The 49111-nt window shown below is 66.7% G+C and carries 55 protein-coding genes and 3 tRNA genes; 30 read left to right on the top strand and 28 right to left on the bottom strand.

Annotation, left to right across the window (positions count from 1 at the left end; translation table 11 throughout):
• The 4 genes from metE to QZZ33_RS06425 all read left to right on the top strand — a co-directional run.
• On the top strand, positions 1-1940 hold a 1940-nt coding region (gene metE / locus QZZ33_RS06440; RefSeq protein ID WP_291378945.1), incomplete at its 5' end, for a 5-methyltetrahydropteroyltriglutamate--homocysteine S-methyltransferase.
• A 94-nt stretch (positions 1941-2034) separates the two neighbouring features.
• Positions 2035-2388, top strand: a complete 354-nt coding sequence (locus QZZ33_RS06435; protein ID WP_291378944.1) for a hypothetical protein — start codon at positions 2035-2037, stop codon at positions 2386-2388.
• Positions 2385-4370 carry an alpha/beta hydrolase gene (locus QZZ33_RS06430; RefSeq protein WP_291378943.1) on the top strand — a complete coding sequence of 662 codons (1986 nt, stop codon included), beginning with the start codon at positions 2385-2387 and terminating at the stop codon, positions 4368-4370. The genes QZZ33_RS06435 and QZZ33_RS06430 overlap by 4 nt, the downstream gene beginning before the upstream one ends.
• Before the next feature lie 56 nt (positions 4371-4426).
• Positions 4427-4873, top strand: coding sequence for a hypothetical protein (locus tag QZZ33_RS06425; protein WP_291378942.1), 447 nt, complete (start codon positions 4427-4429; stop codon positions 4871-4873).
• Positions 4874-4928: 55 nt separating this feature from the next.
• On the opposite strand, the gene QZZ33_RS06420 is transcribed toward QZZ33_RS06425, so the two are convergent.
• From QZZ33_RS06420 to QZZ33_RS06385, 8 genes are all read right to left on the bottom strand, one after another.
• The gene (locus QZZ33_RS06420; protein WP_291378941.1) at positions 4929-5351 is read right to left on the bottom strand and encodes a type IV pilin protein; all 423 of its coding nucleotides are present in this window, start codon (positions 5349-5351) and stop codon (positions 4929-4931) included.
• A gap of 172 nt (positions 5352-5523) precedes the next feature.
• Entirely contained in the window at positions 5524-6081 is a 558-nt protein-coding gene (locus QZZ33_RS06415; RefSeq protein WP_291378940.1) for a GNAT family N-acetyltransferase, read from the bottom strand.
• Positions 6078-7445 carry an MFS transporter gene (locus QZZ33_RS06410; protein ID WP_291378939.1) on the bottom strand — a complete coding sequence of 456 codons (1368 nt, stop codon included), beginning with the start codon at positions 7443-7445 and terminating at the stop codon, positions 6078-6080. Before QZZ33_RS06410 ends, QZZ33_RS06415 begins: the two co-directional genes overlap by 4 nt.
• A gap of 166 nt (positions 7446-7611) precedes the next feature.
• Complete coding sequence (locus QZZ33_RS06405) at positions 7612-8868, bottom strand: cation:proton antiporter (protein ID WP_291378938.1); 1257 nt, start codon at positions 8866-8868, stop codon at positions 7612-7614.
• Positions 8869-8871: 3 nt separating this feature from the next.
• Positions 8872-9351: a TrkA C-terminal domain-containing protein gene (locus QZZ33_RS06400; protein WP_291378937.1), complete on the bottom strand. Its 480-nt coding sequence runs from the start codon at positions 9349-9351 to the stop codon at positions 8872-8874.
• Positions 9352-9411: 60 nt separating this feature from the next.
• Positions 9412-9837, bottom strand: coding sequence for a VOC family protein (locus tag QZZ33_RS06395; protein WP_291378936.1), 426 nt, complete (start codon positions 9835-9837; stop codon positions 9412-9414).
• A gap of 59 nt (positions 9838-9896) precedes the next feature.
• Positions 9897-10505 (bottom strand): TetR family transcriptional regulator, encoded by a 609-nt coding sequence (locus QZZ33_RS06390; RefSeq protein ID WP_291378935.1) that lies wholly within the window; start codon positions 10503-10505, stop codon positions 9897-9899.
• Positions 10471-11322, bottom strand: coding sequence for a redoxin domain-containing protein (locus QZZ33_RS06385; protein ID WP_291378934.1), 852 nt, complete (start codon positions 11320-11322; stop codon positions 10471-10473). Before QZZ33_RS06385 ends, QZZ33_RS06390 begins: the two co-directional genes overlap by 35 nt.
• A gap of 218 nt (positions 11323-11540) precedes the next feature.
• On the opposite strand from QZZ33_RS06385, the gene QZZ33_RS06380 reads away from it, so the two are divergent.
• Genes QZZ33_RS06380 through QZZ33_RS06355 form a run of 6 tightly spaced genes read left to right on the top strand, consistent with a single transcriptional unit; the run spans position 11541 to position 16836 of the window.
• The gene (locus tag QZZ33_RS06380; RefSeq protein WP_291378933.1) at positions 11541-12536 is read left to right on the top strand and encodes an iron ABC transporter permease; all 996 of its coding nucleotides are present in this window, start codon (positions 11541-11543) and stop codon (positions 12534-12536) included.
• Positions 12533-13528, top strand: coding sequence for an iron ABC transporter permease (locus QZZ33_RS06375; protein WP_291378932.1), 996 nt, complete (start codon positions 12533-12535; stop codon positions 13526-13528). The genes QZZ33_RS06380 and QZZ33_RS06375 overlap by 4 nt, the downstream gene beginning before the upstream one ends.
• On the top strand, positions 13525-14394 hold the full coding sequence (locus tag QZZ33_RS06370) for an ABC transporter ATP-binding protein (protein WP_291378931.1): 870 nt from the start codon (positions 13525-13527) through the stop codon (positions 14392-14394). Before QZZ33_RS06375 ends, QZZ33_RS06370 begins: the two co-directional genes overlap by 4 nt.
• Complete coding sequence (locus QZZ33_RS06365; protein WP_291378930.1) at positions 14391-15464, top strand: ABC transporter substrate-binding protein; 1074 nt, start codon at positions 14391-14393, stop codon at positions 15462-15464. Before QZZ33_RS06370 ends, QZZ33_RS06365 begins: the two co-directional genes overlap by 4 nt.
• A gap of 3 nt (positions 15465-15467) precedes the next feature.
• Positions 15468-16328 carry a siderophore-interacting protein gene (locus tag QZZ33_RS06360; protein WP_291378929.1) on the top strand — a complete coding sequence of 287 codons (861 nt, stop codon included), beginning with the start codon at positions 15468-15470 and terminating at the stop codon, positions 16326-16328.
• 55 nt (positions 16329-16383) lie between these two features.
• Complete coding sequence (locus tag QZZ33_RS06355; RefSeq protein ID WP_291378928.1) at positions 16384-16836, top strand: hypothetical protein; 453 nt, start codon at positions 16384-16386, stop codon at positions 16834-16836.
• A gap of 12 nt (positions 16837-16848) precedes the next feature.
• On the opposite strand, the gene QZZ33_RS06350 is transcribed toward QZZ33_RS06355, so the two are convergent.
• Positions 16849-17778, bottom strand: coding sequence for a phosphotransferase (locus tag QZZ33_RS06350; protein ID WP_291378927.1), 930 nt, complete (start codon positions 17776-17778; stop codon positions 16849-16851).
• Between the two features lie 78 nt (positions 17779-17856).
• Here QZZ33_RS06350 and QZZ33_RS06345 point away from each other — a divergent pair, with 78 nt between their 5' ends.
• A complete protein-coding gene (locus QZZ33_RS06345; protein WP_291378926.1) occupies positions 17857-18471 on the top strand; it encodes a class I SAM-dependent methyltransferase in 615 nt (204 codons plus the stop codon).
• Here QZZ33_RS06345 and QZZ33_RS06340 read toward each other — a convergent pair.
• From QZZ33_RS06340 to pgm, 14 genes are all read right to left on the bottom strand, one after another.
• Positions 18460-19698, bottom strand: coding sequence for a Dyp-type peroxidase (locus QZZ33_RS06340; protein WP_291378925.1), 1239 nt, complete (start codon positions 19696-19698; stop codon positions 18460-18462). The two genes, QZZ33_RS06345 and QZZ33_RS06340, sit on opposite strands and share 12 nt — an antisense overlap.
• Complete coding sequence (locus QZZ33_RS06335) at positions 19695-20207, bottom strand: copper chaperone PCu(A)C (protein ID WP_291378924.1); 513 nt, start codon at positions 20205-20207, stop codon at positions 19695-19697. Before QZZ33_RS06335 ends, QZZ33_RS06340 begins: the two co-directional genes overlap by 4 nt.
• A gap of 50 nt (positions 20208-20257) precedes the next feature.
• Positions 20258-20848 (bottom strand): hypothetical protein, encoded by a 591-nt coding sequence (locus QZZ33_RS06330; protein WP_291378923.1) that lies wholly within the window; start codon positions 20846-20848, stop codon positions 20258-20260.
• A gap of 56 nt (positions 20849-20904) precedes the next feature.
• Entirely contained in the window at positions 20905-22053 is a 1149-nt protein-coding gene (locus tag QZZ33_RS06325) for an aminotransferase class I/II-fold pyridoxal phosphate-dependent enzyme (RefSeq protein ID WP_291378922.1), read from the bottom strand.
• Positions 22054-22092: 39 nt separating this feature from the next.
• Positions 22093-22239, bottom strand: coding sequence for a hypothetical protein (locus tag QZZ33_RS06320; RefSeq protein ID WP_291378921.1), 147 nt, complete (start codon positions 22237-22239; stop codon positions 22093-22095).
• Between the two features lie 184 nt (positions 22240-22423).
• Positions 22424-22909, bottom strand: a complete 486-nt coding sequence (locus tag QZZ33_RS06315; RefSeq protein ID WP_291378920.1) for an SRPBCC domain-containing protein — start codon at positions 22907-22909, stop codon at positions 22424-22426.
• Positions 22910-23022: 113 nt separating this feature from the next.
• Complete coding sequence (locus tag QZZ33_RS06310; RefSeq protein ID WP_291378919.1) at positions 23023-23412, bottom strand: DUF4190 domain-containing protein; 390 nt, start codon at positions 23410-23412, stop codon at positions 23023-23025.
• Position 23413: 1 nt separating this feature from the next.
• Positions 23414-24310, bottom strand: a complete 897-nt coding sequence (locus QZZ33_RS06305; protein ID WP_291378918.1) for a hypothetical protein — start codon at positions 24308-24310, stop codon at positions 23414-23416.
• A 25-nt stretch (positions 24311-24335) separates the two neighbouring features.
• Complete coding sequence (locus QZZ33_RS06300) at positions 24336-25622, bottom strand: MFS transporter (RefSeq protein ID WP_291378917.1); 1287 nt, start codon at positions 25620-25622, stop codon at positions 24336-24338.
• A gap of 28 nt (positions 25623-25650) precedes the next feature.
• A complete protein-coding gene (locus QZZ33_RS06295; RefSeq protein ID WP_291378916.1) occupies positions 25651-26475 on the bottom strand; it encodes a hypothetical protein in 825 nt (274 codons plus the stop codon).
• Positions 26472-27293, bottom strand: a complete 822-nt coding sequence (locus tag QZZ33_RS06290) for a hypothetical protein (RefSeq protein WP_291378915.1) — start codon at positions 27291-27293, stop codon at positions 26472-26474. Before QZZ33_RS06290 ends, QZZ33_RS06295 begins: the two co-directional genes overlap by 4 nt.
• Before the next feature lie 33 nt (positions 27294-27326).
• Positions 27327-27995, bottom strand: coding sequence for a hypothetical protein (locus tag QZZ33_RS06285; protein ID WP_291378914.1), 669 nt, complete (start codon positions 27993-27995; stop codon positions 27327-27329).
• A 69-nt stretch (positions 27996-28064) separates the two neighbouring features.
• The gene (locus QZZ33_RS06280; RefSeq protein ID WP_291378913.1) at positions 28065-28910 is read right to left on the bottom strand and encodes a hypothetical protein; all 846 of its coding nucleotides are present in this window, start codon (positions 28908-28910) and stop codon (positions 28065-28067) included.
• A 108-nt stretch (positions 28911-29018) separates the two neighbouring features.
• Entirely contained in the window at positions 29019-30695 is a 1677-nt protein-coding gene (gene pgm / locus QZZ33_RS06275; protein WP_291378912.1) for a phosphoglucomutase (alpha-D-glucose-1,6-bisphosphate-dependent), read from the bottom strand.
• Between the two features lie 114 nt (positions 30696-30809).
• Here pgm and QZZ33_RS06270 point away from each other — a divergent pair, with 114 nt between their 5' ends.
• Together QZZ33_RS06270 and pheA are read left to right on the top strand one after the other, a co-directional pair.
• Positions 30810-31703 carry a glycosyltransferase gene (locus tag QZZ33_RS06270; RefSeq protein WP_291378911.1) on the top strand — a complete coding sequence of 298 codons (894 nt, stop codon included), beginning with the start codon at positions 30810-30812 and terminating at the stop codon, positions 31701-31703.
• Positions 31700-32632, top strand: coding sequence for a prephenate dehydratase (pheA, locus tag QZZ33_RS06265; RefSeq protein ID WP_291378910.1), 933 nt, complete (start codon positions 31700-31702; stop codon positions 32630-32632). Before QZZ33_RS06270 ends, pheA begins: the two co-directional genes overlap by 4 nt.
• A 13-nt stretch (positions 32633-32645) precedes the next feature.
• Here pheA and QZZ33_RS06260 read toward each other — a convergent pair whose 3' ends face one another.
• Positions 32646-33794, bottom strand: a complete 1149-nt coding sequence (locus QZZ33_RS06260; RefSeq protein WP_291378909.1) for a diacylglycerol kinase family protein — start codon at positions 33792-33794, stop codon at positions 32646-32648.
• Between the two features lie 37 nt (positions 33795-33831).
• Here QZZ33_RS06260 and serS point away from each other — a divergent pair, with 37 nt between their 5' ends.
• Both serS and QZZ33_RS06250 read left to right on the top strand, forming a co-directional pair.
• Complete coding sequence (gene serS / locus QZZ33_RS06255; protein ID WP_291378908.1) at positions 33832-35103, top strand: serine--tRNA ligase; 1272 nt, start codon at positions 33832-33834, stop codon at positions 35101-35103.
• A gap of 83 nt (positions 35104-35186) precedes the next feature.
• Complete coding sequence (locus QZZ33_RS06250; protein ID WP_291378907.1) at positions 35187-36041, top strand: HAD family hydrolase; 855 nt, start codon at positions 35187-35189, stop codon at positions 36039-36041.
• A 20-nt stretch (positions 36042-36061) separates the two neighbouring features.
• Here QZZ33_RS06250 and QZZ33_RS06245 read toward each other — a convergent pair whose 3' ends face one another.
• Positions 36062-37024 carry an NAD(P)H-quinone oxidoreductase gene (locus QZZ33_RS06245; RefSeq protein WP_291378906.1) on the bottom strand — a complete coding sequence of 321 codons (963 nt, stop codon included), beginning with the start codon at positions 37022-37024 and terminating at the stop codon, positions 36062-36064.
• Positions 37025-37201: 177 nt separating this feature from the next.
• On the opposite strand from QZZ33_RS06245, the gene QZZ33_RS06240 reads away from it, so the two are divergent.
• From QZZ33_RS06240 to QZZ33_RS06215, 6 genes are all read left to right on the top strand, one after another.
• Positions 37202-41791 (top strand): nitrate- and nitrite sensing domain-containing protein, encoded by a 4590-nt coding sequence (locus QZZ33_RS06240; RefSeq protein WP_291378905.1) that lies wholly within the window; start codon positions 37202-37204, stop codon positions 41789-41791.
• 49 nt (positions 41792-41840) lie between these two features.
• Entirely contained in the window at positions 41841-42278 is a 438-nt protein-coding gene (locus tag QZZ33_RS06235) for a roadblock/LC7 domain-containing protein (RefSeq protein ID WP_226095965.1), read from the top strand.
• A gap of 9 nt (positions 42279-42287) precedes the next feature.
• Entirely contained in the window at positions 42288-42689 is a 402-nt protein-coding gene (locus QZZ33_RS06230; RefSeq protein ID WP_291378904.1) for a DUF742 domain-containing protein, read from the top strand.
• Between the two features lie 10 nt (positions 42690-42699).
• On the top strand, positions 42700-43269 hold the full coding sequence (locus tag QZZ33_RS06225) for an ATP/GTP-binding protein (RefSeq protein WP_291378903.1): 570 nt from the start codon (positions 42700-42702) through the stop codon (positions 43267-43269).
• Between the two features lie 42 nt (positions 43270-43311).
• Positions 43312-43764 (top strand): PIN domain-containing protein, encoded by a 453-nt coding sequence (locus QZZ33_RS06220; protein ID WP_291378902.1) that lies wholly within the window; start codon positions 43312-43314, stop codon positions 43762-43764.
• A tRNA-Ser gene (locus tag QZZ33_RS06215) sits at positions 43755-43842 on the top strand. The genes QZZ33_RS06220 and QZZ33_RS06215 overlap by 10 nt, the downstream gene beginning before the upstream one ends.
• A gap of 25 nt (positions 43843-43867) precedes the next feature.
• Here QZZ33_RS06215 and QZZ33_RS06210 read toward each other — a convergent pair.
• Positions 43868-44245, bottom strand: a complete 378-nt coding sequence (locus QZZ33_RS06210; protein WP_291378901.1) for a metalloregulator ArsR/SmtB family transcription factor — start codon at positions 44243-44245, stop codon at positions 43868-43870.
• A gap of 279 nt (positions 44246-44524) precedes the next feature.
• Here QZZ33_RS06210 and QZZ33_RS06205 point away from each other — a divergent pair.
• Positions 44525-44615, top strand: a tRNA-Ser gene (locus tag QZZ33_RS06205).
• Positions 44616-44675: 60 nt separating this feature from the next.
• Positions 44676-44748 (top strand) — tRNA-Arg (locus tag QZZ33_RS06200).
• Here the strand turns inward: QZZ33_RS06200 and QZZ33_RS12525 are convergent.
• Positions 44707-45015 (bottom strand): helix-turn-helix transcriptional regulator, encoded by a 309-nt coding sequence (locus QZZ33_RS12525; RefSeq protein ID WP_366475729.1) that lies wholly within the window; start codon positions 45013-45015, stop codon positions 44707-44709. The genes QZZ33_RS06200 and QZZ33_RS12525 overlap by 42 nt on opposite strands.
• Before the next feature lie 125 nt (positions 45016-45140).
• Between QZZ33_RS12525 and QZZ33_RS06195 the strand changes: the two genes are divergently transcribed.
• Positions 45141-45380, top strand: coding sequence for a helix-turn-helix domain-containing protein (locus QZZ33_RS06195; protein WP_291378900.1), 240 nt, complete (start codon positions 45141-45143; stop codon positions 45378-45380).
• Positions 45381-45388: 8 nt separating this feature from the next.
• Here the strand turns inward: QZZ33_RS06195 and QZZ33_RS06190 are convergent, their stop codons facing one another.
• Positions 45389-45889, bottom strand: coding sequence for a hypothetical protein (locus QZZ33_RS06190; RefSeq protein WP_291378899.1), 501 nt, complete (start codon positions 45887-45889; stop codon positions 45389-45391).
• Positions 45890-45957: 68 nt separating this feature from the next.
• On the opposite strand from QZZ33_RS06190, the gene QZZ33_RS06185 reads away from it, so the two are divergent.
• From QZZ33_RS06185 to QZZ33_RS06160, 6 genes are all read left to right on the top strand, one after another.
• Positions 45958-46359 (top strand): hypothetical protein, encoded by a 402-nt coding sequence (locus QZZ33_RS06185; RefSeq protein ID WP_291378898.1) that lies wholly within the window; start codon positions 45958-45960, stop codon positions 46357-46359.
• A complete protein-coding gene (locus tag QZZ33_RS06180) occupies positions 46356-46487 on the top strand; it encodes a hypothetical protein (RefSeq protein ID WP_291378897.1) in 132 nt (43 codons plus the stop codon). The genes QZZ33_RS06185 and QZZ33_RS06180 overlap by 4 nt, the downstream gene beginning before the upstream one ends.
• A 239-nt stretch (positions 46488-46726) precedes the next feature.
• A complete protein-coding gene (locus QZZ33_RS06175; RefSeq protein WP_291378896.1) occupies positions 46727-46954 on the top strand; it encodes a hypothetical protein in 228 nt (75 codons plus the stop codon).
• Between the two features lie 20 nt (positions 46955-46974).
• The gene (locus tag QZZ33_RS06170) at positions 46975-47265 is read left to right on the top strand and encodes a hypothetical protein (protein WP_291378895.1); all 291 of its coding nucleotides are present in this window, start codon (positions 46975-46977) and stop codon (positions 47263-47265) included.
• A complete protein-coding gene (locus QZZ33_RS06165; protein ID WP_291378894.1) occupies positions 47258-47539 on the top strand; it encodes a hypothetical protein in 282 nt (93 codons plus the stop codon). Before QZZ33_RS06170 ends, QZZ33_RS06165 begins: the two co-directional genes overlap by 8 nt.
• A 36-nt stretch (positions 47540-47575) precedes the next feature.
• Positions 47576-49111 (top strand): ParB/RepB/Spo0J family partition protein (locus QZZ33_RS06160; protein ID WP_291378893.1); only part of this gene is annotated, 1536 nt, incomplete at its 3' end.

Raw genomic sequence — 49111 nt, 5'->3', positions numbered from 1 at the left:
AGATGACCAAGTGGTTCGACTCGAACTACCACTACCTGGTTCCGGAGATCGGCCCAGAGACGGTGTTCGCCCTGTCGAGCGCGCGTTGGGTTGACGAGTTTGTCGAGGGCAAGAACGCGGGCTACGTGACCCGTCCCGTCATCACCGGTCCACTCACATTCCTGTACCTGGCGAAGGCTTCCGACGACGCGAAGGCCGACTTCAACCCCATCAGCCGCCTTGACGATCTGCTGCCCGTGTATGGCGAACTGCTTGCCGCGCTTAAGGCCGCCGGTGCCGAGTGGGTCCAGATCGACGAGCCGATCCTGGTGGCGGACACCGACGCCGACCGTGCGGAGGTGCTCGCCAACGCCGAGCGCGTCTACGCCTGGCTCGGCGAGCAGCAGGCTCGCCCGCAGATCCTGGTGGCGGCACCCATGGGATCGCTCGACGACGCCCTCCCTGTGCTGGCGGCGACGCCAGTCGAGGCGATTGGCATCGACCTGGTGCGCGGAGGCGTTCCTGTGGGCGCGCACCTGACCGGCAAGGTCATCGCGGCCGGCGTGGTGGATGGCCACAACATCTGGCGCACCGACCTTGACGACGCTCTCGCGACGCTCAAGGCGGTCGAGGCGCTGGGTGCCACCGTCGCCGTATCGACGTCCACGTCGTTGTTCCACGTGCCTCACACGCTGAAGGGCGAGGAGCACCTGGGCGAGGAACTCATCAGTTGGCTCGCTTTTGCCGACGAGAAGGTGGCGGAGATCGCTGCCCTAGCCACCGCCCTCACCGAGGGCGAGGCCGCAGCGGCCGACGCGCTGGCCCAGGCCCGCGCCGCGCTCGCGTCGCGCAAGGCTCACCCCGGCACCAACCGCGCCGACGTGCGCGACGCCCTCGCAGCGGTCAAGCCGCAGGACTTTGCTCGCTCCGACTACTCCGTGCGCGCCGCAACCCAGGCCAACCGCTTCAACCTCCCTGAGTTGGCGACCACCACCATCGGCTCCTTCCCGCAGACTCCCGAGATCCGCAAGGCCCGCGCCGCGTGGGCCAAGGGAACTCTCACTGACGTCGAGTACGAGGCCGCCATGAAGGCGGAGATCGAGTCTGTGGTGAAGCTGCAGGAGGACCTCGGACTTGACGTGCTGGTGCACGGCGAGGCCGAGCGCAACGACATGGTGCAGTACTTTGCCGAGTTGCTCGACGGCTTCGACGTCACCGTCAACGGCTGGGTGCAGTCCTACGGCTCGCGTTGCACGCGCCCCTCGATTCTGTGGGGAGACGTTGCCCGTCCAGAGCCCATGACGGTGCGCTGGGCCCAGTACGCCCAGTCGCTGTCGGACAAGCCTGTCAAGGGGATGCTCACGGGCCCAGTCACGATTCTCGCGTGGTCCTTTGTGCGCGACGACCAGCCGATGGGCGTCACCGCCAATCAGGTCGCGCTTGCCCTCCGCGAGGAGATTGCTGACCTGGAGGCGGCCGGCATCGGCATCATCCAGGTGGATGAGCCGGCACTGCGTGAGCTGCTCCCGCTGCGCAATGCCGACAAGCCCGCGTATCTTGAGTGGTCGGTCAACTCGTTCAAACTCGCCACGTCTGGAGCCAAAGACGACACCCAGGTGCACACACACCTGTGCTACTCGGAGTTTGGCGAGATCATCGACGCGATCGACGGCCTCGATGCGGACGTCACGTCAATCGAGGCGGCCCGGTCCCGCATGGAGGTGCTGCCCGCCATCAAGAACCACGGCTACGCACGCGGCATCGGCCCCGGCGTATGGGACATCCACAGCCCCCGCATTCCCTCGACCGAGGAGATCACGGAGCTGCTCACGCTCGCCAAGGACTCGATCCCTGGCCAGCAACTGTGGGTCAACCCCGACTGCGGCCTGAAGACGCGCGGCTACGCCGAGACGACTGCGAGCCTCGAGAACCTCATCGCTGCCACGAAGGCAGTGCGCTAGAGCACGTCGGACAACGCGCCGGGGTGGGCCCGAGACCGTCCACAGGGGAATCATCCCTATGTGGCCCAGTGACCTGTTCGGGTAGTTTGCTCCCATGAGGGTGGAGATCGATGTCCAGGGAGTCCTTGACCTCACCCATCGAGCGTCGTTGCAGGTCCAGGACTGGTCGTCGGCGTCGGCCGCGGCGGAGCGGGCTCACCGCGCGGCGGCACATGCCGTCGCCGCCATTCCCGCCGTGTCCGGTCAGTGCGAGCGCGTGCTCGGCCCCCGCAAGGTTCTCGCACAGGAGTCCATGACGGCGGCGGGCCTCACGGTGGAGGCTGCGCGGAACGGCGTACTCGCCTTGTTGGAACAGGATGAGCAACTGGCGGCCAAGGTGTTTGCTACCGACGGTCTCGATGGTCCCCGGGGACTCACGCCTTCCGGCGGGCAGCACGGGCGATCATGACAGAACTCGTTGCAGCGCATGACATCCCCGACCTCTCGGTACACCCCGATGCGATCAGGAGCGCGGCAGACGATCTGCTGCAGGCAGGGAGGGAACTCGACGGCTCAGCGAACGCGCTCGAGGGAACCTGGGTTGGAGTCCCCGGCGTGTTGAGCTCCGCCCAGACCGAGCCCCTCATGTCGCGGATGGCGCTGGCTGCGAGCGCGGGCAACGAAGCGCAAGACGGCATGCGGCGCGCGTCCTTCGCGCTCGGTGACTTGGCGGACGCCCTCGCCGTGGCCAAGGCGCGAGTCACGGCGCTCGAGTATGAAGTGCCCGCACTGCGCAGTCAGGTGTTCACGTTCCGCCAGTCCATGGCGGAGCTGTACGAGATGTCGGTGTCAGACATGGGGGAGGTGTGGGGACCAGGTCAGTTCGAGGCGAACAGTCGATTGTGGTCGGAGTGCCTCTCCGTCGGCGACCTCATCGAGGCTGCCACGTCGGATTGCGTCGGCGCGCTACAGCGCATCGGTGACGTCGACTCCCTCCTGTCGCACACCATGTCGGCGTTCCGACACCCAAGCCCCGGCCCGCGAACCTCCGTCGCAAAGGCCGATTTCGAGGCGGCCGTGGTGATGTCGTTCTTGCGCCAGCTCGCGGCGAGTGATGATCCCGATGCCGTCCGCGCGTGGCTTGAGGAGCACCCCGAGATCGCCGAGTTGCTGTGGTTCTACCCGCCTCCAGCGGGCCAGGTCCAGGAGTGGTGGTCGCACCTGGAACCGGACGCTGCTCGCATGCTGATCGAGCACGCTCCCCGCATTGTGGGCAATCTCGATGGCGTGATCCTCGCCGACAGAATCGAGGCCAACACCTACGGCGTTCGGGAGGAAATTGCGCGACTGGAGAGTGAGATCTCGATGTGGGAGGAGGACATTCGGAGCCTGGAGCGCGCTGAGTCCGATGAGCCATCGACGCAAGCGGTGACTCCGGGGCCCCGCGAAGGACTGATCTGGCGCAACCGTGACAGCATCGGCAAGAACGCCGAGCTGATCGACTACTACGAGTCGCTCCTCGGCCAGCAGGTGACATCCTTCGATGCCAACGGGGACGCAAGCACGCTCACGGGGGTTTCATTGGCGGTGTTCGATCCCGCTCACGATGCGATCGCGACGTATCGCGGTCCCATCGACCCGCTTACAGGAAACGTGCCCGCGTGGATCACGCACATCGCCGTCTCTGTTCCAGGCACTGGCTCCACCATGCAGCACTTCGCGGATGATCGCGCTGCGGACATCTACCAGGAGGCCAACGTGTCAGCGGGCGAGCCGACCGCTGTCATTCAATGGGCGGGTGGTGCGCTACCTCAGAACATCCCACAGGCGATGGACCCGTCATACTCCCACGCGCTGGCTCCTCACCTTGCGGCCTTCGTCAACGCCCTCGAGGTTCCCCCGGGAGCGGACGTCACAGTCATTGGGCACAGTTATGGTGGCGCCACGGTGGGACTGGCGGAACAGGCAGGCCTGCGAGCTGACAGGATTCTCTACATGGCCGCAGCCGGCATGGGAGACGGAGTGCACGGCGTCACGGACTTCCCCGCCACCGGTGACGTCCCGCACTTCGCCATGATGGTGCGCAACGACTCTGTAGTAGGTCTGATTCAAGGCAACGAGGGGGACCTGCTGGCGATCCACGGCCAAACGCCCCTCAATGCCAGCGGCGTCATCCGCCTGGAGACGGGGCAGGTCGAGTACGGCAACACGCAGAGCGAAGACCTTGAGAACCATTGGGACGGATCCACGCCTCCTGGTTTCGCGGGCCACTCAGGGATCTACGCGCCGGGGTCCACGGCCTTCAACAATCTGGTCCAGGTGATTGTGGGGGGACAGGTGGAGGTCTACGCACCAAGTGAAGTAATCACCTACCCGGAGGGCACTCGTGTGGTGGTCGATGGCAATGACGCCCCCGGGTACGCGCCGCACTACATTGCGGTCGACGGATGAGGGCGGGTGTGAGGATCGCCGCGATCCTGGCGATGATCGTCGTACTAGGAGGATGCATGGGCACTGAAAGTCGACTGGGCGAGTATCAGACGCAAGCGGAGCACCTTCACGGTGAACTGGTGGGGATCACGTCGTCGTACGACGTGAAGGGCGAACCGGTCATCGAGTCGTCGTTGCGCGTCGGGGACACCCACTCGGGTACGGCCAACGAGTCGGACCCCGCCTACTGGCAGATCGCCGACAACAGGAGCTACGTCGAGACCTCGACGGCGGTGGCCGCCGGTGAGGCCATGTCCGACTTCCTCGTCTCCGACGGTTGGGTCGCTACGGACGGCGGTCTCAGCAACGAGCGAGCCACCGTCACCGATCTTCGCAAGTCCATCGATGGAGCTCAGTGGCATATCCGGTTGGTGTATCCGAGCGCGCAAGAGTCTACGAGAACAAACCTCGCGGTCCTCATCATGAGCCCATGGACTACGAGGGGAACTTCTGCGGACGGCTAGGCGGCCAGAGTGACGCGCCATTCCGTGGTCCCAGCGCGTGCAGGAGAGCTTCACGTCAAGTGCACTGACCCGAACTCGAATCTCCGTCGGGAGCGTTGAACTTGTAGCCGGGGCTCTTGGCGTGATCCCCGTCCGGGTGCGTCACGTCAATGCACCACAGGTCGAAACTCGTCCAATGCAGCCCGCCGAGGACCACTCCGGGCGACAGGGACGCAATGGTCTCGCCGTCGAGGGTCACTGTCCTGTCGGAGACGGCAAGGGTGGGAACGCCCACCTGGTCCTGATCGAGAGCGATACGGATGCCCTTCGCGACAGCATTGAGGTCAGACTTCGCGGCTGCGTCGCGACCCTTTTTTTGCTGGTCGAGGTACAGGGGTATGGCTATAGCGGCGAGCAACCCGATGATGAGGATCACCGTGATCAATTCGACCAAGGAAAAGCCATCATCGCGCTGCCGCCTCAAAATGGCGGTATTCATGTGGGGTCTCTTTCGGTGCAAAGTCCCCCTGAAGCGGGGGTTAGGGTGTCCGCCCGATGCCGAACCGACATCCCTATCCTGGCGTGAGCGTGCACGGAGCGCAATGGAAAGTGACAAAAGGGGCAAGGCTGTTGACGCGTCGGCGCTCGCGGTTCGCGGATGATGAAGGGGCTCAGGCGTCGTAGGTGAGTTGCCAATAGCCCACGTCGACCCACCGATCAAACTTGCGCCCCACGGCCACCAGATGAGCCACCTGGGTCATGCCGAAGCGCTCGTGAAGCGCGACGGACGCGTTGTTGGGAAGCGCGATCGAGCCGATGATCGCGTGGACAGGCGCGTGTCGGCTCTGCGCGGAGGTGAGATCCTCAACGGCAGCAAACAGCGATGCAAAGAGCGCGGTGCCGAGGCCCCTCCCCCGGGCATCGGGATGGAGGTAGATGGTGGCCTCGAGGGTGTGGTCGTACGCCGCACGGTCTCTGAACTGGCCGGCGTACGCGTATCCCAGCACGGCCGAGTCCGCGCCGCCGTCGGCCGCGACTGCGGCATCCTCCACGACGAGCCACGGCAGGCCCGCGCCCAGGACCTTGGCGATTCTTCGAGCCATTTCCGGTGCGTCGATGGCGTCGAGTTCGAACGTCGCCACCGTGTCAAGCACGTAGGCGTTGTAAATGGTCGTGATGGCCGCGGCATCGTCCGCACGGACGGGGCGCACCGTGAACGGGCGTGTCATGAGGTCATCATTCCAGCGGGGTGGCCGCCCACGCTAGCGACGGCACTCTCCCGCACCACCGTCTCGTCGTAGGCACGCTTGCTGCGCAGGTAGCGCCACGACGCGGCCATGATGACGATGCCTGCCAGGCCTGCGGCGCTCGTCACGCCGAAGCCGTGGGAAGCCCCACCTCGCTCCACCATCACGCCCGTGACCCATGCTCCAGCCGCGACCCCAAGGTCGAGGCCCACGCGGGTCCACGCCATGCCCTCCGTCATCCGTGAGCGCGGTATGAGCGCATGCACCACGCCGTCGCCGACGGCCATGGTGGGTGCGATGACGAGCCCCGTCACGAACATGAGGGCGCCAAGCACCAACAGGGTGGGGGCGAATGCAAACGTCGTCGCGCCGATCCCACTCCCTGTCACTCCCCACAGCAGCCTGGAAGCGAGCGATCCCGTCCACATGCGCGAGCCATAGAGGAGCCCGCCCGTCAGCGAACCCAGGGCGAAGACGGCAAGGACGGGCCCCGACCACGACTTGTGACCCATCTCCTCAGCGAGTGCCACCGTGGACGCATCCACCGACGCAAAGAGGGCGCCCTGGGTGGCGAACACGATGGTGGTGATCACGAGAGCGGGAGTGGTGACGAGCAGGTGACCGCGCAAGGGGTTGCGGTAGCGGCGGGGCCGGTTGCGGGCGCGGGCACTTTCAGGGATCAGGCCGACGCGAGGGAGTGAACCGTCGATGACGGGCGCCATGGTCAGGGGGACGGTTCCCGCGTCGGCCCTGCGGGCGGGCGGCTCCGTTGAGCGCAACGACAAGAACACGTAGCCGCCCACGAGCAGGGTGACGGCCGCAACGACGCTGGGCAGCCACGACGCGACGGTGGTGGCGAGCACCGTGGCGAGCGCCGGTCCGGCAATGAACAGCACCTCCTCAAGCGAGCTCTCGAGCGAGAACGCGGTGTTGAGGCTGTGCTTGTCCGGCACGATGTGCGTCCAGCGGGCGCGGGTCAGGGTCGATTGGCTGCCGCTGAGGGAAACCATGGGCGCCACCGTGAGCAATACCCATAGGGGCGCATGCATTAGGGCTGCCACGACCAGGCCGACGCGGGCCGACACCGACAGCGCGAACCCGATGCGTAGCACCCGCGACTGCCCGAACTCGTCGATGAGCCGACTGACTTGGGGCGCCAAGAAGGCGTTGCCGATTGCTACTGCTGCCAGCACCGCGCCAGCGAGCGCGTAGGAGCCGTACTCGATCTGCACGAGCAGGAAGGTTGCCAGCCCAGTCAAGCCCATCTGCATGCGGGCGAGGAGGCCCCACCAGAAGAAGGCCGCCGCGCCCGGCAGCGCCAGAATTTCGCGATAGCGCGCAAACATCACACGTCTCCGAAGAACACCATGAGTGCGCCCGTGGGCGCGAGCGTCACACCACCCGCGCGATGTGACCGGCGCATCGTCCTGGGGCCACGCTCACGCGGGCCGCGCCAGGCGACGAGCAATTCTTGCACACCCGAGCACGCGCTCTGGCACGGGCCGCCCAGGCCTAGTACGCGCCGGGCGTCGGGCGTGGCGTCGTCGGTCCGACCGGGGGGTGTCGCCTGCCGATGATGCGCGGTGGCCGAATGTGGTCCGCGAGACGCATGAGCACCGAGCCGACCACAGCGAGGATCAGCACATAGGCGGCCGCGAGGGGACCAAGGCTGCTTTCGACGCCCGCCGCTACTCCCAACCCCGCGATGACGATGGAGAACTCACCGCGCGCGATGAGCGACAGGCCGGTGCGCCAACGGCCCTTGGTGCCGATGCCGGCGCGCGCAGCGGCCCACGCACCTGTCCCGATCTTGGTGATGGCCGTGATGACCGCCAGGATCAGCGCAGGTATCAGGACCGGGAGCAGGTCCCGCGGGTCGATGGTGAGTCCGAAGAACACGAAGAAAATCCCGCCAAAGACGTCTCGCAACGGTGGAAGGAGTGTCCGCACCTCGTCGGCGACTTGGCCGGAAAGGGTGAGTCCCAAGAGGAACGCTCCCACTGCGGCGGAGATCTGGGCCGCTTCGGCGAGGCCCGCCACCAGGAAGGACAGCCCCAACACCGACAGCAGCAGCAGTTCGCGCGATCGGGAGTGAACAGCCTTCGATACGTGGGTCGAAAACCGCAGCGACACGAAGAACGCGATGGCGACCAAACTGATCGCGATGGCCGCGGTCACGGCTCCCTGCACCACACTCGAGCCGACCAGAATCACGGCCACGATCGGCAGGAACACCGCCATGACGATGTCCTCCATCACCAGCAGGCTGAGGATCACGGGGGTCTCACGGTTCGCGTAGCGGTCGAAGTCGTCGAGTAGACGCGCGATGATTCCGGAGGACGAGATGTACGTCACGCCCCCAAGCAACAGCGACGCCTCCGGGGACCAGCCAAGAATGAGCCCCATGGCGAAGCCGGGGATGGCGTTGGCGAGGCCGTCCACTATCCCGGCCAGCCAGGAGGTCTTCAGCCCCTGTTTGAGGTCAGCTGGCGAGTACTCAAGGCCCAAGAGGAGGAGCAGGAGAACCACGCCGATTTGGGCGCCGATCGCCAGAAACTCCTCGCCAGCGTCGACGCGAAAGAAGCTGCCCTCTCCCATGACCAGACCGGCCAGCAGGTACAACGGGACCGACGGAAGACCGATGCGCGCGGCCAGTCGCCCCAGTCCCGCAAGGACGAGCAGCACGATGCCCAGCTCGATCAACACGACAGAGGCGTGTTGCGGCTCGGCGGCATCGACCGCGAGGTGCACGCCTGACAGGGTGAGCATTGCTCAGCCGATCAGGATGGCGCGAGCTTCTCCCACGGCGTCGTCGCCGCCCATGACCAACACCGTGTCGCGCGGCTCGAGCGTGAAGTCGGGCCCAGGCCCGGGGATACCCTCGTCTCCCCTGATCACTGCCACCACGGAGGCGGAGGTGGCGGTCCGTATGTGACCGCTACCGATCGTCTTGCCTGTCAAGCCGCCACTGTCGGGCATGGTGACCCAGTCGATCGCGAGTCCCTCCACCATGTGTCTCAGCGAGTCGAGCCTGGCGGTGATGTTCGTGCCGCCGAGCAACTCGGCCAATTTGCCAGCGTCTGACTGGGTGAGTTCCATGGTGCCCCGACACGAGTCGGGATCCTGCCGGTCGTAGAGCGCGACGTCGCGCTTCCCGTCGCGACGTATCACGACTCCCACGTGGTCGCCCAGCTCGGAGGTGAACTCGTAGCGCACGCCAATGCCCGGCAGTGGGGTCTCAAAGATCTCCATGGCTCAACTGTCCCATGAAGGGGCCTTGGGGTCACGCGGCGCGGGGCCTGGGACGGCGGGTCAGTTGGGGCGCAGCTCCGTGTGACCCTCCTCCGTGATGAACAGCGCGTCGTTCACGGCCAACTCGATGAGGTTCCCCCACGGATCGCGCACGTACCCCGAGTAGCCGCCCCAGTACACGGCGCCTGGCGCCTTGGCGATCTCTCCGCCCGCGTCGGCCCATTGGGCGGCAACCTCATCCACCTCCGGTGGGCGGGAGAAGTTGATGGCGAAGGAGGTATACCCTGGCGGCGCGAAGTCGAGGCCCTCCGCCTCCCACGCGGCGCGGGACCATAGGGCCGCGACGAAGCCGTTCATCTGCACAAAGGCGATGTCGTCACCAAAGCGCATCCTGGCATCCCAGCCCATGGCCCGTTGATAGAAGTCGATCGCCGCGCCCAGGTCGTCGACCGGAAGGGTGATCAGGGAAAGCCTTTGCGTTCTCATGGCAGAAGTATGGTCCTTTCAGGGGATAATCCGCTAGCCGAAGTTTGCGCAAGGCCCCGTCACGGGGCGCTAGCCATGCGTGAGGTCGAGGCGACAACGGCGCGCACGGCATCCGCGCGGAGCGCCGCGAGGCGGCCAGCATGAACGGGGAGCCCAGCGAGCGCTCGGTTGAGCTCCGCACCTTGGAGGATCCCAAGGTACATCTCCGTGAGCTCCCGGGCTCTCGAAGGAGTGGTGCCGGTCGCTTCGGCAACAGCGGGCCCCACGAGCCCCGTGATGTAGTCCACCACTGTCTCGTTGAAGGCGGCACTCAGCGAGGGATGCTCGCGGGTGGCACCGATGACGAAGCGGTACATGGCGAGGCAGTTGTCCGCGAAAAGTGTGTCCTGGTAGGCCTGCGCGAATCGCTCGAGACGCTCCTGAGGGGAGCCGTCAAACTCTGCCGCAAGGCGCATCGGGCCGATGACCGCCTCCAGCTCGCTGCGCATCGCCGCACGAATGAGCCCTTCCCGTCCGCCGAAGAACTTGTAGATCGTCTGCTTGGATGCGCCTGCGACATGAGCAACATCGTCGACGGATGCGCCGAAGCCGCGCTCCAGGAACACCTGAAGCGCGGCCTGGGCAATCGCTTCCCTACGCGGTTGGCCGCGCGACGCCGATCCCTTCACGGTCGATGACCTCCAAGAAGGTGGACGGTTCTGGCCGAATGCGGTGGTCGTCCGCGTGGTGCAACCACGCAACCGTGCCGTCGGCCCTGGTGATGATGATGGTGGGCACCACCGTATCCCCGTTTGTGCCAGCGCCGAAGGTCACTGGCACGCCGCCAGCCTGAACGATGTCCAGCGCCTTCGCTGCAGAGCCTTGCGCATCCACGTAGAAGTCCATCGGCGCGTCGAAGCGCCGGGAGAGGTCCTCCGAGTCCTGAGCGCGCTGCGGGCTGATGAGGGCGACGCGCACTCCGCGCTGCTCCAACTCCCTGTACTGAGCGGCCACGCCCCGTACCTGAGCCATGCAGAACGGGCACCAGTTGCCTCGGTAGAACAGGATGACGTGAGGGTGATGCGTCAACACCGCGGAGGTGACGGCGGCTCCGTCTACGGTCAGGAGCGGGAAATCGGGCAGCGCATCTCCCACCGCAACGGTGGAGGACGGACGATGCTGGCGCGAGAACCAGAGCGTGTAGGCGAGCATCGCAACGAATCCAACGGTGGCGAGGATTCCCGCTCGCCAATGAACCACGAACCCGAGCACCAAGCTCCCCAACGCCGCCGCATACCAGGGCCAGGGATGGCGCTGGGTGCGTGCGACAAGGCGGTCAGGTACGAGAGTCGGGCCGAAGATGAGCGCCGATGCGGCGATCCAGGGTGCTGCGGCGATGAGTGGGGCGGGTGAACCGTGGCTCACGGCCTGCGCGATGGCGATGCCGATGGCGGCGATCGTCAGAACGCCGACCGTTTCGGCGAAGAGGCGATGCATGAGTCTCATGGGAAGCTCCAATTCGATAAGTGTACGAGTGCGTACAGATCAGCGCTTGGTCACTCGGCGCTATTCCCCATGGGGGACCCCGCCGGTTGGCGACCCACCCTTGAAGCGCTGCACAAGGTATTTACGCAACGAGCATGTTGCGTAAAAGGGAGGTCGTGAGTTAGGTTCGCCTTACTTGCCGTCGTCGCCGTCGCGGCGCCCCACAACTCGGAGTCACAGTGCCTCGCCTTGCCTTCGCCGCGCTCGCGGCCATTGCCCTCGCGCTCGTCGCGGTGGTGGCGTCCCTGGCGGTGGGCGCGCAGCAGATTCCAGCGCACGACGTTTGGGCCGCCTTTGTCGACTACGACGCCGTCAACCCGAGTCACCAGATTGTGCGTGAGCTGCGGGTGGATCGCACAGTGATTGGTGTGGCGGCGGGAGCAGCGCTCGCCGTCGCGGGCGCGCTCACGCAATCGTTGACCCGCAACCCTCTCGCTGACCCTGGCCTGCTGGGACTCAACGCGGGCGCGGCGCTCGCGATCGTGCTCGGCACCGTCGTGGGCGGCATCGCGTCCTTCGCCCCCCAGGTCCTGCTCGCCTTCGTCGGGGCCGCCGGTGCTGGCCTTGTGGCTTACGGTGTCGGCGCCACGGGCGCAGGCGCGGCCGCGCCCGCTCGCCTAGTGCTCGCGGGTGCGGCGGTCACCGCACTGCTGACGGCGGTCACGTCGGCCATCGTGGTGGCGCAACCCTTCGCTCTCAACCAGCTGCGGTTCTGGCTGGCCGGGTCGCTTACCGGCCGCGCGGGCGTCCCGGTCTGGCCTCTGGTGGCATTCGTGGCCATCGCGATCGCGCTGGCGCTGCTTGCCGTGCGACCGCTCAGCGCCATCGCGCTGGGGGACGACGCTGCGGCCTCGCTTGGTACGCGGGCGGGTCTCACACGCGCGCACGTGCTCGTCACTGTCATCGTGCTCGCTGGGCTGGCGACATCGCTCGCGGGCCCCATCGCCTTTGTGGGGCTCGCCGTGCCGCACCTGGTGCGTGCGCTTGTGGGTCCGCGCATCGGCTGGCTACTCGTCCTGTCGATCCCGTTGGGCGCGGCCGTCGTGCTGCTGTGCGACGTGGTGGGCCGCATCGTGGCACGCCCAGGCGAGATCTCAGTGGGCGTCACGACCGCCCTGCTTGGTGGAGTCCTGCTGGCCGCTCTCGCGCGCCGGATGAGGGCGGTGGCGCCATGACTCTGACCAGACCCACGTGGGTAGCTCTGCTGCTTGCCACCATCATGCTCGCCGCAGTGACGTTGGCGATCACCTACGGACAGACGGCGATGCCGTGGTCGGACTCCCTGCAGTCTGCTGCGGGCTTCACCACCAATACCCCCGCCGACTTCATCGTTGGCCAACTGCGCGCACCTCGCACCTACACGGCCACGCTCGTCGGGGCCTTGCTGGCGTGTTCGGGTGTGTTGCTCCAGTCGGTGGCCCGCAACCCGCTCGCGTCGCCCGACATCCTCGGCGTCACGCAGGGCGCGGCGGCGGCCGCAGTGGCCTCCATCTGGGCCTTCGGCAACACCTCGTCACTCGCCCTCGCCCCGGCGGCAGTCGCGGGAGCATTGCTGACGTCGGCGCTCATCGTGGGCGTGGGGTGGTCCCGCGGAATCCAGCCGATGCGACTCATTGTGGCGGGTATCGGCATCGGCTTTGTGGCGTCGTCGATCACCACCTACCTGCTGACCGCGATCCCAGAGCACCTCGCCCCGCAGGCGTACCTGTGGACGATCGGCTCGACCAACGCCCGCGTGTGGGAGCACGTGGCCATCGCGGCAGCCGCAGTCGCGGTCACCATCCCCTTGGCCCTGTGGCTTGAGCGAAGGCTGCGCGTGCTCGAGATGGGCGACGACCTCGCGTCCGGGCTAGGCGTGCGGCCCGTGCGGTTGCGGCTCGCGGCCATAGCCCTCGGCGCGCTCGCGGCGGGCCTCGCCGCCGCGCTCACCGGCCCCATCGGCTTTGTGGCGCTCGTGGCGCCCGCGATCGCGCGTCGCCTGGTGCGCACGGAGGGAATTGCTCTCGTTCCCTCCATCGTTGCTGGCGCCGCACTCACGGCCGTCGCCGACCTCTTGGCGCGGGAACTCTTCTCTCCCACCCAGGTGCCGATCGGCCTCTTCACCGCCGCGATCGGCGCCCCGTACCTCCTGTACCTGCTTCATCGCGCGAGGGGACTTCGCTCATGACCAACCACCACGAACAGCCACGCGAGCACCGCCTCGAGGCCACCGACCTGTCCCTGGCGTACGGCGCCGCCCGCGTCGTCCACGAGGTCACCGTGCCCGTCGCCCCGGCGTCGCTTACCGCCATCATCGGCCCCAACGGCTGCGGCAAGTCGACGCTCTTGAGAGCCCTCGCGCGACTTCACAAGCCACTCTCTGGCGCGGTGACTCTCGACGGGCAGGACATCCATCGACGGCACACCAAGGAGGTGGCGCGGGAGTTGGGCCTGTTGCCGCAGGCGCCGATCGCTCCCGCAGGAATCACGGTGAGGGACCTCGTGGCGCGCGGACGCACCCCGTACCTCGGCGCCTTCACGCCGTGGTCTCGCGCCGACGCCGACGCCGTGCAGGACGCGCTCACGGCAACGGGCCTGACGGGGCTTGCGGAGCGAGCAGTCGACTCGCTGTCTGGCGGCCAGCGTCAGCGAGCGTGGATCGCCTTGGCCTTGGCGCAGGATACCGAGATTCTGCTGCTGGACGAGCCGACCACCTACCTCGACATCGCCCACCAATACGAAGTGATGGACCTGCTGCACGCGCTCGCGGCCGAGGGCCGCACCGTGGTGACCGTGCTGCACGACTTGGGCCAGGCGGCTCGCTACGCCGACCACGTGGTGCTGATGTCAGCCGGCCTGGTGCTCGCGCGCGGCACACCCCACGAGGTGCTCACGGCGCAGCGGGTCTCCGCCGCCTTTGGTCTACCCGTCACCGTGGTTCCTGACCCCGTCACCGGAACCCCACTCGTCCTCCCCTCACGCGCACCCTTCACGGCGCTGCGCGCACCAGAAGCGTCTCCCGACGCATTCACCCACCCCGAAAGGACACCATGAAGAACCCCACCCTCCCCCGCCGAGCAGGCGTGGCGCTGTTGGCCGTCGCGGCCCTCACGCTAGCCGCGTGCTCGTCGTCTGGCTCGCCAGAGGCGTCTGACGCGCCAACCGCCACCGATTCCCAGACGCCTGTGGCAGACGCGTTCCCCGTCACGTTCGAGCACAAGTTTGGCGAGACCACCATCGAGTCGCAGCCGGAACGCATCGTCACCGTGGGCTATCACGAGCAAGACTGGTTGTACGCACTTGGCATCGCCCCCGTCGCGGTGCGCGAGTGGTACGGCGGCTACGACTATGCGACGTGGCCGTGGGCGGACGAGGCTCGCCAGGCCGTTGGTGCCGAGCCAGAGGTGCTCTCCAACGCCGAGCTCAACATCGAGCAGGTGGCGGGCTTCACCCCCGACCTCATCATCGCGACCTGGTCTGGCATCACGCAGGAGGAGTACGACCTGCTGAGCCAGATCGCACCCGTCGTGGCGCAGTCGGGCGATTACGCGGACTACGGCATGCCTTTCGACGAGGAGACCCGCCTGATCGCGGCCGCCGTGGGCAAGTCCGAGCAGGGCGAAGAGATCATTGCCGCCAACGAAGAACTGTTTGCGGCCACTCGCGAGGCCCACCCCGACTGGGAGGGAAAGACTGCCGCCGTTGGCTTCCTGTTCGAAGGCCAGCCGGGGGCGTACTACTCCCACGACCCGCGCCCGGCGCTGCTCGGACGCTTGGGACTTGACCCCACTGTCGTCGACCAGCACGGCGATGTGGCCACCGACTTCTACCTGACGGTCAGCCCAGAGCGGCTCGACATCCTCGACCTCGACACCGTGATCTGGTTGGCGGCCCTGTCGCCGGACACCCGCGCGCAGATCGAGGCGATGCCCGCATACGACTCGTTGGGCATCACCGTCAACGGCGGACACATCTGGTCCACCGAGGGCGTGTTCGAGGGTGCGTTCTCCTTTGCCAGCCCGTTGTCTCAGGCCTACGTGGTGGAGCAGCTGACCCCCAAGTTGGACGCCGCGCTCGACGGCGACCCGGCCACCGAGGTGCCCGCATTCGAGGAGGCTGCCTAAGCCATGGAAGCGACGATCGACGCCGTCGTCACATCCCGTGAACGCGTCACGCCCGGTTTTGTGCGGGTGGGGCTCCGGGTGCGTGACGGCGGCGCGTGGTCGTCCCTCAATGTGCCGGACGAGTTTGTGCACCTCGAGGTTGGCGCGCAGACTCCCGACGCAGACGGCCACACGTCTAGGCACTACACGGTGTCCCGTGTGATTCCGGGAGGATTCGAGGTCGAGGTGGCCATTCACGGTCACGGACCAGGGTCGGCGTGGGGCGAGTCAGTAGCAGTGGGCGACACCGTCAGGGTGAGCGAGCCCAAGGCGTACTACTCCGCTCCGGCGGCGCACATTCCCAGGGTGCTCATCGGCGACGCCACCGCGCTTCCAGCGATCGCGCGCATTCTCGCGGAGGCCGACGGCGCCGAGAGCTTCCGTGTGGTGATCGAGTTGGGATCGCTCGACGACGCTCGCTCGCTCCCCACGGCGGCCGACGCGTCGATTGAGTGGCGCGTGGGCGGAAACGGCATGACTGCGAGCACCATCGTCGAGTCGGCCGCCCGCGAGGCGGAGGCCGTGATGGCCCAGACCTCGCGGAGCCAGGACGACTCGTCCGCGCCGGGCGTGTACGCGTGGGTCGCCTGTGAGTCTTCCGTGTCTCGCCAGACGCGCACCCGGCTGCGTCGGAAGCCCGGCCTGCCAGCGAGTGCGTTGCGCATCGTCGGCTACTGGCATGCGGATGTGCAGCGGCTGCTCGATGTGTGGGCGAAGCTCACGGACGAGCAACGCGCGCAGTACGACGAGATCTGGCGAGACGATCGCTCCGACGAAGAGAACTGGGAGATCCTGGAGCCCTACATGAAAGTGCTCGGGCTGTGACGCCCGGCATTGCCACCCACGCGGTCGCCGCGCCGGGTAGCGTGGGGTGATGATCATGGCTGCCCCGCCTTTCACGTCCGCTCAGATCCGCGCGGCCTGCCCCCACGGCCACACGCTCGACATCGTCACCGAGCGTGACGGCGAGGTGGTCGACCGGCGGCGTACCTCGTACTTCAACCCCGACGAGTCGGGGGTGTCAATCGGCGTCACGCCACTTGGTGCGGATGGCGAGCCAACGGGGACCGCGATGGAGGCCTGGTCGAGTTGGGACGATCTGCGAGACAACATGGTGTACCCAGGCGACGTCACCACCGTGACGCGCGAGACGATTGAGACACCCTTGGGGCGTCTCGAGTGCGCGCGGTATGACGTCGCAAGCGGCGAGGTCACGCTGGTCTTCTGGTTCAGCCGCGACCATCCAGGGATGCCGATCCGCTCCGCGACCGTGAGCGATGGTCAGGAGGTCGAGACCACCACGGTCGCCGCAGTGTCGGGGGCGTCCTCCTAGCCCTTGCGGCGCCTAGGAAGGAACGATTGCGGCGTCGGCGACGCCCAGCTCCACGAGTGCAGCCCAGCCGGCACGCGCGTAGTCACCCTCCTCGATTCCGGCGAGCAGCGCGGCGTAGGCGACGGCCTCCGCTTCAGTCCTGGCAGTGGCCGACTCAGACATGGAACCATCCGTCGCCGCGGCACCGCCAGCGGCGGCGTAAGCCTGGGCGAGCGCCCGGAAGTTCTCGCGCCCGACCAGAACGAGCGCCTCGCCCAGGTCGGTCGCTGGATCACCCGCCGCGGCGTCTCCCCAATCCAGCAGGCCCGCGAGGCGGCCGCCCCGCGTCAGCACGTTGGCGCCATGGATATCGAGGTGCGTCCACGTGAGCGTCACGGGCGGCTGGTTGGCGCCTGCCTGGAAGATCCCTCGTGCCGTGTCCGCACGCACGGAGTCTCCGTGGTCCGTGGCGAGTGCTTCGAGTCGCAGGTCGAGCCGTTCGGCCCGTTCGCGCAACGGTCGGGATCGGAACGGGTTGATGGGCGCGTCGGCTGGGGCGGGTTGGTGCACCTGAGCGAGCGCCGCTCCCAAGTCGCGTGCACCGTCGGCGTTGAGCGGCGCCTCGTAGGCGGGAGTGCCTTCGAGCCAGGGGACCACCGACCACCGCCACGGGTAGCGCTCATTGGGCTCCCCCACGCGCAGCGCTCGCGGCGAGGGGAAGGTCCACGCAGCGCCGACGCTGGGAATCCAGTCAAGCTCGGTCGCTGTCAGCGCCGCCCCAAGGCGTCGCCGTGGGAGGCGGACGGCAAGTTCGTCTCCGAGGCGGATGGTGACGTTGTCCCATCCCTCGTGGTGAGAACCGAAGGGAAGGTCGGCGAGATCGGGGTGCTGGCTCTTCAGTAGCGCGCGCACCAAGGGTTCGTCGATGTGCACCTCAGCGGGAGGTGTGGCCACGTTGCTCACTTACCCCACAGTAGGGTCTGCGGCTCTCGTGTGCGCGGCGGGGCGCGCGGTAACGCTGGAGGCGGGCACACTGGTGGCATGTCTTCAGCACCGTCTTCCGTCCCCGACCACCGCCGCTTCAACCACACGATCCGCTACCAGCAGCAACTGCTCGCCGACCTTCCAGAGCATGCCCGCACCGCGATAGACGCTGGGTGTGGCGAGGGCCTTGCCGCCAGGACGCTTGCTCGGGCCGGGCTGACGGTGACGGGTATCGACGCCGACGAGCCGAGCATCGAGCGTGCTCGCGCGCAGGAGTCTGAAGGCATCACCTACGTGGTGGGCGACATCTTCGCGACCGACCTGGAGGCGGCCGACGTGGTCTACTCGGGCGCGCTGCTGCACCACATGGACATCGACGCTGGCCTGGAACGCCTCAAGTCGTGGGTGGCTCCAGGCGGGCGCTTGTGCGTGGTGGGCGCCGCGCGTGCCACCTGGCGGGACCTGTACCGCGAGATGGGTGCCTCGATTGCCGACAAGGCCTTCGCGCTCGTGAAGGGTTCGTGGCAGCACGGCTCGCCGACGGTGTGGCCACCTCCGCACACCTACCGGGAGGTGCAGCAAGCCGCCATGCGCGTGTTGCCGGGCGCGGAGTACAAGTCGCGCCTGCTGTGGCGCTACACCATCGTGTGGGATCGTCCCTCAGACGCCTAGCGAGGACTCGCCAAGGTAGCCGCCCTCGCGGCAGCCTGGCGGAATGGCGAACACCGCAGAACCGATCGGCGTGGTCCACACGTTGAGCAGATCGGCCTCGTCGAGCGCTCGTTGAATCGGCACATACTGGCGGTCGACGTCGGCCTGCCACGCACCGAACAACAGCCCCGTTGAACTCAGAGCCTCCGACGCAGCGGGCGCCGGCTCCTCATAGTTGTAGGCGAGGCGGACGATGCGCAGACTGGGATCCTCGACGCGTGCACGGCGGGCGTGAGCGACCGAGGAGATCACGGGCAGCCCGCCCGGGCCCTTGGCATCGAGGTCCACGGGGTCGCGCTCTCGGCCTCCCGTCAGCGGGGCACCTGTGTCGAGCCTGCGGCCCACCGCGTTCTCGCGACCCACGCGATCCACCTCGTCCCATCCGTCGAGGTCCATGGCGATGCGGCGCAACACAAAGCTGGTGCCGCCCCGCAACCACGCGGGCGCGTCGTCACCCGCCAACACCGCGGCATCGAAGTCGGGCGTGCCAGGGCGAAGGTTGGCCGAACCGTCCACCTGCCCAAACAGATTGCGCATGGTGCGCCCTGACGGATCCGAGCCGTAGGCGCGGCGAAAGCCGTCCTGCCGCCACCGCACGGACGCGAACGCGCGCGAGTCCTTGAGCAGCATGCGCAGGGCGTGGGCCACCGTGCTGGGTTCGTCCGACGACACGATGAACAGCACATCGCCGCCCGACCAACGGTCCTCGAGCTTGTCAATCGAGAAGGGCGGCAGCGGCTGGAGCCACGCGGGCCGCTCGCCGCGCGCGCGCTCCACGAAGCCCCGCCCAAAGCCCACCGTCACGGTAAGGCCCGCAGGGGTCGCGGCCAGCTCCGGCTCGACATCCGCGAGGGCCGCGCGACCCTGGGTGAGCCGCGCCGCGTCATCCGTGATGAGGCGCATCCAGGCGGCGAGGCGGTCGCGCCCGATCCCCCTGAGCAGGTCGAGGGCAACGAAAGAGGCAAAGGCCCCGGGCCTCGCGGTGACCGCCGCTTGGTGAGGACCGTAGAACGGGACGACGCGTTGGCCGTTGACCCCGGCGTCGTCCGGGCGGTCCGGAGCACCAGGGATGGCGCCAGCGCGTTCCGCTCCCACGCCCGCGGCGGTGCCGACCAAGGCGCCAGCCCCCGCTGCGGCACCCGCGGCGAGGAACCGGCGCCGAGAGGGCGCGTTGTCGGCTGGAGTCACGCCTCGGCCTCGGCGGAGGCGGCGGCGGAACCCGTCTCCATGTTCATGCCGCCGTCGTAGTCCTCGTTCGCGCCAGCGAAGTCCTTCGCCACCGCCGTGAAGTCCAGTTCGGAGCCGTCGGACAGCGTCAGCGTGACGGTGACCTCGTCCCCCGGTGCGATCGGCTGGGGGATCCCCATGAACATGAGATGCAGGCCGCCGGGTTCGAGCGCGAGGGAGCCGCCGGCGGGGACGGTGAAGCCGCCATCGACTTGCCGCATGACGTCGTCGACCACTTCGTGCAGCTCTACTGCGGAGGCCGCGTCCGAGCGCGCCGCGGTGATGGTGATGTCGCGGTCGGCCGCGTTCTCGACCGTGCCGAACGCCGCAGTCATGCCTTCGTCAGCGGCCTTCGCCCACGTGTCGGTGAGTGTGAGCGACGAGGCGTCGTCGCCTGTAGAGCCGCCGGAACACGCGGCAAGGGTCAGTGCAATTGCCGCCACGAGGGCAGCACGGGACAGGGCAAGCATGAGTGTCTCTCTCTCGTCTGAAGGGGTGCGCGGTTGCGCGAGAAGCGGTGTCAGGCGAGGTGAAGAGGGGGTCCGCGAAGTCCGTGCGGTGAGCGGGCAATGCGGAGGGCAACGGGGATTCGGCCAGAGCGAACGACGATCCGGGGGCGTGCCGCAAGGCGGCGAGGGGTGAGGGTGAGTCGAGTGGTGAGCGCGTGGGCGGCCCGACGAATGAGTGACACCAAGACGTCGGCGCGGCGCAACAGTGCGTAGGTGGCGATGGCTGCGCCCGCGTGCGCGGCGAGCATGGACGGCGTGAAGTGCCCGTGTGTGGCCCCGGCCCCGGCGGAGTCAAGTGTGAGGGCGGTGGGTTGGTGGGAGCCGTGCGCGCCAGTGCCGGTCGCGACAACGCTGGGGCCGGAGCCGAGCGCGAACAGGGAGTGGAAGAGGGCCTGCGACACGACGACGGCGGACCCGAGTCGCCACCGTGACATTGCCGCTGCAGCGAGCTGGATGCTCACCGCGAAGGCAAGCACAAGAGGCACCACGATTCCGGGCGCCGCAGGGAGGATCCCCCCGCCGGCGACGTGCATCGCGAGCGCCACGCCAGTGGACAGGCATGCCACAGCGGCGGCGCGGAGTAGGCGCTCGGACCGTCGCATAGGACCAGTGTCCCATGGGGTGTGAGGGCCGCAAGAGCCCGCGTAGGGCGGCGCCGCTAGAGCGCTGCGGCCATGCGCCGCACGGCCTCCTCAAGGATGGCGCCACTGGTCGCAAAGTTGAGGCGCGCGTGGCCAGCTCCGCCCGTGCCGAAGGTGGGGCCAGAGTTCAGCGCCACCCGGCCGCGCTTGAGGAACACGGCTGCGGGGTCGCCGTCCAGTCCCAGTGCTGTGCAGTCGAGCCAGGCCAGGTACGTGGCCTCAGGTACGCGGTACCCCACGGCCGGCAGGTGCTCAGCGAGCAGCGAGCCCAACAGGTGCCGGTTGGAGTCGAGCCCTTTGAGCACCGCCTCCAGCCACGGCCCGCCTTCGGAGTAGGCGGCGGTCTGCGCAATGACGGCGAAGTGCCCCGGCCAGTGGTGGGCGCCAGCGGCAAAGGTGCGGTGAGCGTCGGCCGCCTCATGGCCGAACACCATGAGCGCGCCAGGCATGGCCGCCAGGTTCCACGCCTTGGACGCTGAATGCAGGGCGATGCCGGAGCCGTCAACCGCCAGATAGGGAATGAACTCGGCTGGCGCGTATACCAGCGGCGCGTGGATCTCATCCGAGACCACGGTGGCGCCGTGCCCGTGCGCGATGGTCGCGAGTTGCTCGAGTTCGTCGCGAGTGTGCACCGTACCGCCGGGGTTGTGCGGGTTGCACAGCAGCACTGCGACGCCCGCGGAGGTGTCACGCCGCGCCTGCGCCAGCGTTGCCTCCAGGGTGTCAGGGTCGAGTCGCATCTCATCGGTGAGGACAGCCTCGACTACGGTGAGGCCTGCCTCACGCAGGTAGGAGTAGAAGGGCGGGTAGACGGGGGAGGTGATGACCACGTAGCCGCCGTGCCCCGCGGCCAGGAGCAGCGCGTCTGTGTACCCGGGAATCACCCCGGCGACGGGCCGAACGAGCGCCGCGTCAAGCGTCGGCCATTGCCAGCGTGCCGCGGCGAACTCGGTGAACGCCTCGACAAACGGCGTCGAGCCGGGATAACCGGTGTCGCCGGTGCGAACGGCACGCTCAAGGGCGCCCGCGATGGGCGGTGCGAGGTCGACGTCCATTTCGGCAACCCACAGGGGCAGGACGTCGGGGTCATACCGGTGCCACTTGATGCTGGTGCGTTCGCGCAAGCGCTCAAGGGGAACTTGTTCAAGGGGATTGGGCTGGGCCATGGCCTCAGTCTGGCACGCGGCCCAGGGAGCCGCGGCTGGCTAGCGCTGAGTGCCGCCGTCTTCTTCCGGAACCTCGGAGAAGGCGTAGTCGCGCCAATTGGAGTACTGCTGTGGGGCCTCGACCTTGTCGGAGCGGCGAGCAATCTCGATCTCGCGGGTGTTGGGCGCGGGTTCGACGTTGTGCATGTGTGCTGTTGTCCTTTCGTCGACGCGCGGGGTTGGGGCGTCGGCGTGAGGTACGGGGCTGTGCCCTTGTGGGGTGAGCTATGCCGCACGGGTTTGTTGAGTGCAACAACAATTCTACGACATGGCTGCGATTTGCGCGAGGGGTGGGACGACAAGACTCACTGTGTCCGCCTGCGTGTCGGCGTCAGGCTGGCGGGCGAGGCCTCAGTTGCGACAGCAGCAGTCCGTAGTGGTGGGACGACTCCGACATGCGCTCGAGCCCTCCCAGCCGCAGGTAGCCGCGCCGCCACGACATATCGGTGAACTCGTGCGTCGTCACGATGGTGGTTCCGCGAGCGCGCGCGGTGAACTCCGTGGTAAGCGTGGAGTCAACGTCAGGGAACAGCTCCGACCTGAACGATTGCACCGCGATGAGGGGTTCCTCGACGGTCTCAAAGGATCCGTAGAAAGCGAACTCGTTGCCCTGCGGATCGCGCTGCGAGATGCGCCACCGACCGCCGGGGACCAAGTCGATATCGACAATCGGATTGACATAGCCGATCGGCCGCCACCACTGCGCGACGTAGAGCGCCTCGAACCGGACGGTCCAAGCCTTGTCAATGGGAGCGCTGACCTCCTCCGTCATGACGATCTGAGGGCGCTCCTCGGGGAGTGCGAACTCGCGCCGCATTCCACCGTCCCTTCTTCCTTGAACAGCCGGAGCGTGTGACCTCAGAGTGGCCCCGGCAGCGGGACGAGTCAAGCCTCAAGCCACCCGGGACGACGCACAGTGCGGGGACCGTGTCAACTGGACGAGGACTCCACCGCCATGACAAAGAGCACAAAGCCCAAGATGCCGAGAACCGCTAGGCCCGCGAACACCCACCCGATCACGGCTCCCGCCATCGCGACGCCGCGGTTGCTCGCTTCGCCACGCTTCGCAGCGGCCATGCCCATGTGACCCAGGATGATGCCACCTATCCACGTGATTCCCGTAATGAACGTGGCGAGCGACAGGATCAATGCGGTGATGCCCATCCAGTCGTTCTTGGTGTTCGAAGGGGCGCTGTAGTACGCCGGGGGAACCTGGGCGTACTCGGGCGGCGGCGGAACTGCAGTCGCGGGAGGAGGGGGCGGCGTCGATCCGTTTGACTGGTTGTTGGGCGGCGTCGCCCAGGGATCCTGCTGCGTCATGTTATTGGCCTCCTGTTGGCGCATCGTGTTCCTCATGGCCCGCTAGCGATGCGAACGCCGCGGCAACCCTTGCTGGCGCGTCGACGTCGACGCCAAGGAACAGTGAGGGCTCGGTCAGTTCCAGTTCTAGCACTACGGGTCCGTGATCGGTAGGCAGCAGATCCACGCGCGCGTAGGCCACGTCTTCGCCGCCCGGCGCGAGCTCGGGAAGCATGGCGACGATGCGATCGCCAAGCTCCCGCTCGGCGGCGGTGGCCGTCGCTGGGACGATCTTCTCGTCGGCGTACAAGCCCGTGCTCCACTCGAGGTTGCGCGACAAAATGGCGGCCTTGCGCGCCGCGTGAGAGAAGCCTCCCGCCACATAGATGAGCGCGGTCTCGCCGTGGGTGTCCACGTGCGAAAGGTAGGGCTGGATCATCGCGACGTGGCCCTGCGCGTGGAGCGACAGCACGTGCGCCAAGGCGGAATCGGCATCGTCTCGAATGAGGGCGGCACCGCTCGACCCGGCACCGACGGTCGGTTTGACGACGATGTGGCCAGCGAGCGCCTGCTCCGGCACCTCCTCGCCAGCGGCGATGTAGGTGGTGGGCACGACGGGGATGCCCGCCTGCTGCAGTCCGGCCAGGTATCGCTTGTTGGTGTTCCACTTGACGACGCTCAACGGGTTGAACAGGCGCGTCACGGAGTCGACGCGCTCGGCCCACGCGAGAAACTCCTCGAGGCGCTCCGTGTAGTTCCACGTGGAGCGCAGAATCACCGCGTCGAAGTCCCCCCATGCCACCGTCTCGTCTTCCCATGCGACCACCTCGGAGCCGGGCAAGCGTGCCGAAAGCAGGGCGTCGTCCGTGTCGATCGTGGGCAGGTCTCGGGTAGTGACAAGTGCAATGCGGGGACTCATGCTCGCCACAGTATCGCGGGGTTGCTCAGACAATCGGCGGAATCGGCGGCTGCTCGCCGTGGGCCTCCGCTGGCGGCAGGGTGTCGCCTGGCTCGCGCTCGACGCCACGGCGTCGGTCGGCGGCCTCCGTGTCGCGGCGCACCCATGGAGACCCTGCAATCGCCAAGATCGCGATCACCACGGCGGACCACGCCATCACCTGCAGCCCGGCCCCGTGCCCTGATTGGTCGATGAAGCGACCGCTCAGCCAACTGCCGAGCGCCACACCAGCGCCCAGGCCGATGCGTAGCCACGCCATGCCCTCCGTGAGTTGGCTCTGCTTGACGACGCGCTGGGCGACCGAGTCCTGACTGGTGATCAATGGAGCGATTGCCATGCCGGCGATGAAGCCAAATGCGGTGTAGAGCCACAGGTTGGGCATGTTGGCGAGCACCACGAAACCTGCGGCAAGCGCCACGGACGCGATCACCAGGCGCTTCCACAGAGGGGTGCGCCAACGTCGTGCGCCGTACGCGAGCCCGCCCAAGAACGAGCCGGAGGAGATCACGCCGATGACGAGGCCAGCCCACGACTCGTGACCTAACTCTTTGGCGAAGGCCACCGTGGAGATGTCGAGCGCGCCGAACATGGCACCGAGCGCCACCGCGACGGCGGCCACCGAGATGATCGCTGGTGGCACCTTGAACCCCAGTCCGCCTGAATCGCCCTCGGCGTGCGCCGGGGGTTCCGTGTCGCGCTGCGCCAGCAGCAGGGTAATTCCCGCCACCATGCCGATCGCGGCCAGCACAAGGCCAGACGCCGGGTGCACCGAGTACGCCAAGGCGGTGACGACTGCGGGGCCCGCCACGAAGAGCACCTCATCAAACGCGCCCTCCAGGGAGAACGCCGTGTGAATGTCGTCGTCGTTGTCGAGGATGTGCGACCACCTCGCCCGCGTGAGCGAGCCGAGCGGCCCTGACAGCGAAGCGATGGCGATGCCGAGCCAGAGCAGGGGCTCGGGCCCGCGCGTCATCGCGGTGGCGATCAGGATGGTGGTGCCGACAACAAAGAGCACGGTCAGCGGGATCATCATCCGCTGTCCCTTGCGGTCGACCCACCGCGCGGTGGGCAACGTCTGCAGCGCCCAGACGCCGACGCCCACCGCGACGACGCGCCCCGCGATCTCCCAGCGGTCGTACTGCAGTTGGATCATCAGCATGGCGGAGATGTTGAACGTCGAGATCGGCAGTCGCGCGAGCAGCCCAGCGAGCGCGAACTGGCGTGCGCCGGGCTTTAGCAGCAGGGGGCGGTAGGGGCTAGGCACGTAGGACATGGTCTCACCTCGGTGAGACCCGCGAGCGCTAAGGTGCCTGGTCCATGCGGCCGTCTTGGTCGCCGCTGCCAGTGACCGCGTCGTCGTCGCCGTGCGGCGTCACGACGGGTGGGGGCAAGGTGTTGTGCGAGGTGCGCCGCTTGTCTTGCCAGATCAGCAATGCGGCGCCAAGGATGATGAGAAGCGCCACGGCGCCGATGCCAGTCCACTTGAGGATGGGCGCCCACGCGATGCCTTCTGTTGCCTGGCCGCGGATGACGATCTCCTCGGGGGTGAGGAGGTCCTCGATGCCAAGAACCACCTTCTTGCCTTCGGCCCGGCCCGCCGTTGTCGACTTCACGGGACCGGGGAACGTGAACGTGATCGAGAAGTCGATCGAGTCGGCGATCAGCCCAATCGATCCGGCTCCTTGCACACCCGACAGGTCTCGGTTCGGATCTTCAGGGATGGTGATGACGTAGACGTCGCCTTCGCGCGCCACCGTCATCGGCGTCCCGAGCCCTTGCCCCACCTCGCCGGCACCCGATTGTGATGCTGCGTTGAACTCCTCCAGGGTGAGGTCCGTGGCGACGATGCGCACGCCGCGGCGGTCGCCTTCCACGTAGTCCTCGATCACCACCTTGGACGGATCGATGCCAAGCCCTGACGAGCCTGGCGCCGTGAAGGCTTCCGCCGTGAGAGTGTCGAGGTCGATGCCCATCTGGTCGGCCGCTGCCGGGGTGAGCGCCAGGACGATCTCTTGAGTGACCGTGTTGTCGGTCGAGAAGTTGTTGCTCGACTCAAACCTCACGCAACCGGTCAGCACGGCGAGGACGGCCAACAGTGCCGCCGCGCGAGCGACCGACGTGATCACTCCTTCTTTTCTTCTGGCGGTGCCGGCGGGGCCGGAGGTGCGGGCGGTGCCGGCGGGGCCGGAGGGGCCGGAGGTGCAGCGGTCGCTGCCGGATCCGGCGCGGGCTGCGCTGCGGGAGCGAAGTCGGCCGTCACGGTGGCGTCACCAGGAAAGTCGCTCGATGTGGTGCCCTTCTGCTTGCGCACGACGACCATCACCACGACGACGACGCCGATCAACACGAGCAGGATCAGGACGGCCGCGATGACCAGCCACAGCGGGAAGTCGCCACCACCAGAGGTGGCGCCACCCGTTGCCGAGATCGGTTCGGTCTGGCTGAACAGGTCCCACGTGACGGTGTTGCCACTCAGGGTGCCGTTGTGGTCCGTGACTTCGCCGGGGAAGGTGATCGACAGGGACGACTCGGCGCCTGCGGGCACCTGGTCGAGCTCTCCCTCTGGAGTCGGTGCCGAGTCGCCGGAGACGATGAACTCGTCGTCCACGCGCTCGACCGTGAAGATGTCGGCGAAAGCATCGAGGAGCGCAATGTCGAGGCCGTTGAAGGAGTACTGCTTGCCGATGTAGTCGCCTTCTGCGTAGTCGCTTGCGGAAAAGACGCCGGATTCGTCGAACGGGCTATCGGCGAAGAGCTCCTCGAGCGCGGCCTCATCCGATTCCACCCCGAGCTGTTCGGCGATGCCCTCTTGGACGGCGGTGACGACCGTGCCGGAGGCGGTGTCGTCTGACTCGAGAGTGATCTCGACGTTGTAGCGAAGACAGCCGCTCAGTGCGACGGCGGCGATCAGGCTGAGGGCTGCGGCCTTGGCGATGCGATTCATGAGGATCACCCTGCCACATTCGCAGTGAACGGGCTAGGGTTTGCGACGGGCGATCCGCCCCGCAAGGCCGTAGGCGAGGCCGCCGACCACGATGACCGCGACCGCGAACCAGGCGAGAGGTGTCGCGCGGTCGGGCTCGGCGCTCGCGCTGCCCCGTGCCGAAAGTTCGGGCGGGGCGTCTTGCAGGTGCCACGTCACCGTGCGGTTGACGAGGCTGCCGTTGTGCTCGCTGACGGCACCGGGAAAGGTCACGCTGACGGTGAATTGCGCGTCGCCGAGCTCGCTGACTGCGCTTCCTTCCGGCAACTCGTTCTGCGCGGCCTTCGTCACGGCGTTGGAGGGCCCGGAGACGACGAACTCGTCGCCCAGGCGCTGAACCCCCCAGTCGGTTGCGGCGGGCTCGAACGTGGTGAGCGGTGCGTCGGAAAACGACACGGTGACCCCCACGTAGCCGTCCTTGTCGTAGTCCGAGTAGGTGGCGTCGGCGAGGGCGTCGGCCTTGGGGTATTCGGCCCACAGATCACGTGCCAAGTCACGATCCGACATCGCGTAGTCGTCACCGGTGCCCTGTTTGACGGCCACCACAAACTGTCCCGAGATGGTGTTGTCGGGCGCCAGCGTGAGTTCTGTCGAAAAGCGCAAACAGCCGCTCAGGGCGAGGGCGCCCACGAGTGCCACGAAGACCAGCCGCCAACGATGCATAGGTCGAGGGTGACACGGCAACGGCGCGGCGCTCGGAGCGACACGGGACGCTCTTGATCGGGTGAAGCCCTACTGCTCGAGGGGGCGGGCCTCCTCGATGGTGTTCGGGTAAGCATCGCGGTCCTCCCACGCAGCAGTGGCGGGGCTCCTTCGGGAACGGGACACGAGCACGGCCACGACTCCACCGACGACGGCTACGGCGAGGAGCGCGAGGATGAGGATCCATTGCCACGACGGGCCGCTGCGGGATCCGTCCGACGCCACGATCGTGTACTGCGCCGCATCGTTCAGCTCCGCTAAGTCGGTGATGATCACCGAATTCGGGTTCTCGGGGTCGATGGTGCCGATGGTGGTCGACTCCACGGGGCCCGGGAACGTGTGACGGGCCTCCAGGTCGATGTACGCAGACAACGAGTCCTCATCCATCCCCATCATGTCGGCCACCACGGCCAACGACTGGTCTTGGTTCGCCATCAGGTCTGGGTCCGCCACGTAGTCGAGCGTGATCTTGCCGTCGGCCACCGTGACGGTGCTGTCGCCTGCGGGCGCGCCCTGCGAGGAGTTCACTTCCGCTATTTGCTCCGGGGTGACGTCGGTGAGCGTCACCAGAATGCCGGTTTGGCCGTCCTGTGAGTACGGCTCGAGCGTCATGGAATCGCCGAGTTGGTCGGCGAGATCTGACATTCCTGGGTCCGCGACCGCCTGGTCGAAGAATTCTTGACCGGGGTCCTCGACATCCCCCACTTGTTCAGCGACCAGGCTGTCGTCCATGGCCATCAGCATCGCAAAGTCGAGGGTTCCGTCAGCGTGATAGACGTTCTCGGTCTTCAAGGTGTAGCAGCCAGCCAATGCGAACATCGCTAGCGCGCCCATGGCCAGCGCCACCACGCGGCGCTTTGCGCCCTTTGGCATCATCGCCCCCTCGTTCTGTGGGTCGCCATCGCGCCCCGATTGGCACACACCTTAGCGCGCTGGCGCGGAAGATTCGGGGCCGCTCGGCCTCGTGAGCCAGCTCGCGGTGCCCTATCCGTCGAGGGCTTCAGACACGACGTCGCGAGCCGCTCGCTGGACTTCCCCAAGGTGGGACTCAGACACAAACGACTCGGCGTAAATCTTGTAGACGTCCTCGGTGCCGGAAGGGCGGGCGGCAAACCATGCGTCGTCCGTGGTGACCTTGAGCCCGCCGATCTTGGCGCCGTTGCCCGGCGCCTCAGTGAGTTTGTCGCGGATGTCTTGGCCAGCGAGGGTGCTCGCCGAGACCTGCCGGGGACTGAGCTTGCCCAGCGCCGCCTTCTGATCCTTGGTGGCCACCGCGTCGACGCGGGCGTACCAGGACTCGCCCAACTTGTGGGTCAAAGAGCGGTGCAGGGTAGAAGGAGAAGAGCCGGTGGTCGCGGTGATTTCCGACGCAAGCAGGCACATGATGAGCCCGTCCTTGTCGGTGGTCCACACACGGCCGTCACGTCGCAAGAAGCTCGCTCCAGCGGACTCCTCGCCGCCAAACGCAACATCCCCGCTCAACAGTCCTGGCACAAACCACTTGAAGCCAACGGGCACCTCGACCACGGTGCGGCCGATGTCCTTGCCGACGCGGTCGATGAGGCTCGACGAGACGAGGGTCTTGCCGATCTTGGCATCGGCTGACCACTCGGGGCGCGCGCCGCCGTACAGATACGCGATCGATGCCGCCAGGTAGTGGTTGGGGTTCATGAGACCGCCGTCCCGGGTGACGATGCCATGGCGGTCGGCGTCGGCGTCATTGCCGGTGGCGATGTCGAAGGGGGCATCGGAGGCGGACATCAGGTCGCGGAGGGTTGCCATCGCGTGCGCGGACGAGCAGTCCATGCGAATCTTGCCGTCCCAGTCGAGCGTCATGAATGACCATGCGGGGTCCACCTTGGGGTTGACCACGGTGAGATTGAGTCTGAACTCCTCCCCGATGGCTCCCCAGTAGTCCACCGCGGCACCACCGAGCGGATCCGCGCCGATGCGCACGTCTGCTTGCCTGATCGCCTCGAGGTCGATCACTGACGGCAGGTGCGCGAGGTACAGGTCCATGAAGTCGAAACCCCTGGTGGTGTCCGCGGCCACCGCCTTGGCGTACTGGAAGCGTGGGATCTTGCGCCACTCGCCTGCCAGAAGTTCGTTTGCTCGCTCGGCAATCCAAGCGGTCGCATCCGAGTCTGCGGGGCCGCCGTGGGGCGGGTTGTACTTGAAGCCGCCATCGCGCGGTGGGTTGTGAGAAGGCGTGACGACGATGCCGTCGGCCAGGCCAGAGCCAGAGGTGCGCAGGCCCGTGTCCTCCACGGCACCATTGGCGACCAGGATCGCGAGCGACACCGCGGGCGTGGGCGTGTAGCCATCCCGCGCATCGATCCTCACCTCGACGCCAGCAGCTGCCAGCACCTCGACGGCGGTCTCTTGGGCGGGGCCGGACAGCGCGTGGGTGTCCCTGCCGATGAAGAGCGGGCCGTCGGTGCCTTGATTGCGGCGGTACTCGATGATTGCGGCGGTGGTGGCGACGATGTGTGCTTCGTTGAAGGCCGTGTCAAGTGAAGAACCCCGGTGCCCTGACGTGCCGAACACGACCCGCTGGTCCGCGATGCGGGGGTCCGGTACCAGGTCGTAGTAGGCGCCGAGCAGGGCGTCGACGTCGATGAGGTCTTCCGGAAGGGCAACTGTGCCTGCGCGCTCATGCATGGGGCAAGTCTCGCATCTTGAACGCCATGGCGCAGTCCCGCCCTGGTCACGGTCCTCCCATGTCGAGGTAAAGAGGGGTTCATTTCGTGCACGAAATGTGGCTAGGCTATGAGCGTGGCGAAACCACGCAACGAGTCCCCCAAGGCGCCTTCCGCGCCGCGCCGATCCACCGCGCGCTCGGGGCGCCTGGCCGCCGCACGGAGTGCTGCTCAGGCCGCGTCGCAGCCCACGGCGGCAGTGTTGATCGTCGCTCACAATCAGGCCAGACGGATCGCGGCGACCGTTCGCGCCTCGCGCGCTATCCCGGGTGTGGACTTGGTGCTCGTGGTGGACGACGGATCGGCCGACAACACCCAGCACCTCGCCCGCAAGGCCGGCGCGGTGGTGGTGCGCCATTCGCATCGGCGCGGGCGCTCTGTTTCTATCGAGACGGGCTCGGCGGTGATCGGCATGCGAGACGAGGACGGCAAGACCCCTCGTGCCGTGCTGATCATGGAGCCTGGCCTCGGCCACGCCGCCATCGGAGCCGCCCCTTTGGTGGAGGCGGTGCTGGAGAGCGTGGCCGACATGGCCATCGGACTCACGGACGGTGGATCTCGCGCGACGGGGGCCACCGCTGGTGCGGCGCGCAAGGCCATCGCCTCGCTGTCAGGATGGAGGCCACTCCAGCCGCTCAGTCGCGTGCGCTGTGTGACACGCGAGGCGCTTGAGGCCGCACTGCCCTTGTCTCACGGAGCCGGCCTCGAGACGGGTCTGACGTTGGATGTCATCGACGCGGGCCTGACCGTGACAGAGGTCGAGTGTGAGATGCGGCATCGCGTCGCCAGGAAGTCCGCGCGGCGCCCCCTGACACGCGCGGGCCAGTACCGTGACGTCATGATCGCTATCAGTTCGCGTCGCATCCGCCTGTCGCTGCGTTCCACTCAACATGCCGTGGAGGACACCTTCCACGTCGCGAGCCGTGCGGACCGTCCCCGCGGCACCGAGGCGCCGGAGTCGAGCGCGTGAGCGACCCCCGCTACGCGTATCTCGGCCCGGAGGGCACCTTCACCGATGTTGCCCTGCGCGCCATGACAGCGGGCACGCAGGTCGAGCCGATGCCTGTCGTGGACGTCCCGACGGCCCTTGCGGCGGTGCGCGACGGCGAGGCCGACTACGCCATCGTGGCGATCGAGAACACGGTCGAGGGCGGCGTGACCGCCACTCTCGACACGCTCGCAGAGGGCGCGCCGCTGATCATCCTCCAAGAGGTGGTCCTTCCCATCGCGTTCGAGCTGGTGGCGGCCGGGCCCGTGGCACTCGAGTCCGTCACTCGCATTGCGGCCCACTCGCACGGCTTGGCTCAGTGCCGCAGGTGGTTGGCCGCCCACCTACCAGAAGTGGTCCAGATTCCGTCGACGTCCAACACTGCGGCGGCCGTCGCGCTCGCAGACGGCTCCGCCGACTTCGACGCAGCCCTCGCTCCTCCGGGTACCGCCGCGCGGCTGGGCCTGCACGTCGTGACTGACGGCGTGGCGGACAACGCACATGCCGCCACGCGCTTCGTCAAGGTGGGGCGTCCACAGCCTGCGCCTCCGGCCACCGGTGCCGACAAGACCACGTTGGTAGTGCACTTGCCCACAGACAGATCGGGTGCGCTGCTGGAGATGCTTGAGCAATTCTCCGCGCGCGGCGTGAACTTGTCGCGCATCGAGTCGCGGCCGCGGGGCGACCGCCCAGGCGAGTACTCCTTCTCCATTGACGCGCTCGCTCACATCGACGAGGCCCGGCTGGCCGAGGCTCTCGTGGGACTCAAGCGCACGTGCCCCCACGTCGTCTTCCTCGGCTCCTACCCCGCGGCACACGGCGAGGTGACGCCGCTCGCTCCAGGGACCAGCAATGACGACTTCTGGGACGCGCACTCGTGGGTCGAGTCTCTCAAGCGCGGCGCGAACTGATCGTCAGGGTGTGCTACTTGGAGGCGCGCCGCACCATGAGGGCACCGTGGTCCACGGTGGCGGTGACGCCGCGAGCCAGACCCAAGCCCTCGCCGTCTGCCTGCACCTTGTACATGTGATCCATGGTCACCACGATCGACTTGCCACGCGCGTGGTCGATGCGCGACGTGCCGTATGCCTTGAGGACGTCCGGAACGCGCAGCCCAGCTCCCTGAGCTACGACGCTTCCGAAGAGTTCTGTCCAGCCCACAATCCCCGCCCGCGCGTCGAGGGTGGCGACGTCCATCCAGCCGTCCTCAGCCGAGGCATCGGGAACCAACATGAGACCGCCCGGCAGCTTCCCCACGTTCGCGAAAAGCACCGTGCGCATTTGGGTCGTCACCTTGTCCGAGCCGTCCACAGAGACGGACGCCGTCATGCGTCGCGAACTCAGATGCTTGAGGGCGGCGAAGAAGTAGGCGATCCAACCGAGGCGCCGCTTGAGGCGCTCGTCGGCACCAGCCACCATTTCCGCGTCCAGACCGGCCCCTGCGATCACCAAGAACACGTGGCGCTCGTCTTGGGCGCGGGGCCCCCTATCCAGGTCAAGCCAGCCCACGTCGATCGCCGCATTGTCCCCGTCCAAGGCAATGCGCAAGAGTTTGGCCGTGTCACCCAAGGGCAATTCGAGATTGCGGGCAAAGAGATTGCCAGTGCCTGTTGGGAGAATCGCGAGCGGGACACCCGTGCCAGCCAACTCCGCCGCGATGGCGCGGACGGTTCCGTCCCCGCCAACGGCCACCACCACGTCGGCGCCGGCCTCGAGCGCCTCTTGCGCGGCTTCGCCCCCCGGGTCGTCCTCCGTGGTGTAGAGCCACATCGGCTGGGGAAGGTAGCGGATGGAAGCGGCGCGCAACGCCCGTTCGCGCAACTCCGACATTCCCGGCTTGGTGGGGTTGGCGATGAAGGCGATGCGCTCCGTCCCGCGCTTGGTGGGCGCGAAGTCACCTTGCAACGCCTCCGGCAGTTCCTTGATGCGCAAGGCCTTGCGCCAGAACGGCGGGATCGCGATCGGGTCCCTCGTGCCGATCCGCCTGGTGATGGTCACAGCGAGCACCAGCCCTGCGACGCCAATCAGGAGTGCGGAGACAGCGATCACTCCAGCAAGCACCACACCATCCATGGGTTGAGCGTACGTCTCCGCCGGTAGACTCGCCATCATGATCGACCTGGCACTTCTCCGCTCAGACCCGGAACGCGTGCGCGAGTCGCAGCGAATGCGAGGCGACGACGAGGCGGTGGTGGACCGCGTCCTGGCGACAGACGCACGTCGCCGCGCCGCGTTGACCGAGTTTGAGCAGGCACGCGCCGAGCAGAAGTCGCTGGGCCGCGATGTCGCGCAAGCACAAGGAGACGAGAAGGCGGCGCTGCTGGTGCGCTCCAAGGAACTCGCGCAACGCGTCAAGGCGCTCCAGGCCGACGCCGATGCCGCGGACGCGGAGGCGCGCGAGTTGCTCATGAGCATCGGCAACCTGGCGGAACCTGGCGTACCAGCAGGTGGCGCGGACGACTTCGCGGTGCTGCGCACGGAGGGAACACCCCGCGATTTCGCGGCAGAGGGTGTGCCGGTGCGCGATCACTTGGAACTGGGCGAGGGGCTCAAAGCGATCGACATGGAGCGCGGAGCCAAGGTCTCTGGCGCGCGCTTCTACTACCTCACGGGCGTGGGTGCGCAACTCGAGTTGGCGATCCTCAACGCCGCCATGGGGGTGGCGACGGCGCAGGGATTCCTGCCCATGATCACGCCGACGCTGGTGCGGCCAGAGACGATGCGCGGCACGGGTTTTCTTGGCAATCACTCCGACGAGGTCTACTACCTCGAGAAGGACGAGCTGTACCTGACGGGAACGTCGGAGGTGGCGCTCGCCGGCTACCACACGGACGAGATCCTCGACCTGAGCGGCGGCCCGTTGAGGTACGCGGGGTGGTCCGCCTGCTACCGCCGCGAGGCCGGTTCGGCCGGGCGTGACACGCGCGGCATCATCAGGGTGCACCAGTTCCACAAGGTCGAGATGTTTTCCTACGTCCGGTCCGAGGATGCGGCCGCCGAGCACGAGCGCTTCCTGGCCATCCAGGAGTCGATGCTGCAGGCGCTCGAACTGCCGTATCGCGTCATCGACACGGCGGCGGGAGACCTCGGAACGTCGGCCGCCCGCAAGCTCGATTGCGAGGGGTGGCTTCCCAGCCAGGAACGGTGGATGGAGCTCACCTCCGCGTCGAACTGCACGACGTTCCAGGCGCGCAGGCTCGCCATCCGGGAGCGCGGCGAAGACGGCACCCGTGCCGTTGCGACGGTCAACGGCACCATTGGCACCACCCGCTGGATCGTGGCGCTGCTGGAGAACCACCAGCAGGCCGATGGTTCTGTCTACGTGCCGCCGATGTTGCGTCCGTACCTGGGTGGCGTGGAGACACTGACGCCCGTGCTGTGACGCGTGGCCAGCGTCGGCGGTGTTCACCAGACGGCCACCGGACCGTGACCTGACGGCCCCCGTCGTCGTCGTAAAGTCGACCCATGGCCGTTGCTCCAGAAGAACTCGACCCTCCTCTCACGCGAGACCACTGGCGGCTGGTGGGGCTCGACATCGACGGGACGCTCATGCACTGGGGAGGCGAGATCTCTCCGGCCGTGATCGAGGCGGTGGCCCGCGTGCGCATGTCCCGCAACCACGTGGTGCTCGCCACCGGCCGCAACATCGTCGCCACCATGCCGGTCGCGGAGCGCCTTGGTATCAGTCGCGGTTGGGTCGTGTGCTCGAACGGCGCAGTCATCATCCGGCTGAACCCTGGCTCCCCAGGCGGCTACGACATCGCCAAGACCATCACGTTCAACCCGCGAGCGGCGCTCGAGTTGATCAGGGACGAGATGCCGGACGCCTTCTTCGCCGTCGAGGACCTGGGGATCGGGTTCAGGGTCACCAAGGAGTTCCCCATGGGCGAGCTCGCGGGAGTCCAACGCACCGTCACCTTTGACGAGTTGTGTCACGACGACGTCACCAGGGTGGTCATCAGAGCTCCAGGGGCCGATGTGGATCACTTCGACGACATCGTCCACCGGATTGGCCTGAGCGATGTCACCTACGCGGTGGGGTACTCAGCGTGGCTCGACCTGACGCCCCCAGGGGTGTCCAAGGCGTCAGCTCTCGAGAGTTTGCGCGAGGAGTTGGGGGTGCATCCAGAGCACACCGTGGCAGTGGGTGACGGCAACAACGACATCGAGATGCTCACGTGGGCGCGGGACTCTTATGCGATGGGCCACGCTCCCGAGAGGGTAGTCGCGGCTGCCACGAGCGAGATTGGACCGGTCGATGAGGACGGGGTTTTGGAGGCCCTCGAGCCGCTCATCGATCCGTCCCGACTCGCCCTCTGACGGACGTCGCTGGCGGGCTCCTAGGGCGTGAGCACGATCTTGCCAGCCACCTCGCCGCTCGCCAGCATGCCGTGAGCACGACTGGCCTCTTCTAGCGGCACCTCTGCATGGATGTGGGGCGCGACTTTGGCGGGGATCCACGGCCACAGCTCGCGGCCGACGGCCGCCACGATGGCCGCTCGCTCATGGTGCGGTCGTGAGCGCAAGGTAGTGCCGATCACGCGGGCTCTCTTCGCCATGAGGGTGCCCAAGTCGAGGGGCGCGGTGGCGCCTTGGAGGAGCCCGATGACGACGAGCCGCCCGCCAATGGACAGCGCCTCCACGTTGCGCGCGAGGTATGCCGCTCCCACCACGTCGAGGATGACGTCGGCACCACCCATGGACTGCGTGACGGCCACAAAATCGTCATTGCGGTAGTTCACCGCCACATCGGCGCCGAGACTCTCGCACCACTGGGCGCGGTCGGGCGCTCCTGCCGTCGCGATGACGCGAAGCCCCATGGCCTTGCCGATCTGGATGGCGAGCGAACCGATCCCGCCGGCGCCACCGTGCACCAAGAGCGTCTCGCCAGGCCTCGCAGCGGCCGTGTTGAGGTTTGACCATACGGTGCACGCTGCCTCCATCAACCCGCCGGCGGCGATGAGGTCGAGGCCGTCCGGCACAGGCAGCGTGAGATCGACGGGAACAGCAATGGCGTCGGCGTAGGCACCGCCGCCCACCAGCGCGCATACGCGATCGCCGATCTGCACACCAGAGACTCCTTCGCCCACCTCGGAGACGGTCCCTGCGCACTCGAGACCTGGCCACTGCGGCCAGCCTGGAGGGGAGGGGTACAGGCCTCGGAGTTGAAGGAGGTCGGCCCGGTTCACGCCAGCGGCCGTGATCGAGATCACGATCTCGCCGGGGCCCGCATGGGGCGTGGGAACGCGGTGCGCAGCCAGGTCCCCGCCGTCTGTGTCAGGGGCCACCACCATCGCACGCATAGGCAATTTGCCCCTTTCCCGTCATAACCTGCTCGATATACCGTCTCATGGTGTGGGTCCGTCCCGGGCGACCTCATGTGATCGCGGCAACATGCCGATATCACGGAGGATCACACGCTTCAGCAGTGTGGCCGGCTATCCGCCTGCGCACCGCTGGCGGGCACGAAGGAGAGGTACATGCTCCAAAGGCTGGGTATTCGTGGCAAGCTACTCGCGGTCGTCGCAGTTCCGACGATCGTGCTTCTTCTTGCCGCCACCTTTGTGGTGCTCAACGCCGCCTCCGCCTACAACGCCGGTCGCAACACCTCGCAACTCGTCGAAGTTGTCGATGTGGGTACGCCGCTCGTGGTGGCCATCCAAGAAGAGCGTGCCCTCGGCTCGGCCTACCTTCGCGCCATCTCGGATGGTCAAGCGGACTGGGTGACCTCTCGCACCAATGTCAACACCACGTTGGCGACGTTGCGACAGGCCGGTCAGAATGACCCGGCGTTCGCCCCGATTGCTAACCGCATTCAAGCCGCTATTGACGGTCTGGACGGCCAAGAAGGACTCGAATCGGCGCGCACCGTCGTGGAGCTTGAGCCGGTTGATGGCGACTTTCCGGTATGGCCTGACGAGGCCGAGGCCGAGGCCGCAGCGGAGGTCTTCGCCCGCATTGCAGAAGACGTTACCGAGGCAGCGAGCGATGCGCCGGTGAATGACCTTGGAACGTTGGCAAGAACCCTGTCCGGGTTCGTTCGCAACGAGGGCATCACGACGGAGAGGTACATCACTGACGGGCGCACCGCCGCAGAGGCGCTACCAGAGAGTTTCGCTCTGGTGGACAGAACGGCCAGAACCTTCGCCACCAGGGCAGACGACATTGCTAACACCGCTACGAATCAGCCCGTTCTTGACAGCATTGCTGAGGCTCAGGCGGGGATTGCGGAGTTCTCCAACCTGCGTGACAGCATCCGTTCCGGCACAATCCAGCCGGGTCCTGTGCAAGATGCCTACACTGCCGTCATTGCTGACCTCCTCAACGCTTCCAGGGAAGTAGCAAGCACCACTGGTGACCGCGTTCTGTCGGACTACCTCACCGGCTTCGTCTCCATGGCCGAGTTGGTCGAGTCGATGCGGCTCGAAGAGGTGTACGTCACCCGCAAGATCGCCCAGGGCTACTGGCGCCTCGGCGAGACCGTTCAGTTCCAGGCGTACTACTTCGGCACCAACAACGCGCTCACCAACGCGATGAACGCGGTGGCGCCGTTGGAAGGCATCACGCCTGTGCCTGAGTTCGCAGCGTCCTACTCTCAAGTCGAGACCAACGGCTTTGAGACGATCCGCGACCGTCTGGTCACCGACCCGACCAATCGTGCGTTGCTCGACCAGAGAACCAACGAGTGGGAACTGCAGGTTGACGAGGAGATCGAGGTCCTCACCCCGATCATCACGGAACTGTCTTCCGCCGTGAACGATCGCGCCGTAGCTGGAGAGCGCGACAGCCTCGTGGAAACTCTCGTGACCATCGCCGCCGCCGTGATCGCCGTTGTTGCGTCCCTCGCTATCGCGCTTGTGATCGCGCGCCGCATCGTCAACCCGCTGCGTCGCTTGACCACGACTGCTACGGCAGTGCGCCAAGAACTCCCCCGACTCGTGGAGCGCGTGGCGTTGCCTGGTCAGAGCGTGGACCTGTCGGAAGTGCAGATCCCTGTGGAGTCTCAAGACGAGGTGGGCCGCCTGGCAGAGGCGTTCAACTCCGTCAACGCGGCGACCCTGTCGATCGCCGCCGAGCAGGCCGCACTACGTGGCTCCATCTCGGAGATGTTCGTCAACGTGGCCCGCCGAGACCAGGTGCTCCTCAACCGCCAGCTCTCGTCGATCGACGAGATGGAGCGCACCGAGGACAACCAGACGACCCTCACCAAACTGTTCGCCCTGGATCACCTGGCCACGCGAATGCGTCGTAACAGTGAGTCACTCTTGGTGCTTGCAGGTATCGACACCGGTCGCCGCTTGCGCCGGTCCATGCCGCTGTCAGACGTCATCCGCACGGCATCGTCCGAGATTGAGTTGTACGAGCGAGTGCAGTTGGAACTCGACGCGGACCCGTCGATGCTCGGTCACTCGGCCCTCACTGCGGCGCACCTGTTCGCTGAACTCCTCGAGAACGCCACCGTCTTCTCCGACCCGGGAGCCCCTGTGGTGGTGCGCACCATGGCCGATGGCGACAACGTGGTCGTCGAAGTGCTGGACACTGGTATTGGCATGACGCCAGCGGAGCTCGCAGAAGCCAACGCGCGCGTCGCCTCGACGGCCGCATCGGAAATCCTCGGAGCCCAACGCTTGGGTCTGTTCGTGGTCGGCCGTATTGCCCGCCGCGTGGGGGCGCGCGTCCAATTGGAGTCCGTCGAAGGCGAAGGAACCGTCGCCAGAGTCGTGATGCCGCCATCGTTGTTCGACGCGAGCGCCGCTTACGAACAGGGACACCAGTCGTCCACGGCTATGGACGAGGGCACCCATGCGCCCGCAGCGCTGGTGCACCACAGCGTCGCCGACGCAGAAGAGCGTGACGCCGTTCCCAGCGAGGCGCAGCGCCCTACTGCCTCACAGCATGCATACCAGCCCACTGTCATCGAAGACGGTGCGGGACTTGCTGGCCGTCCGGCCGAGGCGTCCGGCACCGAAGATGCTTCAGGCGCGTCGCACGATGGGGAGAACTCAGGGTTCGACGATCTGGTGGCCGCCGACGCCTTGGCTGCTCCCGAGGCAGAGCCCGTGGACCTGGGCGCGCTCACAGAAGGCATGAGCCAGTCTGGGTTGCCGACTCGTCGACGCAAGAGCGGAGAAGCAGGTTCTGAGGCGCCGCAAGAGACCAACAGCATCATTGGTCTACCGATGCGCGCCTCCGACGAACAGCTGACCGCACTTGAGAGTGCCGCGACCTCCGGCTTCACCCCGATCCTCGCAGCCGACGAGGTCTCCCCGGAGAGCGCCGAGCAGCGTGCCAGAGTGTTCCGTGGATTCCGACCGCTACGCGGCGACGGGGAAGAAGCCTCGATGCTCGCGCCGGACGCGGAGTCGCTCGGTCACGCCGTCAGGCGGGGCGCGCCCATTGACGAGGTGTTGGGCGAGACAGCGCCGTCGGGACCCGCCCCGATTCCGTCTCTCGAGCCGGACTCGGCTGAGGTTTCGGACGCCGCGTCGTCCGAGCCCGATAGGGAACGCGCGGGCGGTAGCTCGCTCGACAGGGAGGGCACCGAACCCCAGGGCTCACCGTTCGCAGTGGAGGAGGCCGACCCCCGCCACGACGAGTCACCCGTTGTTCGCCAGTCGCCGCTCATTGAGACGGGCTACACGGAGGAAGACCCAGCCTCCGGTGAGTCGCCGCTGAGCACTGCGCTTGGCGGAGGCCCGACACCGTCGATGGCCATCCCGGTGCTGGAGGACGACGAGTCCGAGGCGGCTCCTTCAGGAGCTTGGAGCCAGCCGGGTGAAGAGCCCAGCGCTGGAGTCGAGTCGGTCACGCTAGACGACACGCCCTATCCCGACCAGCCGAGCGCGCAGCCTCAAGGTGGCAGTCAGGCGCCTGCGGCACCCGCCGAACCGGTGCGCCGCTCCGCGCTCTACCCCGTGGCGCCGAGCAACCAGGCCCCCGGTGGCCCCGACACCCTGCGCCAAGGGTCGCAGGATCAGAGCCCTCACTTCGAGTCCGACCCAGTCACATCGACACCGAGCCTTGACGAGTTGATCATGGACGGATCGCACGCGCGCGGTTCGGAGGAACGCGGAGGCTTCTTCTCACGCCTCTTCGGTCGTGGCTCCAAGCAGGACGAGCGCGCAGACGTCAGTCCCTCGCCAGCCCAAGACCCAGGGGCCCCAGAGGCATCTTCCCCCTCCTTCACACCCCCGCTTGGCAACTCGGTCGAGACACCGTTTGTGCCGTCGCCTGCGTGGCAGGAGTCAGTTCCTCCTGCGTCGCACGCTGACAGTCAAGAGCAGCCGCAGCCTGCCAGTGGCGAGTTCCAAGCGGCCCCGCCTGAGGAGCAGCGCCAGGGTGAGGACACCTCCATGTGGATTGGCCAGGCGCCAGCGGCCGAATTGGGTCAACCGGAACCTGGCGCTCCTGGTTACGAGTCTCCACGAGATGATCGCTCTGCGTGGGAGTCGGAACTTGCGGCTCAGGCCGCCGCTCCGGAGCCATGGTCACCCAGCCCGACGCCACCTCCGCAGTCCGGCGAGACCCCCAGCGGCTTCGTTCCGGATCTCACGCGTAACGAGACCTTCGACGCCGAGTGGTCAATGCCGGGTAGAACCGCGCCCTCAAGCCCTCCCCAGGAGCCTGACGCCTTTGGTGCTGGCGCCGTTCACAACGCGTACTCGCCCGATCAGCTGGCGCGACCGCTGGGCTGGGAAGCTGCTGGCGAGAGCGCACTGCAGGCAGCCGCGCCTGAGTCGGCCACTGAGTACCGCCCGGTGGTGCAGATCGAGACCCAGCAGAAGGGCGAGGGCTTCACCGACTTCACCTCCGAGGTCTTCTCCGAACTCAGCTCGCTCTCCTCGAGTCGTCCCAAGGTAGAGAAGACTCGAGCGGGACTTGCCAAGCGCACCCCTGTCGAACTCTCGGCAGCGCCCGAGGCAAGCGCCGACGTTGCGCCACCGGAGGTTCCGCGAGACGCTGAGGCGGTGCGCAATCGCTTCGCGAGTTTCTATTCTGGTACCCAACGCGCTCGCGATGACGTGAAGAATTTCAACGACAGTACTCAGGGTTCCCTGACGGAGCCATGAACACCATGACGTGTCACCCCACGAGGGGTCACAGAAACAAGGAGGACCAGTGACCGCGCTCAGTACTGAGGCCACCAACTTTGGGTGGTTGCTGGACAACTTTGTCCAGACCGTGCCAGGCACTCGCCACACGCTCGTCGTCAGTGCTGACGGCCTGCTCATGGCGATGTCGAAGAATCTCGATCGCACAGGTGGCGACACCCTCGCCGCTGTGGTGTCCGGGATGGCGTCGTTGACTCGTGGAGCAGCCCGCCAGCTCAAGGCGGGCGAGGTTCGGCAATCCATCATCGAGATGGACGAACTCTTCCTGTTCCTCATGAGCGTCAACAACGGCGCCGTGCTGGCCGTTGCCGCAGACTCCACCTGCGACGTCGGCTTGGTCGGCTACGAGATGACTCTCTTGGTGTCCCGCACCGAGAATGCTTTGACGCCGCAGCTCATCACGGAGATGCGCCAAAACCTTCCCACCGACGGAGCTACCCGCTAAGGACATGCGATGACGGAAGCAATCGAGCCGCGCGGGGGCGCGGAAGACGAGGCCTACACGGTCCGGCCATATGCCGTGACCGGTGGGCGCGTGAGTGCTGCCACTTCACACCTGCCCATGGAGGCGCTGGTTGAGGCGCCGTCCGACACACAGAATCTTCGGGGTCTGACTCCGGAAAAGAAGAAGATCCTGCAGCTTGCTGCGGGCCAATATCAGTCCGTAGCCGAACTCTCGGCCCACACCCGGCTCCCGTTGGGTGTGGTTCGAGTGCTCGTCACGGACCTTGCTGAAGAAAAATACCTGACTATTCACACCGCCGGGACAGCCGATGATGCGGCAACGCACGACGCCAATGGCGGTTTGTCCTTGAGTCTTCTGGAGAGTGTCCTTGATGGCATCGCAGCCCTCTAATGCCGCCGTAGTGCCTAACGATGCGGGGCAGGCCCCAACCGTAGTCAAGATCGTGATTGCGGGTGGTTTTGCCGTTGGCAAGACCACCTTCATCGGTTCGATCTCTGACATCGACCCCCTCAACACCGAGGCGGCCATGACGGAGAAGTCGATTGGCGTCGACGACGCCGGCGGCGTCACCGACCGCAAAACAACCACGACGGTCGCGATGGACTTTGGTCGTATCGCGCTGCCTGGTTCGTTGTGGCTGTATCTGTTCGGCACGCCTGGTCAGGATCGTTTCCTGTTCATGTGGGATGACTTGGTGCGCGGCGCTATCGGCGCCGCGGTACTTGTCGACACCGAACGTCTCGATCAGTGCTTCCCTGCGGTCGACTACTTCGAAGGCAAGGGCATCCCGTTCGTGGTGTGCGTCAACTGCTTTGACGGTGTCGCGCGGCACAAACTTGAGGACGTGCGCGAGGCGCTCGGTGTGCCACCGGAGGTGCCCATGATGTATACCGATGCTCGCGAGCGCGCGGCCACCAAGCAGGCGTTAATCGCTGTGGTGCAACTCGCCATGAAGCGGCTCAAGAGTTAGTGGAGGCCCCGCGCGGTAGCGTGCCCCGATACGCTTGAGGGCGTGATCTATGTCGACGGCTCTGCGCTCATTCGGTTTCTGCCGGGGGTGCGCTTCTACGAGGAGTGGAACGGTTGGGCCGTTCCGCGACTGAGCGAGTTGGCCACGACGCAGTTGGGTTTCACGGAACTGCGCCAGGCGGCCGAGTTGTCGACTCGAGAGACCAAGGGAAGGGCCTTCCAGATCGTGGAGCGCGTCAAGGCAAGGGTGCCGGTGATCCGCTTCTCTGACGAGAACGTGAACGTCTCGACACATGCCGCGAGCGTGCTCAAGCCGTTCGCCGCGCTTCACCTCGGAGCGGCCGTAACGCACCCGGAGGTCGACGCGATCGCCACATATGACGCGGAGTTGGCTCGAGTGGCCGAGTTGTACCAGTTGGGCGTGGTGACTCCGGGCATGCCCGAGGGCTGGCACAATGGCTCCGCGTCGCCTGTTGCGGGCGTCAAGGAGAGTTGACCGAGCGGCCGAAGGTGACAGTCTTGAAAACTGTTGAGGCGTAACCCGCCTCCGCGGGTTCGAATCCCGCACTCTCCGCTCCTAGCGCGGGTTCGCGCGAGCCTTACGAGCAGTGGCAGTTCGCTGAGCAGCGTACTTGCAGCACCGCACCCAGCTGACGCAGTGCGCCGAGATCCAGGTGGTAGTACACCTTCTGGGCGTCGCGCCGTGGCGCCAGGATACCGGCCTGCTGCAGGCGCTTGAGGTGATGGTTTGCGGTGGCCTCGCTCACTCCCAGTAGGGCGCCCGCTTCAGTGGTGGTCATCTCGTGACCTTCGCAACATGCCAGTTCCTGGACGATGCGCACGCGGCTGGGGTCAGCGAGCGCCTTGAGGCGAGTAGCGATCTGCAGGGCGTCCGCAGCGGGGTCTTCTGAGTGCTCGCCGATGGGCGAGCAGCACATCGGTGCGGTGGTGTTGACGATGGGCAGGGTGCGAGGCATGCATGCATTCTCTCATGAGATTTGACAAGCGTCTAATGATAAGGCAATCTCTCGCTATTAGATGAATATCGAAGGGAGGTGTGGACGATGGAGCTCGAGAATGTCAACGGATGTTGTGACGGCGCTGGTGCAGGAGGCTGTTGCGAGGATGGCTGCTGCGACAGCGGCTGCTGCTAACCGCGTCAGGCGACGGGTGGCCCCATCACCCGCCCGTCGCCGCCGCGGTTTCGCGAGTGTCCCGCAGCCCGGTATCCTGGGTGGCCGTACAAGAAGTACCTAGGAGACGTCGCATAGTCCGGCCTAGTGCGCGGTCCTGCTAAGACCGTGAGGGTGTTAAAGCCCTCCGTGGGTTCAAATCCCACCGTCTCCGCTGTCGGGTTCGGCACCACACGACGAACCGCTATACTCGTTTCTCGGCCCTCCGGGCCGTGCGCCCGTAGCTCAACGGATAGAGCATCTGACTACGGATCAGAAGGTTGGGGGTTCGAATCCCTCCGGGCGCGCTTACCTCCTACGGCTCGCAACTCGCCCACGTCGGCCCGCTCGTGCTCCGGCACGACTCCGTAGAGAATCCACTCAAGTGGCACGCCGGTCGCCAGAGCCCAAGCCTTGACAACAATCGGCTTGGGCCTGCTGTACCCCTTCTCGTAGCGCGTCAGAGTCGTCGCGCCGATACCAATGAGTCTCGCAAACTCGGCCTGCTTCCCGTCGTAGCCGCTTTGCTCGCGCGCAACGCGCAACCGCACCGGGACATCGATGTCCGGAATCATGCAGACCACCTCCTCTTCACGTGGTGTCTTCAAACTAGCGCATGTGCGCTAGTTGGTCAATATCAATCAAAGCGGCGACACGCCGCAGATGAGCAATTCGCTTGACACGCAACGCATGAGCCACCATGATGACCGACATGGACCAAACGGGTGAAATTGTTCAAACGGGGAGAGCGGCCCGACTGTTGGGCGTCGAGCCATCCACTGTCCGCAGGCTGGCAGAGACCGGCAAACTGCGCTACATCCGGAAGCTCCCCGGCCGAGTCGGTGGCTACCTCTTCGACGAGTCCGATGTCGAGGCGCTCGCGGCTCAGCGCCGCGCGGAACTACAGGCACGCATCGACCGCATGTCGGGGGTGGCATAGTGGCCCGGCTAGTTGCGCGGCCCCGGGTCGCTGGTTGCCGGATCCTCGACCAGCAGCGAGGCGTGACGCTCGACGCCATTCGTGTGGACGACGACACGTCCAGGCACTCTGATCTCCAAGGTGTCCGGCGCATCGTTGCGAATGTGGTCCCCGACGCAGGCGCTGTTCTTCTCGTTGAGCCAACCCACCTTGCGTCCGCCGACGTAGACGGAGACCTCTGGCTCTTTGGTGCTGCGCAGCAGTCGAAGCGTTGCAGTCACCGGACGCTCATCCCAACCAAGGACTCGCTGGTACGCCCAGGCGCCACTGCCATTGACGCTGAGCATGGAGGCCTCTCCAGGGCTCACAGTTCCCACCCGACGGTCGCTACCCGCCTCAACCACCACGGTGCCCGCCTGCTTGACCTTCCGCGCAGCGTCGACGCGTGCAAGGTGCGCCCGCACCTCCGCCTTGTGCGCCGCGATCTCCGCGGGCGTCGGCTCTCTGCGCCGCTTCCCAAACAACCCCACGTCGAACCCCTCTCGCCGGATGCCCCTCACGCTACCGCTGCGCTCGCGGCCCGTCACGAGGTGGCGTGATGTTCGGGCGCGTAGAGCGGTTCCACTGCCCACGTCGTGCTGAGGTGGGTGCGCTTCCGGGCGGCGTGTTCTGGACCCGGAAGAGTGACAAGCCTGCCGACTCCTACGCCGAGCGCCACGGGCTGATCGGTCAGCAACGCGGATGCACATACTGCGGATCGCTGCCGCCGGACGACTTCATGCGCCTCGTGCGAGACGGAGCCGTGCTCAGCGCCACCCACAAGAACTACAAGGTGTACGTCACGGCCCCGGTGCGCGCGAAGTTCTACTTCCAACACCTGTCCGAGGCGCAGCGTCGCGAGTTCTTCGAGCTCTACACCGCGCATCACCTGCAGTTTGAAGAGGGCGTCGGCTTCTCCCCGCTCCCGTTCTTCATCAAGCGCGGCGGGGCGACCTCATGAGGCACAGCACGGGTCGCCGCGCAGTCCGCACCTTCGGGTGGGGTGCTGTTGCCGTCGTCATCGCAGTCTCGCTCGCCGCAGGTTTCAGCACCGCGGCCGCGGTCTTCTACATCGGGGGCCAGCCATGACGTGCCAACACGGGGGAAGCTTCGAGCCGCCCAAGTTCGTGCCCGCGCCTGAGCCGCCCGCACCCGTACCCAACAGCGGAATCGGCGGCGTACTCCCTCCAGCGGAGCCGACGTTTGTTCGCCCCACCTACCTAGAGCTTGTGCCGCCGGCAGTCGACCCCTCTGCTCCTGCCGGCGGTGCAACCCCCCGCACTGGATGCGGTGGCGTCCACCTCCCCGAGCCCACACCGACGACGGACGTGCCCGCGTGGATCGCGACGGACGTTGCGTTGCGCCGCATGGAGTCCGCAGTCGAGCGTTTCAGGGACGCCGAGCGTGCCCTGCAGGAGGGTATGGCCGCGCTCGCGGCGATTCCTCCGGAGGATCCGCGTCGGCACTTGGCGCAGGCGTGGTTGGCGCCGCTTGTGCAGACCTCTCGTGAGGTCGAGGCGGTCCTGGACTCGATGAACCAGGTCGGGGTGCAGTGATGCTCTCGGAGGAGCAGCTGATGGCGAACCTTCCGGCGATGGGCATCGCGCTCGATCCGTGGCAGATCAAGGTCATGGTTCGCCAGGGTCTTGTCGACCCGGCAACGGCCAGTTCATCGAAGGTCGAGTGGCGTCGGCGCTACCAACTGCGCCGTCTTGCCCGCCTGTGGCGCACGGAGGCCCGTGTGTTGTTGCGCCGCGGGATGGATGAGGTGTTGGACGACGAGACGTGGGCTGGTTTGCAAGCCGAGGCGGAGACGCTGCGCAAGTGTGCGGACCGTCTCCTGGAGGAGGTGTCGGCACGTGGCTAAGTGCAGGGGATGCAACGCAGAGATCGAGTTCGCGTACAACCCGGACACGGGTAAGCGGGTCCCGATCAATCCGCCGTCGCCGGCAGACAAGAAGGACCCGCGTGCGTCGTGGGCGATCTGGGACAACCCGGCCGGTGGTTGGTACGCCCGCCCGATCACGGTCAAGGAGCCCTTCAACTTCCACGAGGAACACATGGCGATCAACCACCTGTCGGTGTGCCCTCGCCCTCATGCCCGCCCGCGGCGTGGACGCGACCGCGTCCGCGCCTACTAACCCGCACACCCACCCAACACGGAAAGGGCCTAGCCCATGGCCACCAAGCGCACACCCGTCAAGGCCGTTGACAAGAAGACGGCGTCATCGAAGGCGATGGACTCTCTCGCCGCTGGCACCACCCTGGTGCACGATATCCCGATCGACCGGATCGACCCGCACCCGCGCAACCCTCGCCGCGACTTGGGTGAACTGGGCGAGTTGGCTGAGTCGATCCGGGCCCACGGTGTGAAGCAACCCGCCACGGTGGTGCCGCACCCTGACGACGAGGGCCGCTACCTCACCGTCGCCGGCCACCGCCGCATTGCAGCGGCGAAGGTTGCGGGCCGCACCACGGTGCCCGCGCTCGTCGACGACGACATGGACGAAACCGAGCAGCTCGAGGTGATGCTGGTCGAGAACCTGCAACGCATCGACCTGACGATCTCCGAAGAGGGCGACGGCTACCAAGGCCTACTCGACCTCGGCGTCCCGAAGGCCACGATCGTGCGCCGCACCGGCCGGGCGAAGAACACCGTCGAGACCCGCCTGCGCATCGCCGGCATGCCTGAACCGGTGCGCCGCTACGTGGACCAGCACCAGTTGACAATCGAGGACGCCCTGCACTTTGCGGAGTGGAAGGACGCCTACCCGGACGTCTGGGAGGACAACCTCCGCAAGCTGGAGAACCCGCACGCCATGGTCGACGTCGTCGTGGGCGAGGCCAAGCGCGTCGTCTCGGAACGCCAGGCGCTCGAGAAGGCGAAGACCGACCTGCAGGCGGCAGGCTACAAGCTGATCGTGTCGCGCCAGATGATCGGCTACAACGACCCGCGCAGCATCGGACCCATGGGAATCTCCCACGCCGAGCATGCTCACTGCCCCGGCGCCGAGGTCCACATCACCGGAACCAGCAAGGACTGGTGCGAGAACGCCCTGCGCTGGGGCTCCCACCTGTGTGCGGACCCTGAGAAGCACCACCCTGACGTGTTCGCCAACAAGGACGACGATCCCGCCAGGCAAGCCGAGATCGCCCAGCAACGTGAAGAGCACGCTGCCCGTCTTGCGGAGTTCGCCGCGGCACGTGCAGCGATCGAGACCGCTAACACGGACCGCCGCCAATGGTTGCTCCACACCCTGACCGCCCAGGGCGTCGACACCGCCCCCACGTATGCGGCGCTCGCGGCCGTCGCCGTCGACGTCGCACGTGCGCTGCTCCTACGTGACGACGATGAGCACGACACGACCCTGCTGTGGGACACGTCGCCGGGATCCGCGCTGCCGGAGGACGCGGTGCTCCCCGAGAACCACTTCGCGCTGCTCACCCTCACCACATTGCTGATGCTTGACGAGCCTCTGGGTGACTACCTCGCCAACCCCTACCCGACGCTGTCTTTGGTCGACGTCGGCTTGGTCGTGTTGTACCTGAGGACGCTGACAGAGCATGGGCACCAGCTGCACGACCTCGAGCAGCAGATGCTGACCGACGGCGTGGAGCACCTCGCGACCGCGCCCACCAAGGACGGTGCTCAGGAGACCGCCGACGATGCCGAGGTCGCCGACGATGCCGAGGTCGCCGACGATGCCGAGGTC

Origin of the sequence: Demequina sp. (assembly GCF_016278775.1) — a bacterium.
In the GTDB taxonomy this organism is placed as follows: domain Bacteria; phylum Actinomycetota; class Actinomycetes; order Actinomycetales; family Demequinaceae; genus Demequina.
Note: the sequence above shows the minus strand (reverse complement) of the source record. Positions and strands in the feature narration are given on the sequence as shown.

What these genes read in the sequence shown, in the direction of transcription:
- QZZ33_RS06435 (WP_291378944.1), top strand. Translation starts at nt 2,035, where the DNA reads ATGAGGGTGGAGATCGATGTCCAGGGAGTCCTTGACCTCACCCATCGA.
- serS (WP_291378908.1), top strand. Translation starts at nt 33,832, where the DNA reads ATGATCGACCTGGCACTTCTCCGCTCAGACCCGGAACGCGTGCGCGAG.
- QZZ33_RS06240 (WP_291378905.1), top strand. Translation starts at nt 37,202, where the DNA reads ATGCTCCAAAGGCTGGGTATTCGTGGCAAGCTACTCGCGGTCGTCGCA.
- QZZ33_RS06300 (WP_291378917.1), bottom strand. Translation starts at nt 25,622, where the DNA reads ATGTCCTACGTGCCTAGCCCCTACCGCCCCCTGCTGCTAAAGCCCGGC.
- QZZ33_RS06170 (WP_291378895.1), top strand. Translation starts at nt 46,975, where the DNA reads ATGGCGAACCTTCCGGCGATGGGCATCGCGCTCGATCCGTGGCAGATC.
- QZZ33_RS06305 (WP_291378918.1), bottom strand. Translation starts at nt 24,310, where the DNA reads ATGAGTCCCCGCATTGCACTTGTCACTACCCGAGACCTGCCCACGATC.
- QZZ33_RS06285 (WP_291378914.1), bottom strand. Translation starts at nt 27,995, where the DNA reads ATGCATCGTTGGCGGCTGGTCTTCGTGGCACTCGTGGGCGCCCTCGCC.
- QZZ33_RS06310 (WP_291378919.1), bottom strand. Translation starts at nt 23,412, where the DNA reads ATGACGCAGCAGGATCCCTGGGCGACGCCGCCCAACAACCAGTCAAAC.
- QZZ33_RS06420 (WP_291378941.1), bottom strand. Translation starts at nt 5,351, where the DNA reads ATGAATACCGCCATTTTGAGGCGGCAGCGCGATGATGGCTTTTCCTTG.
- QZZ33_RS06315 (WP_291378920.1), bottom strand. Translation starts at nt 22,909, where the DNA reads ATGCGGCGCGAGTTCGCACTCCCCGAGGAGCGCCCTCAGATCGTCATG.
- QZZ33_RS06385 (WP_291378934.1), bottom strand. Translation starts at nt 11,322, where the DNA reads ATGAGACTCATGCATCGCCTCTTCGCCGAAACGGTCGGCGTTCTGACG.
- QZZ33_RS06325 (WP_291378922.1), bottom strand. Translation starts at nt 22,053, where the DNA reads ATGGCCCAGCCCAATCCCCTTGAACAAGTTCCCCTTGAGCGCTTGCGC.
- pgm (WP_291378912.1), bottom strand. Translation starts at nt 30,695, where the DNA reads ATGCATGAGCGCGCAGGCACAGTTGCCCTTCCGGAAGACCTCATCGAC.
- QZZ33_RS06320 (WP_291378921.1), bottom strand. Translation starts at nt 22,239, where the DNA reads ATGCACAACGTCGAACCCGCGCCCAACACCCGCGAGATCGAGATTGCT.
- QZZ33_RS06250 (WP_291378907.1), top strand. Translation starts at nt 35,187, where the DNA reads ATGGCCGTTGCTCCAGAAGAACTCGACCCTCCTCTCACGCGAGACCAC.
- QZZ33_RS06415 (WP_291378940.1), bottom strand. Translation starts at nt 6,081, where the DNA reads ATGACACGCCCGTTCACGGTGCGCCCCGTCCGTGCGGACGATGCCGCG.
- QZZ33_RS06180 (WP_291378897.1), top strand. Translation starts at nt 46,356, where the DNA reads ATGAGGCACAGCACGGGTCGCCGCGCAGTCCGCACCTTCGGGTGGGGT.
- QZZ33_RS06210 (WP_291378901.1), bottom strand. Translation starts at nt 44,245, where the DNA reads ATGCCTCGCACCCTGCCCATCGTCAACACCACCGCACCGATGTGCTGC.
- QZZ33_RS06425 (WP_291378942.1), top strand. Translation starts at nt 4,427, where the DNA reads ATGGGCACTGAAAGTCGACTGGGCGAGTATCAGACGCAAGCGGAGCAC.
- QZZ33_RS06395 (WP_291378936.1), bottom strand. Translation starts at nt 9,837, where the DNA reads ATGAGAACGCAAAGGCTTTCCCTGATCACCCTTCCGGTCGACGACCTG.
- QZZ33_RS06280 (WP_291378913.1), bottom strand. Translation starts at nt 28,910, where the DNA reads ATGATGCCAAAGGGCGCAAAGCGCCGCGTGGTGGCGCTGGCCATGGGC.
- QZZ33_RS06355 (WP_291378928.1), top strand. Translation starts at nt 16,384, where the DNA reads ATGGCTGCCCCGCCTTTCACGTCCGCTCAGATCCGCGCGGCCTGCCCC.
- QZZ33_RS06370 (WP_291378931.1), top strand. Translation starts at nt 13,525, where the DNA reads ATGACCAACCACCACGAACAGCCACGCGAGCACCGCCTCGAGGCCACC.
- QZZ33_RS06330 (WP_291378923.1), bottom strand. Translation starts at nt 20,848, where the DNA reads ATGCGACGGTCCGAGCGCCTACTCCGCGCCGCCGCTGTGGCATGCCTG.
- QZZ33_RS06410 (WP_291378939.1), bottom strand. Translation starts at nt 7,445, where the DNA reads ATGTTTGCGCGCTATCGCGAAATTCTGGCGCTGCCGGGCGCGGCGGCC.
- QZZ33_RS06195 (WP_291378900.1), top strand. Translation starts at nt 45,141, where the DNA reads ATGATGACCGACATGGACCAAACGGGTGAAATTGTTCAAACGGGGAGA.
- QZZ33_RS06230 (WP_291378904.1), top strand. Translation starts at nt 42,288, where the DNA reads ATGACGGAAGCAATCGAGCCGCGCGGGGGCGCGGAAGACGAGGCCTAC.
- QZZ33_RS06345 (WP_291378926.1), top strand. Translation starts at nt 17,857, where the DNA reads ATGTCTTCAGCACCGTCTTCCGTCCCCGACCACCGCCGCTTCAACCAC.
- QZZ33_RS12525 (WP_366475729.1), bottom strand. Translation starts at nt 45,015, where the DNA reads ATGATTCCGGACATCGATGTCCCGGTGCGGTTGCGCGTTGCGCGCGAG.
- QZZ33_RS06185 (WP_291378898.1), top strand. Translation starts at nt 45,958, where the DNA reads ATGTTCGGGCGCGTAGAGCGGTTCCACTGCCCACGTCGTGCTGAGGTG.
- QZZ33_RS06245 (WP_291378906.1), bottom strand. Translation starts at nt 37,024, where the DNA reads ATGCGTGCGATGGTGGTGGCCCCTGACACAGACGGCGGGGACCTGGCT.
- QZZ33_RS06375 (WP_291378932.1), top strand. Translation starts at nt 12,533, where the DNA reads ATGACTCTGACCAGACCCACGTGGGTAGCTCTGCTGCTTGCCACCATC.
- QZZ33_RS06400 (WP_291378937.1), bottom strand. Translation starts at nt 9,351, where the DNA reads ATGGAGATCTTTGAGACCCCACTGCCGGGCATTGGCGTGCGCTACGAG.
- QZZ33_RS06365 (WP_291378930.1), top strand. Translation starts at nt 14,391, where the DNA reads ATGAAGAACCCCACCCTCCCCCGCCGAGCAGGCGTGGCGCTGTTGGCC.
- QZZ33_RS06335 (WP_291378924.1), bottom strand. Translation starts at nt 20,207, where the DNA reads ATGCTTGCCCTGTCCCGTGCTGCCCTCGTGGCGGCAATTGCACTGACC.
- QZZ33_RS06360 (WP_291378929.1), top strand. Translation starts at nt 15,468, where the DNA reads ATGGAAGCGACGATCGACGCCGTCGTCACATCCCGTGAACGCGTCACG.
- QZZ33_RS06260 (WP_291378909.1), bottom strand. Translation starts at nt 33,794, where the DNA reads ATGGATGGTGTGGTGCTTGCTGGAGTGATCGCTGTCTCCGCACTCCTG.
- QZZ33_RS06430 (WP_291378943.1), top strand. Translation starts at nt 2,385, where the DNA reads ATGACAGAACTCGTTGCAGCGCATGACATCCCCGACCTCTCGGTACAC.
- QZZ33_RS06290 (WP_291378915.1), bottom strand. Translation starts at nt 27,293, where the DNA reads ATGAATCGCATCGCCAAGGCCGCAGCCCTCAGCCTGATCGCCGCCGTC.
- QZZ33_RS06405 (WP_291378938.1), bottom strand. Translation starts at nt 8,868, where the DNA reads ATGCTCACCCTGTCAGGCGTGCACCTCGCGGTCGATGCCGCCGAGCCG.